This window comes from Streptomyces sp. NPDC001941 (genome assembly GCF_040296945.1).
Classification (GTDB): Bacteria; Actinomycetota; Actinomycetes; order Streptomycetales; family Streptomycetaceae; genus Streptomyces.
Window position 1 is genome coordinate 57,031 of the sequence record NZ_JBEOYE010000001.1, and the last position, 57,671, is coordinate 114,701.

The 57,671-nt window shown below is 72.4% G+C and carries 46 protein-coding genes and 2 tRNA genes (2 of these 48 only partly in view); 40 read left to right on the forward strand and 8 right to left on the reverse strand.

Annotated elements, in window-relative coordinates; translation table 11 throughout:
* The 19 genes from folC to ABT160_RS00325 form a co-directional block, all read left to right on the forward strand.
* Positions 1–52: the 3' portion of a bifunctional tetrahydrofolate synthase/dihydrofolate synthase gene (gene folC, locus ABT160_RS00235; RefSeq protein WP_351641546.1), read on the forward strand. Its footprint begins 1,454 nt before the window's first position; the window shows 52 of its 1,506 coding nt (coding positions 1,455–1,506); the start codon falls outside the window, past its left edge; it ends in the stop codon at positions 50–52.
* Between the two features lie 7 nt (positions 53–59).
* Positions 60–431, forward strand: a complete 372-nt coding sequence (locus ABT160_RS00240; protein ID WP_351641548.1) for a DUF4233 domain-containing protein — start codon at positions 60–62, stop codon at positions 429–431.
* Positions 432–522: 91 nt separating this feature from the next.
* Positions 523–936 (forward strand): nucleoside-diphosphate kinase, encoded by a 414-nt coding sequence (gene ndk / locus ABT160_RS00245; RefSeq protein WP_351641550.1) that lies wholly within the window; start codon positions 523–525, stop codon positions 934–936.
* A 283-nt stretch (positions 937–1,219) separates the two neighbouring features.
* Positions 1,220–2,239 (forward strand): rod shape-determining protein, encoded by a 1,020-nt coding sequence (locus tag ABT160_RS00250; protein WP_017239313.1) that lies wholly within the window; start codon positions 1,220–1,222, stop codon positions 2,237–2,239.
* Positions 2,240–2,359: 120 nt separating this feature from the next.
* Positions 2,360–3,397, forward strand: coding sequence for a rod shape-determining protein MreC (gene mreC, locus ABT160_RS00255; RefSeq protein WP_351641552.1), 1,038 nt, complete (start codon positions 2,360–2,362; stop codon positions 3,395–3,397).
* A 2-nt stretch (positions 3,398–3,399) separates the two neighbouring features.
* Positions 3,400–4,068 carry a rod shape-determining protein MreD gene (gene mreD / locus ABT160_RS00260; protein WP_351641554.1) on the forward strand — a complete coding sequence of 223 codons (669 nt, stop codon included), beginning with the start codon at positions 3,400–3,402 and terminating at the stop codon, positions 4,066–4,068.
* Positions 4,069–4,102: 34 nt separating this feature from the next.
* On the forward strand, positions 4,103–6,304 hold the full coding sequence (gene mrdA, locus ABT160_RS00265) for a penicillin-binding protein 2 (protein ID WP_351641556.1): 2,202 nt from the start codon (positions 4,103–4,105) through the stop codon (positions 6,302–6,304).
* A gap of 6 nt (positions 6,305–6,310) precedes the next feature.
* Positions 6,311–7,510, forward strand: coding sequence for a rod shape-determining protein RodA (rodA, locus tag ABT160_RS00270; RefSeq protein ID WP_351641557.1), 1,200 nt, complete (start codon positions 6,311–6,313; stop codon positions 7,508–7,510).
* A 63-nt stretch (positions 7,511–7,573) separates the two neighbouring features.
* On the forward strand, positions 7,574–9,094 hold the full coding sequence (locus ABT160_RS00275) for a CYTH and CHAD domain-containing protein (RefSeq protein WP_351641559.1): 1,521 nt from the start codon (positions 7,574–7,576) through the stop codon (positions 9,092–9,094).
* A gap of 158 nt (positions 9,095–9,252) precedes the next feature.
* Complete coding sequence (locus ABT160_RS00280; RefSeq protein ID WP_351641561.1) at positions 9,253–11,175, forward strand: TIGR03960 family B12-binding radical SAM protein; 1,923 nt, start codon at positions 9,253–9,255, stop codon at positions 11,173–11,175.
* A gap of 79 nt (positions 11,176–11,254) precedes the next feature.
* A complete protein-coding gene (locus tag ABT160_RS00285) occupies positions 11,255–12,574 on the forward strand; it encodes a hypothetical protein (protein WP_351641562.1) in 1,320 nt (439 codons plus the stop codon).
* Positions 12,575–12,700: 126 nt separating this feature from the next.
* Positions 12,701–13,486, forward strand: a complete 786-nt coding sequence (locus ABT160_RS00290; RefSeq protein ID WP_351641563.1) for a TIGR03936 family radical SAM-associated protein — start codon at positions 12,701–12,703, stop codon at positions 13,484–13,486.
* A gap of 238 nt (positions 13,487–13,724) precedes the next feature.
* The gene (locus ABT160_RS00295; protein ID WP_351641565.1) at positions 13,725–17,657 is read left to right on the forward strand and encodes an Rne/Rng family ribonuclease; all 3,933 of its coding nucleotides are present in this window, start codon (positions 13,725–13,727) and stop codon (positions 17,655–17,657) included.
* A gap of 339 nt (positions 17,658–17,996) precedes the next feature.
* Complete coding sequence (locus ABT160_RS00300; RefSeq protein WP_351641566.1) at positions 17,997–19,115, forward strand: DegT/DnrJ/EryC1/StrS family aminotransferase; 1,119 nt, start codon at positions 17,997–17,999, stop codon at positions 19,113–19,115.
* Entirely contained in the window at positions 19,112–20,125 is a 1,014-nt protein-coding gene (locus ABT160_RS00305; protein ID WP_351641569.1) for a Gfo/Idh/MocA family protein, read from the forward strand. The genes ABT160_RS00300 and ABT160_RS00305 overlap by 4 nt, the downstream gene beginning before the upstream one ends.
* A 102-nt stretch (positions 20,126–20,227) precedes the next feature.
* Positions 20,228–22,819: a glycosyltransferase family 4 protein gene (locus ABT160_RS00310; protein ID WP_351641570.1), complete on the forward strand. Its 2,592-nt coding sequence runs from the start codon at positions 20,228–20,230 to the stop codon at positions 22,817–22,819.
* Between the two features lie 20 nt (positions 22,820–22,839).
* A complete protein-coding gene (locus tag ABT160_RS00315; RefSeq protein ID WP_351641571.1) occupies positions 22,840–24,417 on the forward strand; it encodes a glycosyltransferase family 4 protein in 1,578 nt (525 codons plus the stop codon).
* Positions 24,414–26,042, forward strand: a complete 1,629-nt coding sequence (locus ABT160_RS00320; protein ID WP_351641573.1) for a glycosyltransferase family 2 protein — start codon at positions 24,414–24,416, stop codon at positions 26,040–26,042. The genes ABT160_RS00315 and ABT160_RS00320 overlap by 4 nt, the downstream gene beginning before the upstream one ends.
* Positions 26,039–27,322 carry a nucleotide sugar dehydrogenase gene (locus tag ABT160_RS00325; RefSeq protein WP_351641574.1) on the forward strand — a complete coding sequence of 428 codons (1,284 nt, stop codon included), beginning with the start codon at positions 26,039–26,041 and terminating at the stop codon, positions 27,320–27,322. Before ABT160_RS00320 ends, ABT160_RS00325 begins: the two co-directional genes overlap by 4 nt.
* Positions 27,323–27,403: 81 nt before the next feature.
* On the opposite strand, the gene ABT160_RS00330 is transcribed toward ABT160_RS00325, so the two are convergent.
* The 5 genes from ABT160_RS00330 to ABT160_RS00350 form a co-directional block, all read right to left on the reverse strand.
* Complete coding sequence (locus ABT160_RS00330; protein WP_351641576.1) at positions 27,404–29,020, reverse strand: N,N-dimethylformamidase beta subunit family domain-containing protein; 1,617 nt, start codon at positions 29,018–29,020, stop codon at positions 27,404–27,406.
* A gap of 105 nt (positions 29,021–29,125) precedes the next feature.
* Positions 29,126–30,313 (reverse strand): acyltransferase family protein, encoded by a 1,188-nt coding sequence (locus tag ABT160_RS00335; protein WP_351641577.1) that lies wholly within the window; start codon positions 30,311–30,313, stop codon positions 29,126–29,128.
* Between the two features lie 95 nt (positions 30,314–30,408).
* On the reverse strand, positions 30,409–31,005 hold the full coding sequence (locus tag ABT160_RS00340; protein ID WP_351641579.1) for an acyltransferase: 597 nt from the start codon (positions 31,003–31,005) through the stop codon (positions 30,409–30,411).
* Positions 31,002–32,600, reverse strand: a complete 1,599-nt coding sequence (locus ABT160_RS00345; RefSeq protein ID WP_351641582.1) for a glycosyltransferase — start codon at positions 32,598–32,600, stop codon at positions 31,002–31,004. The genes ABT160_RS00340 and ABT160_RS00345 overlap by 4 nt, the downstream gene beginning before the upstream one ends.
* 146 nt (positions 32,601–32,746) lie before the next feature.
* Entirely contained in the window at positions 32,747–34,582 is a 1,836-nt protein-coding gene (locus ABT160_RS00350; protein WP_351641583.1) for a hypothetical protein, read from the reverse strand.
* Between the two features lie 279 nt (positions 34,583–34,861).
* On the opposite strand from ABT160_RS00350, the gene rplU reads away from it, so the two are divergent.
* The 12 genes from rplU to ABT160_RS00410 all read left to right on the forward strand — a co-directional run bounded on the left by rplU (position 34,862) and on the right by ABT160_RS00410 (position 49,948).
* Complete coding sequence (gene rplU, locus ABT160_RS00355; RefSeq protein ID WP_351641584.1) at positions 34,862–35,182, forward strand: 50S ribosomal protein L21; 321 nt, start codon at positions 34,862–34,864, stop codon at positions 35,180–35,182.
* Between the two features lie 14 nt (positions 35,183–35,196).
* Positions 35,197–35,451 carry a 50S ribosomal protein L27 gene (rpmA, locus tag ABT160_RS00360; protein WP_351641587.1) on the forward strand — a complete coding sequence of 85 codons (255 nt, stop codon included), beginning with the start codon at positions 35,197–35,199 and terminating at the stop codon, positions 35,449–35,451.
* 136 nt (positions 35,452–35,587) lie between these two features.
* Positions 35,588–37,027, forward strand: coding sequence for a GTPase ObgE (obgE, locus tag ABT160_RS00365; RefSeq protein ID WP_351641589.1), 1,440 nt, complete (start codon positions 35,588–35,590; stop codon positions 37,025–37,027).
* A 210-nt stretch (positions 37,028–37,237) separates the two neighbouring features.
* Positions 37,238–39,310, forward strand: coding sequence for a glycosyltransferase family 4 protein (locus tag ABT160_RS00370; RefSeq protein WP_351641590.1), 2,073 nt, complete (start codon positions 37,238–37,240; stop codon positions 39,308–39,310).
* 185 nt (positions 39,311–39,495) lie between these two features.
* On the forward strand, positions 39,496–40,998 hold the full coding sequence (locus ABT160_RS00375; protein ID WP_351641593.1) for an SDR family NAD(P)-dependent oxidoreductase: 1,503 nt from the start codon (positions 39,496–39,498) through the stop codon (positions 40,996–40,998).
* A 140-nt stretch (positions 40,999–41,138) separates the two neighbouring features.
* Positions 41,139–43,241, forward strand: a complete 2,103-nt coding sequence (locus ABT160_RS00380) for a hypothetical protein (RefSeq protein ID WP_351641594.1) — start codon at positions 41,139–41,141, stop codon at positions 43,239–43,241.
* A gap of 160 nt (positions 43,242–43,401) precedes the next feature.
* Positions 43,402–44,559 carry a glycosyltransferase family 2 protein gene (locus tag ABT160_RS00385; protein ID WP_351641596.1) on the forward strand — a complete coding sequence of 386 codons (1,158 nt, stop codon included), beginning with the start codon at positions 43,402–43,404 and terminating at the stop codon, positions 44,557–44,559.
* Between the two features lie 190 nt (positions 44,560–44,749).
* Positions 44,750–45,856 carry a glutamate 5-kinase gene (proB, locus tag ABT160_RS00390; protein ID WP_351641599.1) on the forward strand — a complete coding sequence of 369 codons (1,107 nt, stop codon included), beginning with the start codon at positions 44,750–44,752 and terminating at the stop codon, positions 45,854–45,856.
* A 156-nt stretch (positions 45,857–46,012) separates the two neighbouring features.
* Positions 46,013–46,513 carry a DUF8830 family protein gene (locus ABT160_RS00395; protein ID WP_351641600.1) on the forward strand — a complete coding sequence of 167 codons (501 nt, stop codon included), beginning with the start codon at positions 46,013–46,015 and terminating at the stop codon, positions 46,511–46,513.
* Positions 46,514–46,634: 121 nt separating this feature from the next.
* A complete protein-coding gene (locus ABT160_RS00400; RefSeq protein WP_351641602.1) occupies positions 46,635–47,927 on the forward strand; it encodes a glutamate-5-semialdehyde dehydrogenase in 1,293 nt (430 codons plus the stop codon).
* Positions 47,928–48,025: 98 nt separating this feature from the next.
* Positions 48,026–48,607 (forward strand): SCO2584 family spore wall biosynthesis protein, encoded by a 582-nt coding sequence (locus ABT160_RS00405; RefSeq protein WP_351641604.1) that lies wholly within the window; start codon positions 48,026–48,028, stop codon positions 48,605–48,607.
* Positions 48,608–48,796: 189 nt separating this feature from the next.
* On the forward strand, positions 48,797–49,948 hold the full coding sequence (locus ABT160_RS00410; protein ID WP_351641605.1) for an SCO2583 family membrane protein: 1,152 nt from the start codon (positions 48,797–48,799) through the stop codon (positions 49,946–49,948).
* A gap of 21 nt (positions 49,949–49,969) precedes the next feature.
* On the opposite strand, the gene ABT160_RS00415 is transcribed toward ABT160_RS00410, so the two are convergent.
* The gene (locus ABT160_RS00415; RefSeq protein ID WP_351641606.1) at positions 49,970–51,109 is read right to left on the reverse strand and encodes a M48 family metallopeptidase; all 1,140 of its coding nucleotides are present in this window, start codon (positions 51,107–51,109) and stop codon (positions 49,970–49,972) included.
* A 114-nt stretch (positions 51,110–51,223) separates the two neighbouring features.
* Between ABT160_RS00415 and ABT160_RS00420 the strand changes: the two genes are divergently transcribed.
* The 8 genes from ABT160_RS00420 (at position 51,224) to ABT160_RS00455 (ending at position 56,125) form a co-directional block, all read left to right on the forward strand.
* Positions 51,224–51,376, forward strand: a complete 153-nt coding sequence (locus ABT160_RS00420; RefSeq protein ID WP_351641609.1) for a hypothetical protein — start codon at positions 51,224–51,226, stop codon at positions 51,374–51,376.
* Between the two features lie 83 nt (positions 51,377–51,459).
* A complete protein-coding gene (locus ABT160_RS00425) occupies positions 51,460–51,621 on the forward strand; it encodes a hypothetical protein (RefSeq protein ID WP_351641610.1) in 162 nt (53 codons plus the stop codon).
* Positions 51,622–51,673: 52 nt separating this feature from the next.
* On the forward strand, positions 51,674–52,300 hold the full coding sequence (nadD, locus tag ABT160_RS00430) for a nicotinate-nucleotide adenylyltransferase (RefSeq protein ID WP_351641612.1): 627 nt from the start codon (positions 51,674–51,676) through the stop codon (positions 52,298–52,300).
* 19 nt (positions 52,301–52,319) lie between these two features.
* The gene (locus ABT160_RS00435; protein ID WP_351641613.1) at positions 52,320–54,170 is read left to right on the forward strand and encodes a LytR C-terminal domain-containing protein; all 1,851 of its coding nucleotides are present in this window, start codon (positions 52,320–52,322) and stop codon (positions 54,168–54,170) included.
* Positions 54,171–54,221: 51 nt separating this feature from the next.
* Positions 54,222–54,689 (forward strand): ribosome silencing factor, encoded by a 468-nt coding sequence (gene rsfS, locus ABT160_RS00440; RefSeq protein ID WP_351641615.1) that lies wholly within the window; start codon positions 54,222–54,224, stop codon positions 54,687–54,689.
* On the forward strand, positions 54,686–55,330 hold the full coding sequence (locus ABT160_RS00445; RefSeq protein WP_351642192.1) for a histidine phosphatase family protein: 645 nt from the start codon (positions 54,686–54,688) through the stop codon (positions 55,328–55,330). The genes rsfS and ABT160_RS00445 overlap by 4 nt, the downstream gene beginning before the upstream one ends.
* A gap of 126 nt (positions 55,331–55,456) precedes the next feature.
* A tRNA-Ala gene (locus ABT160_RS00450) sits at positions 55,457–55,529 on the forward strand.
* Between the two features lie 362 nt (positions 55,530–55,891).
* Positions 55,892–56,125, forward strand: a complete 234-nt coding sequence (locus tag ABT160_RS00455) for a hypothetical protein (RefSeq protein WP_351641617.1) — start codon at positions 55,892–55,894, stop codon at positions 56,123–56,125.
* On the opposite strand, the gene ABT160_RS00460 is transcribed toward ABT160_RS00455, so the two are convergent.
* Positions 56,104–57,363 carry a glycosyltransferase 87 family protein gene (locus tag ABT160_RS00460; RefSeq protein WP_351641620.1) on the reverse strand — a complete coding sequence of 420 codons (1,260 nt, stop codon included), beginning with the start codon at positions 57,361–57,363 and terminating at the stop codon, positions 56,104–56,106. The two genes, ABT160_RS00455 and ABT160_RS00460, sit on opposite strands and share 22 nt — an antisense overlap.
* Before the next feature lie 141 nt (positions 57,364–57,504).
* On the opposite strand from ABT160_RS00460, the gene ABT160_RS00465 reads away from it, so the two are divergent.
* Positions 57,505–57,577, forward strand: a tRNA-Ala gene (locus ABT160_RS00465).
* A gap of 57 nt (positions 57,578–57,634) precedes the next feature.
* Here the strand turns inward: ABT160_RS00465 and ABT160_RS00470 are convergent.
* Positions 57,635–57,671: the end of an NADH-ubiquinone oxidoreductase-F iron-sulfur binding region domain-containing protein gene (locus ABT160_RS00470; RefSeq protein WP_351641622.1), read on the reverse strand. It continues 1,538 nt past the right edge of the window; 37 of the gene's 1,575 nt are visible here — the last part of the coding sequence; its start codon lies beyond the right edge, outside the window — the gene reads right to left on this strand; the stop codon is at positions 57,635–57,637.

The following is a 57,671-nucleotide window of genomic DNA, read 5'->3' on the forward strand; positions in this document are numbered from 1 at the left end:
GGGCTCCGTGATCACGGTGGGCGAGGCGCGCCTCCTGCTGGGAAGGGGCTGAGGTTTCGATGCGGACTCTGTGCGCGTCCACGCTGATCGGCGAGTTCTTCGTGATCGGTTTCGCCGGGCTCGTCGCGATGAAGGACCCGGACCTGACCCAGGCCACGGTCTGGACGGTGTGCGGCGTCGCGATGTTCCTGTCCGTGGTGCTGTGCGGGATGATCACGCGCCCGGGCGGGGTCCAGCTGGGCTGGGCGCTGCAGATCGCGCTGATCGCCAGCGGCTTCGTGGTACCGGTGATGTTCTTCCTGGGCGCCGTGTTCGCGGGGCTGTGGTGGTGCTCGGTGCACTACGGCCGCAAGATCGACGACGCGAAGGCCCGCTGGGCGGCGGCGCAGGAGGCGGCGGAGGCGGCAAGCGCGGCTCCGGGCTCGGCCTGACGCTGAGTGACGGTGCGGGGAACACGCCCTGTAACCTCTGAAGCCCCGGAAGCGGGGCCCGCATCCGCACATGCACAAGGGAGTCCGTACCGTGAGCCAGCGCACGCTCGTCCTGCTCAAGCCCGACACCGTACGCCGCGGCCTGATCGGCGAGGTCATCGGCCGCATCGAGCGCAAGGCCGGCTGGACCATCACGGCGCTGGAGCTGCGCCGGCTGGACCAGGAGACCCTGGAGCAGCACTACGGCGAGCACAAGGGCAAGGCTTTCTACGAGCCGCTGATGGGCTTCATGCAGTCCGGCCCCGTCGTCGCCCTCGTCGTCGAGGGGGAGCGCGTGATCGAGGGGCTGCGGACGCTCGCGGGGCCGACGGACCCGATCGCCGCCGCCCCCGGCTCGATCCGGGGTGACTTCGGGACCATCGTCCGGGAGAACCTGATCCACGCCTCGGACTCCGAGGAGTCCGCCATTCGGGAACTGAAGATCTTCTTCCCCGGCATTTCCTGACGATACGTCAGCCATATAGCCGCCATGACCTGGGGCGACCGAAGGAATTTCGGTCGCCCTTCGGCATATGAACGCCTGTTTGGGGAACGCATCGGTCCGACACCTCGTCACCTAATAACAGAGGTGGACCACCGCGCCGTGGTTGTGCGGGCGGCACTACGATGGAACCTCACCGCCAGGCACAGTCACAGCGCACCACCACACCACCTCGCCGACCTGAGAAGCCGTCAACGCTCAACCCGGGAAGGCCCGACGCATCCTCATGGGAAACAAGGGGAACTCAATGTCGTTCATCGGCCGTGACATGGCTGTCGACCTCGGGACCGCCAACACGCTGGTGTACGTCAGGGGTCGCGGCATCGTCCTCAACGAGCCGTCGGTCGTCGCCATCAACACCAACACCGGCGGGATCCTCGCGGTGGGCGCCGAGGCCAAGAAGATGATCGGCCGGACGCCGGGCAACATCGTTGCCGTCCGGCCGCTGAAGGACGGCGTGATCGCCGACTTCGAGATCACCGAGCGGATGCTCCGCTACTTCATCCTCAAGATCCACAAGCGCCGCTACCTGGCCCGCCCGCGCGTGGTCGTCTGCGTGCCCAGCGGCATCACGGGAGTCGAGCGCCGCGCCGTCATCGAGGCCTCCACGCAGGCCGGTGCCCGTCAGGTGCACATCATCGAGGAGCCCATGGCCGCGGCCATCGGCTCCGGCCTGCCGGTCCACGAGGCCACCGGCAACATGGTGGTCGACATCGGCGGCGGCACCACCGAGGTCGCCGTGATCTCGCTCGGCGGCATCGTGACCGCCCAGTCGATCCGCGTCGCGGGCGACGAGCTGGACAACGCGATCATCCAGCACATCAAGAAGGAGTACTCGCTGCTCCTCGGCGAGCGCACCGCCGAGCAGATCAAGATCACCATCGGTTCGGCGTACGACCTGGACAAGGACGAGCACACCGAGATCCGCGGCCGCGACCTCGTCTCGGGCCTGCCCAAGACCGTGGTCATCTCCGCCGCCGAGGTCCGCAAGGCCATCGAGGAGCCGGTCAACGCCATCGTCGACGCCGTGAAGACCACGCTGGACAAGTGCCCGCCGGAGCTCTCCGGTGACGTCATGGACCGCGGCATCGTTCTCACCGGTGGCGGCGCCCTGCTGCGCGGCCTGGACGAGCGGCTGCGCCGCGAGACCGGGATGCCGATCCACATCGCCGAGGACCCGCTGGACTCCGTGGCGCTGGGCTCCGGCAAGTGCGTCGAGGAGTTCGAGGCGCTGCAGCAGGTGCTCGACGCGCAGCCGCGCAGATAGCGGCGGCGCGCCGGTCCGCCGTACGGAGCCCTGCCCGACCCCGTACGGCGGACCGCTGACACCCCGGCACCCCCCCAACAGAACAGAACCATTCCTACGAGGAAGGCACGGCCGCCGCACGTGAGGGACACACGAGAGAGCCGGCTGCTCCTGGTGCTGCTGATCGCCATCGCGTTCGCACTGATCACGGTGGACATCCGGGGCGGCGAGGAGTCACCGGTCGACGGTGCCCGGCAAGCCGCCGCCGCGGTCTTCGGCCCCGTCGAGAACGGTGTCGCGGCCGCGGTCGACCCGGTCGGCAACGCCATCGGGGCCGTACGGGACTCCGGCGAGCGCCACGACCGCATCAGCGAACTGGAGCGGGAGAACGCCGCGCTCAAGGCCCGGCTCGGCAGCGACGTGCGCAACCGCAGCCGCGTCGCCGAACTCGACAAGATGCTCAAGAAGGCCGGTGCCGGGCAGTACGGCATCAAGGGCGCGGAGGTGATCGCCATAGGAGCGGCCCAGGGCTTCTCCTGGACCGTCACCATCGACTCCGGCTCCAACGACGGCATCAAGCGCGACATGACCGTCCTCAACGGCGACGGGCTCGTCGGCCGCGTCACCACCGTCGGCCCCACCACCTCCACCGTGCTGCTGGCCAACGACCCGGACTTCACCGTCGGCACCCGGATGGAGAAGACCGACGAACTCGGCTTCGCCACCGGCCAGGGCGACCGCCCGCTCTCGGTGCAGCTGCTCAACGGCAAGGCCAAGGTCCGCAAGGGCGACCGCCTGGTCACCTTCGGCTCCCAGGCCGACAAGCCGTTCGTGCCGGGCGTCCCGGTCGGCGAGGTCGTCAAGGTCGACCCGTCCGGCGGCGACCTCACCCGCAACATCTACGTACGCCCCTACGTCGGCTTCACCCGCCTCGACGTCGTCGGCGTCGTCGTCCAGGCCCCGCGCACCGACCCGCGCGACACCGTGCTGCCCGCCAAGCCCCGCCCCACGCCCACGCCGACCGTGACGGTCACCGTCACCCCGTCCGGCCCGGCCGTGCCCGGCGGCGAGCAGCAGACCGCCGAGCGCGCGGGCCAGGACCCGGCCAGGGTCCCCGCCGAGGACGCGGCCCGCAACCAGCCCGTCGCGGGCACCCGCGGCGACGACGAGGAGCAGTAGGGATGCGCTTCAACCGGATGCTGCTGTCCGTCACCCTCGTGGTGGTGGCCCTGGTCGTCCAGGTCTCCGTCCTCGCCCGGCTGCAACTGCCCGGCGCCGTCCCCGACCTGCTGATGCTCACCGTCCTCGGCCTGGCCTTCGTGTACGGGCACGTCAGCGGCGCGCTCATCGGCTTCGGCGCGGGACTCCTCGCCGACCTGGCCCCGCCCGCCGACCACGCCCTGGGGCGCTACGCCCTGGTCCTCTGCGTGATCGGCTACCTGGCCGGCCTGGCCAAGCCGGAGACCGGCCAGATCCGCTCCGCCACCGGGCCCATGTTCGTCGTCGTCGGAGCCGCCATCGGCTCCACCCTGCTGTACGCGGGCGTCGGCGCCCTGGTCGGCGACACCGCCGCCCGCCACGTCGGCCTGGGCACCCTGCTGTTCACCGCCGCCGTCTACGACCTGCTGCTCGCGCCCTTCACCGTGCCGCTCGTCATGGCGCTCGCCAGACGCGCCGAGAACGACCCGCTCGGCGAGAGCGGCGGCGCCGGCGGCAGCGACGTGGCCTCCGGCTGGCTCGCCTCCGGCACCGGCCTGCGCATCGGCAACCAGCGCGGCGGGCTGCGCCTGAAGGCCGCCCGCTCCCGGGCCTCGCGCGCCGGACGCATCAAGGGGGTCAAGCGACTGTGACCGCACAGCCCGCGTGCGAGGGGGGAACGGCAGCATGAGCAACATCCCGGAGACCGGACGGACCCCCCGGGTCCAGATCCGGCTCGTCGTCATCCAGGTCCTCGTCTTCTCGCTGCTGCTCACCCTCGGCGGGCGGCTCTGGTACCTCCAGATCCGCAACGGCCAGGAGTACACCGACGAGGCCAAGAGCAACCACGTCCAGCAGGTCGTCCAGCCCGCCGTGCGCGGCTCCATCCTCGACGCCCGCGGCGTGCCCCTCGCCGACAACGAGACCCGGCTGGTCGTCTCCGCCTCGCGCACCGACCTGATGAAGATGAAGGACGACGGCAAGGCCGTCCTCACCCGCCTCGCCGGCGTCCTGGGCCTGCAGCCCAAGGAGGTCATGGACAAGGTCCGGCTGTGCGACGCCAAGACGCCCCAGCCGTGCTGGAACGGCTCCCCGTACCAGCCGATCCCGGTCACCGACGAGGCCACGCCCAAGCAGGCCCTGCAGATCCGCGAGCGCGCCGAGGACTTCCCCGGCATCACCGCCCAGCCCACCGCCGTACGCCGCTACGCCGCCCCCGGCAAGGCCAACACCGCCCAGGTCCTCGGCTACCTCTCGCCCGTCACCGACGAGGAGATCGAGAAGGCCAAGGACACCGACTCGCCCTACCTGCGCTCCGACCAGGTGGGCCGCTCGGGCCTGGAGCGCACGTACGACAAGGAACTGCGCGGCAAGGCCGGCGTCACCCGCTACGAGGTCGACAACCTCGGCCGGGTCATCGGCGAGGCCGAGAGCGACAAGGCGCAGCCCGGCGCCAACGTGGTCACCTCCATCGACGCGCGCGTCCAGGCGGTCGCCGAGTACGAGCTCAACGAGGCGATGAAGACCGCCCGCAAGGAGTTCGACAAGAACACCGGCGAGAACTACAAGGCCGACTCCGGGGCCGTCGTCGTGATGGAGGCCAAGACCGGCCGCATCGTGGCCATGGCCTCCAACCCGACGTACGACCCCAACGCCTGGGTGGGCGGCATCTCCGCCAAGGACTACGCCGGCCTCACCGGCAAGGACTCCAACTTCCCGCTGCTCAACCGGGCCATCCAGGGCCAGGCCGCGCCCGGCTCGATCTTCAAGGTGGTGCCCACCACCGCCGCGGTCAACGCCGGGTACGACTTCAACGGGCGCTACCCGTGCCCCAGTTCGTACTCCATCGGCGGCCAGACCTTCACCAACTTCGAGTCCCAGGGCCACGGCGACATCACGCTCGGCCAGGCCCTGGAGGTCTCCTGCGACACCGTCTTCTACGCCCTCTCGCACAAGGAGTGGCAGAAGGACGGCGGCCTGAAGCCCAAGAAGGACGCCCACGACTGGTTCTACAAGACGGCCCGCCAGTTCGGCCTCGGCGCCGAGACCGGCATCGACCTGCCCAACGAGGTCAGCGGCCGGGTCCCGGACCGCCAGTGGAAGCAGAAGTTCTGGGAGGCCAACAAGGACTACTGGTGCAAGACGGGCAAGAAGGGCGGGACGTACGTGCAGCAGCTGTCGTACGAGAACTGCCTGGAAGGCAACCTGATGCGCGCCGGTGACTCGGTCAACTACTCCATCGGACAGGGCGACACCCTGGTCACCCCGATCCAGATGGCCACCGTCTACGCCGCCATCGCCAACGGCGGCACCATGTACGACCCCACCGTCGGCAAGGCCATCGTCAGCGCCGACGGCAAGCACGTCGAGGAGATCGCCCCCAAGTCGCACGGCAGGCTGCCGATGAACGCCAAGACCCACGACTTGATAGACGACGCCCTCGCGGGAGTCGCCACCCGCGGCACCGCCGCCTGGCGCTTCGGCCAGGTCGGCTGGCCGCAGGACAAGATCCCGATGCACGCCAAGACGGGTACCGCCGAGGTCTACGGCAAGCAGACGACCTCCTGGTTCGCCACGTACACCAAGGACTACTCGATCATCATGACGATCGCCCAGGGTGGTACCGGCTCCGGCGCCTCCGGCCCCGCCGTGCGCAACATCTACGACGCGATCTACGGCCTCGACGACGCCGGCAACCAGGACGTCAAGCGGGCCCTGCTGCCCCGGCCGCAGAGCGCGCTGCCCAGGATCGAGTCCGACGGCTCCATCGACGCGCCGAGGATCGCCCCGTACGACCCCGAGGCGCAGAAGGCGGTGGACCCGGCCAAGAAGCAGGGCGGCGGGACCCAGCCGGTCGCCGGCGCGCCCGCCGCGCGATGGAGGGACTGAGCCCGCATGGCAGGCACCAACGGCTTCTCCGTCTCCCGCTACGCCCCGCAGCGCGGCACCTTCGCCAAGCTCACCGCCCGTGACTCGATGGTCCGCAGGCTCGACTGGCCGCTGCTCTTCTCGGCCGTCGCCCTGTCGGTCATCGGCTCGCTCCTCGTGTGGTCCGCCACCCGCGGCCGCGAGACCCTCAACCACGGCGACCCGTACTACTTCCTGTTCCGCCACGTCCTGAACACCGGCATCGGCATCGGCCTGATGGTCGGCACCATCTGGCTCGGGCACCGCACCCTGCGCGGCGCGGTCCCCGTCCTCTACGGCATCTCCGTGGTGCTGGTGCTGCTGGTGCTCACCCCGCTGGGCGCCACCATCAACGGCGCCCACGCCTGGATCGTGATCGGCGGCGGATTCTCCCTCCAGCCCTCGGAGTTCGTGAAGATCACGATCATCCTGGGGATGGCGATGATGCTCGCCGCCCGGGTCGACGCCGGCGACCAGCTGCACCCCGACCACCGCACCGTCGCCAAGTCCCTCGGCCTGGCCGCGCTGCCCATAGCGATCGTCATGCTGATGCCGGACCTCGGCTCCGTCATGGTGATGGCGATGATCGTGCTCGGCGTGCTCCTCGCCTCCGGCGCCCCCAACCGCTGGATCTTCGGCCTCCTCGGCACCGGCGTCCTCGGCGCCGTCCTGGTCGCCGCGCTGGGACTGCTCGACGAGTACCAGATCAACCGGTTCGCCGCCTTCGCCAACCCCGAGCTCGACCCCTCCGGCGTCGGCTACAACACCAACCAGGCCCGCATCGCCATCGGCTCCGGCGGCCTGGCCGGCACCGGCCTGTTCAAGGGCTCCCAGACCACCGGCCAGTTCGTGCCCGAACAGCAGACCGACTTCGTCTACACCGTCGCCGGCGAGGAACTCGGCTTCCTGGGCGCCGGACTCATCCTGGTGCTCCTCGGCGTCGTCCTGTGGCGCGCCTGCCGCATCGCCCGCGAGACCAGCGAGCTGTACGGCACGATCGTCGCGGCCGGCATCATCGCCTGGTTCGCCTTCCAGGCCTTCGAGAACATCGGCATGACCCTCGGCATCATGCCCGTCGCCGGACTCCCGCTGCCCTTCGTCTCGTACGGAGGATCCTCGATGTTCGCCGTCTGGGTCGCCATCGGACTCCTCCAGTCGATCAGGGTCCAGCGGCCGATAACGGCCTGAGCGGGACGTACTCGCGACGCCGGGGGTCTGCCCACGCGGACCCCCGGCGTCTACGTTCTTGGCATGGCGGACACCAAGCGCGAGATCGAGCTGAAGTACGAAGCCACTGCCGACACCGAACTGCCCGACCTGACCCGGGTGACCGACGTCGCCTCGGTCGCCGACCGGGGCGTCGCCGAACTCGACGCCGTCTACCACGACACCCGGGGCCTGCGCCTCGCCTCCGACGCCCTCACCCTGCGCCGCCGCACCGGCGGCGACGACGCCGGCTGGCACCTCAAGTTCCCCGTCTCCACCGGCATCCGCGACGAGATACGCGCCCCCCTCGCCCCCACCCTCCCGCGCCCCCTCGCCGCCCTCATCCGCTCCCGGGTCCGCGGCGAGGAAGTCGTCCCCGTGATGCGGCTGCTCTCCACCCGCGCCGTCCACCACCTGCTGGCCGCCGACGGCACCCTCCTCGCCGAGGTCAGCGTCGACACCGTGCGCGCCGAGAACCTGCTGGCCGACGGCCGGGCCGACTGGCGCGAGCTGGAGGTCGAACTCGCCGACGGCGCCGACCCCGCCCTCCTCGCCGCCGTCGGCAAGCGCCTGCGCAAGGCGGGCGTACGCCCCTCCGCGTCCCCGTCCAAACTCGCCCGCGCCCTCACCGAGACCGGCCTGCGCCCCACCCGCCCCGCCCCCGGCGGGGACCCGGCCCCCGGCACCGCCGGCGCCCACGTCCTGGACTACCTGCGCGCCCAGCGCGACGCCCTCGTCGCCCTCGACCCCGCCGTCCGCCGCGACCTGCCCGACTCCGTGCACCAGATGCGCGTCGCCACCCGCCGGATGCGCAGCGCCTTCAAGACCTACCGCCGCGTCCTCGACCGCACCGCCACCGACCCCGTCGGCGGGGAACTGCGCTGGCTCGCCGCCGAACTCGGCGCCGCCCGCGACCACGAGGTCCTCCTGGACCGGCTGCGCACCCGCGTCGACGCACTGCCCCGCACCCTGCTCCTCGGCCCGGTCCGCGGCCGCCTGCGGATCTGGAACGCGGCCCGCGGCTCCGGCTCCCGGCGCCGCGCCCTGAGCACCCTGGACGGCCCGCGCTACCTGGCCCTCCTGGAAGCCCTGGACGCCCTGCTCCAGGCCCCGCCGCTGCTCCCGGCCGCCGCCCGCCCCCCGGAGAAGGCCCTGGCCGCCGCCGTGCGCCGGAACCACGACCGGCTCGCCGCCCGGGTCGGGCGCGCCCTGGAACTGCCCCCGGGCCACGAGCGCGACCTGGCGGCGCACGACGCCCGCAAGGCCGCCAAGCGCGCCCGGTACGCGGGCGAGGCCGCCACCGCCGCCCTGGGTAAGCCCGCCAAGCGCTTCGCCCGGGCCATGAAGGAGGTGCAGACGGTCCTCGGCGACCACCAGGACGCCGTGGTGGCCCGCGAGGCCCTGCGGGCGCTGGCCGTCCAGGCCCACCTGGCGGGGGAGTCCGCCTTCACCTGGGGCCTGTTGTACGGGCAGGAGGAGGCGGCGGCAGCGGCCCGCGAGGCGGAACTCCCGGCCGTGTGGGCACGGGCCTCCGAGCCGGGGCTGAGGGAGGCGCTGGGGAGCTGACGGGGGTGCGGCGGGGGTGCCGGAAGCAGGGGGCGGCGCGGGGCGTGACGGGGCGCGGCGCGGGGTGCGGCGGACGGTCGCCATGATCACCGTGCCTCGGCGTACGCCACTCGCGTTACGCTAGAGAGTCGCCCCCTGCCAGCCACGAAGGTCCGGAGATGTCTGCCGAATCGGTCTTCCCACAGCTCGAAGCGCTGCTCCCGCATGTGCAGAAGCCCATCCAGTACGTCGGCGGTGAGCTGAACTCCACCGTCAAGGCCTGGGACGAATGCGACGTCCGCTGGGCGCTGATGTACCCCGACGCCTACGAGGTCGGGCTGCCCAACCAGGGCGTCATGATCCTGTACGAGGTACTGAACGAGCGCGAGGGCGTGCTCGCCGAGCGCACCTACAGCGTCTGGCCGGACCTGGAGGAGCTGATGCGCGAGCACCGGGTCCCGCAGTTCACGGTCGACTCGCACCGCCCGGTGAAGGCGTTCGACGTCTTCGGCCTCTCCTTCTCCACGGAGCTGGGCTACACCAACATGCTCACGGCCCTGGACCTGGCGGGCATCCCGCTGGAGTCCGAGGACCGCACCCTCGACGACCCGATCGTGCTCGCCGGCGGCCACGCGGCCTTCAACCCGGAGCCGATCGCGCAGTTCATCGACGCGGCGATCATCGGCGACGGCGAGCAGGCCGTGCTCGACATGACCGGGATCATCCGCCAGTGGAAGGCCGAGGGCCGGCCCGGCGGCCGCGAGGAGGTCCTCTTCCGCCTCGCCAGGACCGGCTCGGTGTACGTCCCGGCGTTCTACGACGTGGAGTACCTGCCGGACGGCCGCATCGGCCGCGTCGTGCCGAACCGGTCCGGCGTCCCGTGGCGGGTGTCCAAGCACACCGTCATGGACCTCGACGAGTGGCCCTACCCCAAGCAGCCGCTCGTCCCGCTCGCGGAGACCGTCCACGAGCGCATGTCCGTCGAGATCTTCCGCGGCTGCACCCGCGGCTGCCGCTTCTGCCAGGCCGGCATGATCACGCGCCCCGTGCGGGAGCGAAGCATCACCGGCATCGGCGACATGGTCGAGAAGGGCCTGAAGGCCACCGGCTTCGAAGAGGTCGGCCTGCTCTCGCTCTCCTCCGCGGACCACACCGAGATCGGCGACATCGCCAAGGGCCTGGCGGACCGGTACGAAGAGGACAAGATCGGCCTCTCGCTGCCGTCCACCCGGGTCGACGCGTTCAACGTGGACCTGGCCAACGAGCTGACCCGCAACGGCCGCCGGTCCGGCCTCACCTTCGCCCCCGAGGGCGGCTCCGAGCGCATGCGCAAGGTCATCAACAAGATGGTCTCGGAGGAGGACCTGATCCGTACGGTCGCCACGGCCTACGGCAACGGCTGGCGCCAGGTGAAGCTGTACTTCATGTGCGGGCTGCCCACCGAGACCGACGAAGACGTCATGCAGATCGCCGACATGGCGATGAACGTGATCCAGAAGGGCCGCGAGGTCTCCGGGTCCAACGACATCCGCTGCACCGTCTCCATCGGCGGCTTCGTCCCCAAGCCGCACACCCCGTTCCAGTGGGCCCCCCAGCTCTCGGCCGAGGAGACGGACGCGCGCCTGGAGAAGCTCCGGGACAAGATCCGCGGCGACAAGAAGTACGGCCGCTCGATCGGCTTCCGCTACCACGACGGCAAGCCGGGCATCGTCGAGGGCCTGCTCTCCCGCGGCGACCGCCGCATCGGCTCCGTGATCCGCGCGGTGTACGAGGACGGCGGCCGCTTCGACGGCTGGCGCGAGCACTTCAGCTACGACCGCTGGATGGCCTGCGCGGACAAGGCCCTGGCGGACTTCGGCCTGGACGTCGACTGGTACACCACCCGCGAGCGCACCTACGAGGAGGTCCTGCCCTGGGACCACCTGGACTCCGGCCTGGACAAGGACTGGCTCTGGGAGGACTGGCAGGACGCCCTCGACGAGACCGAGGTCGAGGACTGCCGCTGGACGCCGTGCTTCGACTGCGGGGTGTGTCCTCAGCTCCAGACCGAGATCCAGATCGGCCCGACCGGCAAGAAGCTGCTGCCGCTGTCGGTCAAGTAACGCCCACGAGCGGGTAACACCCTCGCAACGGCCCGGTCCCGGGGTAACCCGGGGCCGGGCCTTCGGCGTCCTTTCGGGCATGGACATGGAGAAGCGGGTCCCCGCGCCGGTGCCGGCCGAGCCCGAGGGGTGCCTCGTCGCCGTCGTGCGCGTTCCGGTGCGGATCGTCGCCGTGCTCGTGGTGCTGCCGGTGCGGATGGTGTGGGACGTGCTCGTCGCGGTGGGGCGCGCGGTGGACCGGGGCGTGCTGCGGCCGGTGGGGCGGGGGTTCGGGTGGCTGGGGCGGCAGGTGTACGCGTACCTGCTCGCCCCGGTCGGGCACGTGCTGTACGCCTACGGGCTCGCGCCGTTCGGCAGGGCGGTGGTGTGGCTGGGGCGGCGGCTGGACGCGCTGCTGGGGTGGCTCGGGCGGCAGGTGTACGCGTACCTCCTGGTGCCGCTGGGCGTGGTGCTGGTGTGGCTGGCGAAGGCCGTTTTCGTGTGGCCCTGGGTGGGGCTCTGGCGCTACCTGGTCGTCCCGGTGGGGCGGGGGCTGGGATGGGTCGTGGGGGCCGTGGGGCGGGCGGTCGTGTGGCTGGTGGGGGCCGTGTGGGCGTACGGGTTCGTGCCCGTGGGGCGGGGGCTTGGGTGGCTCGGGCGGCAGGGGTACGGGTACGTGCTCGCTCCGGTCGGGCGGGCCGTGGCGTGGTTGGTCCGGCAGGCGTACGCGTACGGGCTCGTGCCGGTGGGGCGTGGTGTGGCGTGGGTGGCCGGGGCCGTGTGGGCGCATCTCGTGGTTCCCGTGGCGCGGGGCGCGGCGTGGGTCGTAGGGGCCGTGGGGCGGGCGGCCGTGTGGGTCGTGGGGGCCGTGTGGGCGTACGGGTTCGTGCCCGTGGGGCGGGCGGTTGTGTGGGTGGTGGGGGCCGGGTGGGCGTACGTGGTGCGGCCCGTGGGGGTCGCCGGGGGGTGGGTGGTCGTCAATTTGCTGGTCAGGCCGGTGGTGTGGGCGTGGAACCGGGTCCTCGTGCCGTTCGTGCGGGAGGTCGGCGGTGCCCTGGAGGTCGCCTGGCGCGTCGCCGGGTACTTGTCGCGGGCCGTCGGGCGCACCCTGAAGTGGCTCGGGTGGCAGCTGGTCGGCCGGCCCCTCGGGTGGGCGTACCGCGCGGTGTGCGTCCCGGTCGGCCACTTCGTGCGCGACGCGCTGTGGCGGCCGGGGCGCCGGGTGGTCGCGGAGGTCGTGGCGACCGCCCGGCAGGCGGTGCGCCAGGCGCGCCGTGACGTGTGGCGGGCGCTGGTCGGCGGGGCCCGGCCGGAGGAGCCGGGGGAACCGGTACGGGCCCGGGCGCGTACTCTGGGTAGTACGACGAGCGTTCCCGGCGCGGCGCCCGCACCCGAGGTCTCCCCGCTGCAGCGGGGGTGAACCGGGCGGCGGCCCCCTGGGAACCCCACCAGGATTCGAGGGCGGCGCGCCACCGCGCCCGCCCCGCACCGAGGAGAAGAACCACTGGGCAAGCGACAGCCCGAAGGCCCGCCGCCCGCACCTGCGGTGCAGCGCATCCGTCTGCGCTACACCAAGCGCGGCCGCCTCCGGTTCACCAGCCACCGCGACTTCCAGCGCGCCTTCGAGCGCGCGCTGCGCCGCGCCGAGGTGCCCATGGCGTACTCGGCGGGCTTCACCCCGCACCCCAAGGTGTCGTACGCGAACGCCGCCCCGACCGGGACGGGCTCCGAGGGCGAGTTCCTGGAGATCGCGCTCACCGAGCACCGCGACCCCGAGAAGCTGCGGGCCCTGCTCGACGAGTCGCTGCCGGACGGCCTCGACATCGTCGACGCCGTCGAGGCGCGCACCCCGGGACTCGCCGACCGGCTCACCGCCTCCGTGTGGGAGCTGCGCCTGGAAGGGGTCCCGGTCGAGGAGGCCCGGTCCGCGGTCGCCGCGTTCCTGGGCGCCGAGGCGGTCGAGGTGCGGCGGAAGACCAAGAACGGGATCCGTACGTTCGACGCGCGGGGAGCCGTTGCCGCACTGGAGGCGCAGGAGCCTCGTCCACAGGCTGATAGGCCCGCGGACGGCCCCTGTGCGATACTGCGGCTGGTTGTTCGGCACGTGACGCCTGCCGTGCGACCCGACGACGTCCTGTCCGGTCTCCGAGCTGTGGCCGACCTGGCGCCGCCGGTCCCCGCAGCGGTGACCAGGCTGGCGCAGGGGCTCTTCGACGAGGAGTCCGGCACGGTGACCGACCCGCTCGCGCCCGACCGCGAGGCAGCCCCGGCCGCTCCACCCACGGCCGCCGGGACCGCCAACGCGACGGCGCCGGAAGGTCCCGCCGCGTAGGGAACGGTCGTCGTAGCGCAGCCCTCGGACTCGGGAGCCACCTGGGTCGGGCAGCGCGTTGACCAGGAGACTTTCGCCAGGCCGTGCGCACAGGGCGTACGGAACCGGCGAGCCAGACATAACAGCTCCCGTGCGGCGACCGCGCCCCGGACGGCGGCACTCGCGCACCAGTTGCGCGCAGTTGCCGCCGGACCGGACCAGGCGCGGCGCCCGGGAGCGTGACGGGAGAACCGCCCGCATGCTCGAGAACGAATCCGGCACCGCCGGAGCCGAAGACAACAACGCCCCCGGCGACAAGCTGCCGCCGCGCCGCAGGCGCCGCGCCGCTTCCCGCCCCGCGGGCCCGCCGGTCGCCCCCGTGGGGGACGTGACCGAGGCCACGCCGGCCATACCGGCCGCCCAGGCCCCCGAGGCCGAGGTGCCCGCCGAGGCCGCCCCCGCGCGTCCGCGCCGCCGTGCCACCCGCAAGGCCACCTCGCCGGTGACCGGGACGGCCGCCGCCGAGACGCCGGCCGTGGAGGAGGCCCCCGCGCCCGCCGCTGCCGTGGAGGCCGAGCCTGAGGCTGCTCCGGCGCGTCCGCGTCGCCGTGCGACCCGTAAGGCCACTGCTCCGGAGACGACGGTTGCCGCTGAGGCGCCGGTGGTCGAGGAGGCCCCCGCCGCTGCTGCGGAGGTCGAGCCCGAGGCTGCTCCGGCGCGTACCCGTCGCCGTGCCACTCGTAAGGCCACTGCTCCGGAGACGACGGTCGCCGCTGAGGCGCCGGTGGTCGAGGAAGCCCCCGCCGCTGTGGAGGCCGAGCCCGAGGCCGCTCCGGCGCGTCCGCGTCGCCGTGCGACCCGTAAGGCCACTGCCCCGGAGACGACCGTTGCCGCTGAGGCGCCGGTGGTCGAGGAGGCTCCCGCCGCTGTGGAGGCCGAGCCCGAGGCTGCTCCGGCGCGCACCCGCCGCCGTGCCACTCGCAAGGCCACCGCCCCGGTCGCCGAGGAGTCCGGCGCGGGCGAGGCCCTGCCCGAGGCCGCGGTCGCGCAGACCGCCGCCGACGAGGCCGCTCCCGCCGAGAAGCCCGCCACCCGTGGCCGCGGCCGCAGCCGTGCCGGCCGGCCCGAGTTCACCGCGGAGCCCGTCGCCAAGGCCGAGGCCGCCCCCGCGCGCCGCCGCACCGCCGCCCGCCCGGCCGTCGCCGTGTTCCAGGCGCCGGTCTTCGCCGAGCCGATGTTCCAGACCCCGGAGACGGCCGCCGCCATGGCCGCCGCCGAGGCCGCCCAGCGCACCGTCGACGCGGACGTCGAGGCGGAGGAGGAGACCGAGGCCGAGGTCGAGGTCGTGGAGGCCGTCGAGGCGCCCGCGCCCGAGCCGGCCGGGCGTCGCCGTCGCCGCCGCCGTGGCGAGCCCGCCGAGCCGGCCGCCGAGACCGCTCCCGCCACCCCCGCGGCCCCGGCCGCTCCGGCCGCTCCGGTGGAGGAGCCCGCCGCCGAGGAGGCGGAGGAGGAGACCGAGGCCGAGGACGCCGCCGACGAGCACGGTGACGACGAGGACCGCCCGTCGCGCCGCCGCCGTCGCGGTGGCCGCCGCCGTCGCCGCGGCGAGGCCGCCGAGGCCGAGGACGGTGCCGAGGACGACGACGCCGAGCAGGGCGACGAGCAGTCCGACGAGGACGAGGACGACGAGTCCGACTCCCACGCGGCCGGCTCCAGCAGCTCGCGCCGCCGCCGTCGCCGCCGCCGTCGCAGCGGTGACAGCGCGTCCGACGCCGAGTCCGGCGACGAGGACGGCGTCCGTACGGTCGTCAAGGTCCGCGAGCCGCGCAAGAAGTCGTCCGACGACCACCCCTCCGACGAGGTGCAGTCCATCAAGGGCTCGACCCGTCTGGAGGCCAAGAAGCAGCGCCGCCGCGAGGGCCGCGAGCAGGGCCGCCGCCGGGTGCCGATCATCACCGAGGCGGAGTTCCTGGCGCGCCGCGAGGCCGTCGAGCGCGTGATGGTCGTCCGCCAGAGCGGCGAGCGCACCCAGATCGGCGTCCTGGAAGACAACGTGCTCGTCGAGCACTACGTCAACAAGGAGCAGGCCACCTCGTACGTCGGCAACGTCTACCTGGGCAAGGTCCAGAACGTGCTGCCGTCGATGGAGGCCGCCTTCGTCGACATCGGCAAGGGCCGCAACGCGGTGCTGTACGCGGGCGAGGTCAACTTCGAGGCGCTCGGCATGGCCCACGGCCCGCGCCGCATCGAGGCCGCGCTGAAGTCCGGCCAGTCCGTCCTCGTACAGGTCACCAAGGACCCGATCGGCCACAAGGGCGCCCGCCTGACCAGCCAGGTCTCGCTGCCCGGCCGCTACCTGGTCTACGTGCCCGAGGGCTCGATGACCGGCATCAGCCGCAAGCTCCCGGACACCGAGCGCGCGCGCCTGAAGACCATCCTCAAGAAGATCGTCCCCGAGGACGCGGGCGTCATCGTGCGCACCGCCGCCGAGGGCGCGAGCGAGGACGAGCTGCGCCGCGACGTCGAGCGCCTGCAGGCGCAGTGGGAGGACATCCAGAAGAAGGCGAAGAGCGGCAACGCCCCGACCCTGCTGTACGGCGAGCCGGACATGACCGTCCGGGTCGTGCGCGACATCTTCAACGAGGACTTCTCGAAGGTGATCGTCAGCGGCGCCGAGGCCTGGGAGACCATCCACGGCTACGTGTCGCACGTCGCCCCGGACCTGGCGGACCGGCTGCAGCGCTGGACGAGCGAGGTCGACGTCTTCGCGACGTACCGGATCGACGAGCAGCTGATGAAGGCCCTGGACCGCAAGGTCTGGCTGCCCTCCGGCGGTTCGCTGGTGATCGACAAGACCGAGGCCATGATCGTGGTCGACGTCAACACCGGGAAGTTCACCGGCCAGGGCGGCAACCTCGAGGAGACCGTCACCAGGAACAACCTGGAGGCGGCCGAGGAGATCGTGCGCCAGCTGCGGCTGCGCGACCTGGGCGGCATCGTCGTCATCGACTTCATCGACATGGTCCTGGAGTCCAACCGCGACCTGGTGCTGCGGCGCCTGCTGGAGTGCCTGGGCCGCGACCGCACCAAGCACCAGGTGGCCGAGGTCACTTCGCTCGGCCTGGTCCAGATGACCCGCAAGCGGGTCGGCCAGGGCCTGCTGGAGTCCTTCTCGGAGACCTGCGTCCACTGCAACGGCCGCGGCGTCATCGTGCACATGGAGCAGCCGGCGTCCCAGGGCGGCGGCGGCAACGGCAAGCGCTCCAAGAAGCGCGGCAAGGGCGGTGCCTCCGAGCACGAGCACGAGCACGGCCACGCCCACGAGCACGAGGCGCACGGCGAGGACTCCGCGCGGGCGGAGACCGAGGCCGAGGTGGCGGCGGAGGCCGCCGCGCCGGTGGCCCTGGAGGAGCCCGCGTTCGCGCCCGGCGAGGAGCTGTACGGCAGCCCCGCCGAGGCGGAGGCGGCCGCCGGTCGCGGCCGTGGCCGCCGCCGGGCCACCCGCAGGGCGTCGGCCCCGGTGACCGGGGCGCCCGCCCGGGCCGCCGCGGAGCCGGTGGAGCGCGAGGTCCCGAAGGCCGAGCCGGAGCCGGTGGCGGAGCCCGTCGCCGAGCCGGTCGTGGAGGCCCCGGAGCCGGTCGTCGAGGAGGCGGCGCCGCCGCGTGCCCGTCGCCGTGCGACCCGCAAGGCCACGTCGCCCGCCGGTGCGCCGAAGGCGGCCGCCGAGCCGGTGGCCGAGGTCGTCGTGGAGGCCCCGAAGGCCGAGGAGGCGCCCGTCGCCGCCGAGGTCGCGGAGCCGGTCGCGGTGGAGCCGGCCGTCGAGGAGGCCCCCGTGGCCGCCCCGCCGCGGGCCCGCCGCCGGGCGACCCGCAAGGCCACCGCCCCGGCGGGTGCGCCCGCGGGTGCCGAGGAGGCCGCGGTGCTCGTGGTGGAGGCTCCCGAGCCCGCCGCGGAGCCGGTCGCCGAGGCCGAGCCCGCCGACGAGGCGGCCCCGGCCAAGAAGGCGGCCCGCAAGACCGCCAAGAAGGCCACGGCGAAGAAGGCGGCCGTGAAGAAGACGGCCGCCAAGAAGACGACGACGGCGAAGAAGACGGTGGCGAAGAAGACCACCGCCAAGAAGTCGGCGGCGAAGAAGACGGCGGCGGCCGAGCAGCAGGCCCCGTCGGGAGTGACCGCCGTCACCGAGGACTGAACACTCGGTGAGCGTTGTCTGAACGCTGCGTGGTCCCCCCGGGGTTTCCCCGGGGGGACCACGCAAGTTGTTTCTGAATCGCTACCTGGCCTTGTTAACGGCCCAGAAATTGACTACGAAATTCCTGATAATGTGACGCCGGTCGCTGCCGTGTGCGGGCACCCGCCCGGAGACTACGGTGGGTGACCGAGTCGGTTCCGGGACACAAGACCGGTCCCAGCATTCCTCGGTAGGGCGTCGGCATCGCGCCGGAGGGGTACGCGCGGCCTCGTGCACGACGTCCGCCACACCCCAGACCTCTGCCACATAGAGCTCTCGCGGTGTTCAAGGAGGACGACCATGTCGAGCAGCAACCCCCAACCCATTCCGGCTGCACGCCCCGTCATCGGCGAGGAGGAGATCGAGGCCGCCGTACGCGTTCTGCGCAGCGGCCGGGTCGTCCAGGGTCCCGAGGTCGCGGCGTTCGAGGAGGGGTTCTCGGAGCTGGTCGACGGACGTCACTGCGTCGCCGTCAACTCCGGCACCTCGGCCCTGCACCTCCTTCTGATGGCGCTGAACATCGGCCCCGGCGACGAGGTCATCGTCCCGTCGTTCTCGTTCGCCGCCTCGGCCAACGCGGTCCGCCTGGTCGGCGCCGACGTGGTCTTCGTCGACGTGGAGCGCGACAGCTTCAACATCGACCCGGCCGCCGTCGAGGCCGCGATCACCCCGCGCACCGCGGCGATCATGCCGGTCCACATCTACGGCAACCCGGCCGCCATGGACCGGATCATGGCCATCGCGAACAAGCACAAGCTCGCGGTCGTCGAGGACGCCTGCCAGGCGCACACGGCGGCCCTGAACGGCACCCCGGTCGGCGCCTTCGGCACCGGCGGCACGTTCAGCTTCTACCCGACCAAGAACATGCACTCCCTCGAGGGCGGCATGATCTCCACGGCCGACGCCGAGGTCGCCCGCACCCTGCGCCTGCTGCGCAACCAGGGCATGGAGCAGCGGTACGCGAACGAGATCGTCGGCGCCAACATGCGCATGACCGACGTCGCCGCCGCCGTGGGCCGCGTGCAGCTCGGCAAGGTGGGCGGCTGGACCGAGCAGCGCATCGCCAACGCCGCGTACCTCACCGAGCACATCACCGCGCCGGGTGTCGTTACCCCCGTCGTCGCCGAGGGGGCGCGCCACGTCTACCACCAGTACACGATCCGTGTGCAGGGTGACCGCGACGCCGCGATGGCGAAGCTCACCGAGGCCGGCATCGGCAACGCGGTCTACTACCCGACCCCCATCCACCGGCTGAAGCCGTACTGGGAGCCGGACCAGAAGGCCGGCCGCAGCTGGGACCTGCCGGAGACGGAGAAGGCGGCCGCCGAGGTCGTCTCCCTGCCGGTCCACCCCTCGTTGACCGAGGCCGACCTCGAGCGCATCGTCACCGCCGTGAACGCTCTGGGAGAGAACCTGTGACTGCGAACGGACTGCGGGCCGGCCTGATCGGCCTCGGCTCCATGGGCCGCCACCACGCGCGCGTGCTGGCCGGCCTCGACGGCGTGCGCCTGGTCGGCGTCGTCGACCCGATGGGCGACAAGAACGGCTGGGCGCAGGGCGCCCCCGTGCTGTCCACCGTCGAGGAGCTCATCTCGCTGGGCATCGACTACGCCGTGGTCGCCTGCCCGACCGCGCTGCACGAGGAAGTCGGCCTGAAGCTGGCCGAGGCCGGGGTCGGCGCGCTCATCGAGAAGCCCGTCGCGGACACCGTCGAGGGCGCCCGTCGCCTCGTCGAGGCCTTCGAGTCCCGCGGCCTGGTCGCCGGCGTCGGCCACATCGAGCGCTGCAACCCGGCACTGCGCTCGCTGCGCACCCGCCTGGAGTCCGGCGAGCTGGGCGACGTCTTCCAGGTCGTCACCCGCCGCCAGGGCCCCTTCCCGCACCGCATCGCGGACGTCGGCGTGGTCAAGGACCTGGCGACGCACGACATCGACCTGACCGCGTGGGTGACCGGCCAGGAGTACCGCTCCATCGCCGCCCACACGGTGCACAAGAGCGGCCGTCCGCACGAGGACATGGTCTCGGCCATCGGCCAGCTGTCCGACGGCACCATGGTCAACCACCTGGTCAACTGGCTGAGCCCGCTCAAGGAGCGGTTCACCTCGGTCACCGGCGAGAAGGGCTGCTTCATCGCGGACACCCTCACCGCCGACCTGACCTTCTACTCCAACGCCGCCGTGGCCACCGAGTGGGAGGCGCTGCGCGCCTTCCGCGGCGTGTCCGAGGGCGACATGGTCCGCTACGCGATCCCGAAGCGCGAGCCGCTCCTGGTGGAGCACGAGCTGTTCCGGGACGCGGTGCTCGGCAAGTCCGACGACATCTGCACGCTGCGCCAGGGACTGCGTACCGTCGAGGTGGCCGCGGCCGTGCTCGAGTCGGCGGCCGACGGCGTTACTGTCCGTCTCGACAACAGCGGCGGCGCTGCCTGATCTGCCTCGGCGGCGGGCGCCGCAGCCCGCCGGTCCCCGGCTCCCTCCCAGGAGGGGGCCGGGGACGCCCGACTCTTGTCTTCCATCCGGAGGAAGTACGCAATGGAATCCCCTGCCCGCCGACCTAAGCTCGCGGTGATCGTCGCCAACGGCATCACGGGCGACTCGCGGGTCCAGAAGACCGCCGTGGCGGCGGCCCGCGACGGCTGGGACGTCACCCTGATCGGCAGGAGCGACACCAAGAAGGTCCAGCACTCCAAGATGGGCCCGATCGACGTGATCCGGGTCCCCGTGGGGACCGACTACCTCCGGGCGGTCGGCGCGCGCAAGACGAATCCGCTGCGCGCCGCCGCCACGCAGTTCCACATCCAGGACCAGGCCGCGCTGAACCGCTACAGCGCGGCCTACAAGGCCTGGGTGCGCGAGAAGTCGGCCGACGCCAGCTCGGCCGGCTCGCCGCGCCGCGCCTCGCTGAAGGCCCTGCTCAAGGCCCGCCGCGCGGTGCACCGCTTCCGGGTGCGCGCCTTCAAGTGGGAGCAGCGCCGCCAGCGGCCCAAGGACCCGGCGCCGGTGCGCGACTGGCGCCGCGACTGGCCGCAGGTGGTCGACCTGGACCTGGCCTTCGGCCCGGTCCTGGAGAAGCTGCGCCCCGACGTCATCCACGCCAACGACGCCACGATGATCGTGACCGCCGCGCGCAGCGCCGCGCGGCTGCGGTCGGCCGGCCACAGGTGCGCCTGGCTGTACGACGCGCACGAGTACATCAAGGGCGTCGAGTGGCCCAACCGCCGCCAGGGGTACGCCCTTCCGGCGATGGAGGCCGAGTTCATCGGCCGCGCCGACGCCGTGGTGACCGTCTCCACGCAGATGGCCGAGCTGCTGAAGAACGACCACGGGCTGCGCGAGCTGCCGCTGGTCGTGGGCAACTCCCCGGTGCGCGAGGTGATCGGCGGCGCCAAGGCGTCCTCGTCGGTCCGGCACGCCTGCGGCCTGGCCCCCGGCGTCCCGCTGATGGTGTACTCCGGCTGGATCGGCCGGGAGCGCGGCGTGGACGCGGTCATCGACGGCCTGCCGGAGCTGCCCGACTTCCACCTGGCGCTGGTCGTGGGCCGCACCACCCCGCTCCTGGAGGAACTCCTGGCGCAGGCCGAGTCGCTGGGCGTGCGCGACCGCGTGCACCTGGTGCCGTACGTGCCGCAGCACGAGGTCGCCGACTACCTGTCCTCCGCGGACCTGGGCCTGACCCCGTTCAAGAAGGTCCCCAACTGCGAGGTCTCGCTGCCCACCAAGGTCTCCGAGTACCTCCAGGCGCGGCTGCCGCTGGTCACCAGCGACGTGAAGGTCATCAAGGCGTACGTCGAGGAGCACGGCCTGGGCGAGGTGTGGACCTGGGACGACCCCAAGACCTTCGCCAAGGCCGCCGCGCGCGCCATGAAGGACCGGGACAAGCTGGCGGAGCGCATCACCGAGGACGTCCTCACGGACCTGTCCTGGGAGGCCCAGAGCGGCAAGCTGATGCGGCTGTACGCCGAGCTGTCCGGCAAGACCCCGCCCGGCCCGCGCCCCGAGGTGTCGTGGACCGTGCAGGAGACCCCGGGCGCCGTCCGTACCGTCGAGATCACCGGCGACGACGGGCAGCCCGTCTGGAAGAAGATCGGCAACACCCGCGTCAAGCTGGGCCTGGGCCCGGCCAACTACGCGGGCCAGGGCGCCGCTTACGCCCAGGCGATCTCCCGGATCAACCCCGACGTGTCCGTCGAGGTCGTGATGAACAAGCGGCCGGAGTCCTTCGACTACCCGGCCGACGTGTACGTCGACGCGACCCGGCTGCGCGAGATGGAGGTGCAGTTCCAGCAGGTCGAGCGGATCGTCGGGCGCTACACCCACCTGCTCGTCGACGCCTTCATGCCGGTCTTCGGCTACCTCAACGGCAGCACCCTCTCCGGCGACCTGGCCGCCCTCAAGCAGGCCCGGGTCAAGGTCGGCGTACTGGCCCACGGCAGCGACATCCGCCACCCCGGCCGGCACATGGAGCGGCACGAGTTCTCGCTGTTCCACGACGCCCCCGAGGGCATCGTGGACAAGCTCCAGGCCAAGGCCGAGGCCAACCGGCGCATCGCCGAGGAGGCCGGCCTCCCGCTGTACGTGACCACGCCCGACCTGCTCGACGACCTGCCGTCCGCGGCCTGGACGCCGCTGGTGGTCGACGTGGCCGCCTGGGCCACCGACAAGCCGGTGATGGAGCGGGTGCGGCCGATCGTGCTGCACGCCCCCTCCAAGCGCTGGACCAAGGGCACCGACCGGATCATGCCGCTGCTCACCGAGCTGCACGACAAGGGAGTCATCGACTTCCGGCTCGCCGAGGGCATCCCGTGGGCCGAGATGCGCGCCCTGGTCCAGGAGTGCGACCTGGTCCTCGACCAGTTCACCACCGGCAGCTACGGCACCTTCGCCGTGGAGGCCATGGCCGCCGGCAAGCCGGTCGTGGGCTACATCAGCGACCAGGTCAAGGACGTCACCCAGGGCGCCCTGCCGATCGTCCCCGCCACCCCGCGCGACCTGCGCCAGGTCCTGGACTCGCTGCTCGACGACCGGGACCGCACGGCCCGCATCGGCCGCGAGTCGGTGGAGTTCGCCCGTACGTACCACGACGGGACCTGGACCGCGCAGGTCCTGAGCGGCTTCCTGAAGTGACCGGTCCAGAAAGGCAGTTGATGGAAACGCAGAGTGCCGGCGCGCCCCGTCCCCGCAAGGGCCGCGTCGTCATGCTGGTCGACAACAAGGTCGAGGGCGACTCCCGCGTGCAGAAGGCCGCGGAGTCGGCGGCCGCGGCGGGCTGGGACGTCACCCTGCTCGGCCTGGTCCGCAGCGGCAACGGGCGCACCTGGAAGCTCGGCGACGCCGACGTCCGGCTGCTCCCGCTGAAGACCCCGCTGGCCAAGCGGCACGCCGAGCGGCACCGTTCGCCGCTGCGCCGCCCGCTGGCCTACCCGCCCGGCCCGATGTCCGCCTACCGCCAGCAGTGGGCCAAGGCCTGGCGGGCGGACGTCGCCACCCGCCGCGCCGCGCTGCGGGTGGCGCCGCAGGCCGTCGGCTCCCCGGCCTTCCGCACGTCCGAGCAGGCCCGCCTGGCGCTCGCCGGCCCCGCGTCGAAGTTCATGCAGAAGTGGATCGGCCTGCGCGCCCGCCAGACCCGGCAGGCGCAGAAGGCCGGCCGCAGCCTGCGCGGCCCGATCGACCGGGCGTTCACCGCGACCTGGAAGGCGACCAAGGGCAAGCGCGCCTGGCGCCGCCTGGAGCCGGCGCTGTGGGACTACGAGCTGACGTACGGCCCGGTCATCGACCAGCTGAAGCCGGACCTCATCCACGCCAACGACTTCCGGATGCTGGGCGTCGGCGCCCGCGCCACCGTGCGCGCCCGTGCCAAGGGCCGGGACGTGAAGCTGGTGTGGGACGCGCACGAGTTCCTGCCCGGCGTGCGCCCGTGGGAGGACAACGCCCACTGGATCCCCGGCAACACCGCGCACGAGAGCGAGTTCGCCCCGTACGCCGACGCCGTGGTCACCGTCTCCGACGGCCTGGGCGACCTGCTGCGCGAGCGCCACGGCCTCAAGGAGCAGCCCACCGTCGTGCTGAACGCGCCGGACCGCCCGGTGGAGAACCCGGCGGACGACGACGAGGTGCCCGACCTGCGCGCCCTGTGCGGCATCGGCCCGGACGTCCCGCTGGTGGTCTACAGCGGCTCGCCGGGGCCCCAGCGCGGCCTGGGCGACATGGTGGAGGCGCTGCCGAAGCTGGACGGCGTCCACATGGCGTTCGTGGTGCCGGCGCCCGCCGCCGGGTACATCCAGGGGCTGCTGCGCCGCGCCGAGGAGCTCGGCGTGGGGGACCGGCTGCACGCCGTGCCGTACGTCCCGCACTGGCAGGTGGTGCGCTTCCTGTCCGCCGCGAACGTGGGCTGCATCCCGATCCACCACTGGCCCAACCACGAGATCGCGCTGATCACCAAGTTCTTCGAGTACTCGCACGCCCGGCTGCCGCTGGTCGTCAGCGACGTGAAGACCATGTCCGAGGTGACCCGTTCCACGGGCCAGGGCGAGGTCTGCACGGCGGAGGACGTCGACGACCTGGTGCGCGCGATCAAGGCCGTGCTCGCCGACCCCGAGCGGTACACGGCGGCGTACGACAAGCCGGGCCTGCTGGACACCTGGACCTGGGAGGCCCAGGCCGAGGTGCTCGACGGGCTGTACACGCGGCTGGTCCCCGGCACGACCCCCGGGGCGAGAGCATGACGACCACCCCCGACGTCACCGTCGTCGTCGCGGTCTACAACACCATGCCGTACCTCACGGACTGCCTGGAGTCGCTGCTCTCGCAGACCATCGGGCGCGAGCGCCTGGAGGTCGTGGCCGTCGACGACGGCTCCACCGACGCCAGCGGCGCCGAGCTGGACCGCTACGCCGCGCGCTACCCGGACACCGTCAAGGTCGTGCACCAGGCGAACTCGGGCGGCCCCGCGGCGCCCAGCAACCGCGCCCTGGAGCTGGCCACCGGCCGGTACGTGTACTTCATCGGCTCGGACGACTACCTGGGCAAGGAAGCGCTGGAGCGCATGGTCGGCTACGCCGACGAGCACGGCTCGGACGTGGTCGTCGGCAAGATGGTCGGCACCAACGGCCGGTACGTGCGCCAGACGCTGTACAAGGTCAACCAGCCGTCCATCGACCTGTACACCTCCGACCTGCCCTACGCGCTGGCCAACACCAAGCTGTTCCGGCGCGAGCTGGTGGAGAAGTACGGGCTGCGCTTCCCGGAGGACATGCCGGTCGGCTCCGACCAGCCGTTCACCATAGAGGCGTGCGTGCGGGCCCGCCGGATCTCGGTCCTGGGCGACTACACGTACTACTACGCGGTCAAGCGCGGTGACGCGTCCAACATCACCTACCGCGCCGACCACCTCTCCCGGCTCGACTGCTCGGCCCGGATGATGCGCCACGCGGCCTCGCTGATCGAGGCGGGCCCGAACCGCGACCACGTGCTGATCCGGCACTTCACCTGGGAGCTGGCCAAGCTGGTCCAGGAGGACTTCCCCTCGCTGGACCGGTCCGTGCAGGAGAAGCTGTGCGCGGGCGTGGGCGAGCTCGCCGACGCGTACTTCACCGAGGACCTGCGCGACGCCATGGACGTCAAGCGGCGGCTGCGCATCGCGCTCGCCCAGCGCGGCGCCGTGGACACCCTGGTCGAGGCGATCACCCTGGACGGCCTGGGCGGTCCGTCCTTCCTGCTGGAGAACGGCCGCGCCTTCGTGCGCTACCCGGGCTTCCGCGACCCGTCGGTGGGCCTGCCCGACCGGTACTTCGAGGTCATCGGGGAGGGCGTGGCGGCGCAGCTGGCGTCGGTCACCCACCTGGTGTCCGCCGAGTGGGAGCAGAGCAAGGACGAGCTGTCGATAGCCCTGTCCGTGCGGCTCGGGGTGACCGGTGAGACCGACTCGTCCGCTGTGAGGCTCGTCGCGGGAGCGATGCCGAAGAGCTCCGACAAGCCGGGTGCGCGCAGGCTCCCGGTCGGTCACGAACTACCCGCCGTCGAGGGGGAGTTGACCCGTCAGGCGGACCCGGACGGGCGCTCCACCACACTGCTCGCCAAGGTCCCGGTGCAGCCGCGCAGGGCGTCCCTCGGCGCGCGCGTGCACCTGGACGTGGCAGGCTCGACCTACGAGATCCCGCTCCAGACCCGCGGCATGCCGCTGCCGCTCGCCCGCCGCTGGCGGGAGGTCGTCCCTTATCGCGCCTCGGCCAACGCGAACCCGAAGGGCCGGCTGGTGATCACCACGGCTCCCCTGTGGGAGCCGTCGCCCCAGGTGCGCCGGCGGCTGCGCTCCGTGCTGTCCCGGCTGAAGAGGAAAGTAACCCGATGAATATCTGTGTAGTCGCGCTCGGCAAGATCGGCCTGCCGCTCGCCGTGCAGTTCGCCGCCAAGGGCCACAAGGTCATCGGCGCGGACGTGAACGAGAAGGTCGTCGAGCTGGTCAACGCCGGCACCGAGCCCTTCCCGGGCGAGCACGACCTGGACGTCAAGCTGAAGCAGACCGTGGACGCGGAGCTGCTGTCCGCCACCACGGACACCACGGCAGCCGTGGCGCAGTCCGACGCCGTCGTGGTCGTCGTCCCGCTGTTCGTGGACGCCGAGGGCGTGCCGGACTTCGGCTGGATGGACGCGGCGACCAAGGCGATCGCCAAGGGACTGAAGCCGGGCACGCTGGTGTCGTACGAGACGACCCTGCCGGTCGGCACCACCCGCACCCGCTGGGCGCCGATGCTGCAGGAGGGCTCGGGCCTGACCCCGGGCGAGGACTTCCACCTGGTCTTCTCCCCGGAGCGGGTGCTCACCGGCCGCGTCTTCGCGGACCTGCGCCGCTACCCCAAGCTGGTCGGCGGCATCGACGAGGCCTCCGCCAAGGCCGGCGTCGAGTTCTACGAGAAGGTCCTGGACTTCGACGTCCGCGACGACCTGCCGCAGCCCAACGGCGTGTGGGACCTGGGCACCGCCGAGGCATCCGAGCTGGCGAAGCTGGCCGAGACCACCTACCGCGACGTCAACATCGGCCTGGCGAACCAGTTCGCCCGGTTCGCCGACAAGAACGGCATCGACGTCAAGAAGGTCATCGAGGCCTGCAACTCGCAGCCGTACAGCCACATCCACCAGCCCGGCATCGCCGTCGGCGGCCACTGCATCCCGATCTACCCGCGGATGTACCTGTGGAACGACCCGGAGGCGACCGTCGTGCGCTCGGCCCGCGAGGCCAACGCCGCGATGCCGGACTACTCCGTGGACCTGCTGGCCGCCGCCTACGGCGAGCTGAAGGACGTGCCCGTGCTGGTGCTCGGCGCCGCCTACCGCGGTGGCGTCAAGGAGACGGCCTTCTCGGGCGTCTACGGCGTCGTGGAGGCCCTCAAGGCCCGTGGCGCGGTGCCGTTCGTCTCGGACCCGATGTACACGGCCGAGGAGCTCGTCGCGCACGGCCTGCCGGCCCACCAGGGCGAGAAGGTCACGGCCGCGATCCTGCAGGCCGACCACGCCGAGTACCGCGAGCTGACCCCGGCGGACCTGCCGGACGTCACCGTCCTGGTCGACGGCCGCCGCACGACCGACCCGGCCGCCTGGGAGGGCGTGCGCCGCGTCGTCATCGGCGGCTGACGCCCGTACGACCCACGTGAAGGGGCCCCGCCCGGCGAACTGCTCGCCGGGCGGGGCCCCTTCGTGCGTCCGCGGCAGGTCCTAGACGCGCTTCCGGGTCATCCGGTCGGCCAGGTTCGCGGTGGCCCTGCGGATCACCGTGCGGGTCCTGGCGCCCTTGATCGTCTTGTTGGCGTAGTCGTCGTCGTCGACCAGGACCAGCGGCCAGTGGAAGGTGCCCGCGACGAACACCAGCGCGCCGTTGGGGTACTCGGTGAGGCCGATCTCCGAGATGGTCGGCCAGGTCACCCCGGGGCGGTTGTCCTTGTACGGGGAGACGCCGAGCCGGGTCAGCCTCGCGCCCGCCGGGCTGGGGGACTTGGGGTCGTGGGCGTCGGCCTCGATGCCCACCATGGCGGGCAGCTTCTCGCCGTCGCGCAGGCCCGTCCCGGTCCACAGCCAGTGCCCCGCCTCCTTCACGACCAGCGGGGCCGGGTGGTTGATGTCCACGATGCCGTTGAACTGGATGCCGAGCAGGCCCTGTTCCGCGTACCGCCGGTCGGCGCTGAGCTCGCGGAACCGCGTGGTGCGGCCCGTGCCGCTCGCGGCCGGGTCGGGGGCGGACTTGTAGCAGGCCATGACCCGGTCCTTGCGCCCGGCCCCCGACGGCTCCATGCGCACGTGGAAGTAGACGTTGTTGGCGCCCAGGAAGGCCAGGTTGCCGCCCGCGTCGACGGCCTTGCGCGCGGCGTCGTACATCGACTGCGACCAGTACTCGTCGTGGCCGGGGAAGAACACCGCGCGGTACTTCGACGGGTCCACCGTGCCGTCGTGCAGGTCCAGGCTGCTGGCGTACGTCACGTCGCGGCCCGAGGACTCGGCCCAGCGCGCGAAACCGGTGTCCATGTTGAACCAGTTGGGCACGCCCGAGCCGGAGTAGGGGCGGTCGAAGGAGACCTTGAAGGCCCGCTTGTCGGCGCCGCCGATCTTGCCGTTGGCCTGGTAGCCGCGGTAGAGGTTCTTGCCGGTGTGCTTGTCCTTGGGCCACATGTTGTACGCCTGGTAGGTGGCGAACGGGATCACGCACAGCAGGTCGGAGGCGCGCTGCGGCTCGCGCACCACGAACGGGGTGCTGCCGCGCACGCCGTCCTCGTTGGTGAACACCGCCTGGTAGAGGCCCGACATCCAGCCGGTCGGGATGCGCAGGCTCCAGGAGACGGGCCAGTCGCACTCGATGGCACCGGTGGCCCGGTCGGCGGCGGGGACCTTGCGGCGGGCGCCCTTGAGCCACCTGCTGGTGGCCATCAGCCGGGCACCCGTACCGCCGTAGTGGCCTATTCGGAAGACGCTGACGCGGTAGCGCTGCGCGTCGGCCACCGAGACGTGGAAGTTGACGATGTCGCCGTGGCCGGCCGAGGTGGTCGAGGCGTACCCCATGATGGTGCCCGCGCGGTCGCCGGATATCTTGCGGTCGACGCCGTACGGCATCCAGTCCCGCGAGCCGGGCAGCCGGTTCTCCTCGGCGAGGGTGGTGTGCCGGGCCGCGCGGTCCACGACGGGTTCGACCGTCTCGGCGGGCTCCACGGGGGTGTTGGCCACCTTGACCCGGCGGCTGTCGTCGGGGAACAGGTCCTCGCGGAAGGCGTACGAGGTCGCGGCGCCGGCCGTCCCCACTCCGAGGATCCCCAACAGCGTGCGACGCGTGGGCCGTGCGGACATGCGTACCTCCCGAGATCTTCCTCGGGAGGTATGACGGAAGTCGATCTTGGGCGGTTTACTCGGTGGTCGGACTTTCTCCAGATTTTGGTCACACGGCGCCGGGCGTCAACGCGCCTCGGTGTCCGCCGACTTCCGGGACCGCGCCTTCCGGGACTCCTCGTCCAGCTTCCGCCGCAGCCACCTCTGTGAAGGCGTCTCCACGAGCTTGTGGGTCAGCCAGGCGAGCAGCACCAGGCTCGCGCAGGTGATCCCCAGCGTCGGCCAGGCGCCCAGGTGTCCGTACACCGTGCGGATCATCGCCCAGCCCAGCTCCTCGTGGAGCAGGTACAGCGGGTAGACGAGCGCGCCCGCGGTGGCCAGCCACTTCCAGTTGACCCAGTCGAGCTTGCGCAGGGCCACGGCGAGGACCAGCAGGTAGAAGACGGTCACCAGGCCGAGCACCACGACCGGGTCGCGGTCCAGGCCGCGCCCCTGCAGGCTCTTCACGCTCGCCATCAGGTCGTGCTGCATCGCCAGCCAGCTCGCCCCGAGCAGGCCCCAGAGCTTCAGGTCAGGGCCGAAGCGGTACATCAGGTACATCGCGATGCCGCCCACGAACAGCGCGGTGTTCAGCGGCTGCGCGAAGATCGACACCAGCGGGAGCTTGTGGTCCTGGTGCGCCAGCACGCTCGCCAGCAGCCACACCCAGCAGAAGACCGAGACCCGGGTGTAGTCCAGGCCCTTCCACACCACCAGCAGGAAGACCAGGTAGAAGGTCAGCTCGACCCACAGCGTCCAGTACGCGCCCACCAGGTGGGCCGCCCCCAGCGGCACCTGGAACATCGTCAGGTTGGACAGCGAGTCGGTCACGGTGGGAGCCGTGCGCGCCCCGTCCGGCAGCCCGCGCCACACGAGCACCGCGACCACCACGGAGAACCAGTAGGCGGGGAACAGCCGCAGGAACCGGGCCCGTACGAACTGCCCCGGCGAGCGCCCCCACGCGGAGAGGCAGATCACGAAACCGCTGATGAGGAAGAACAGCTGCACGCCGTAGGAGCCGTACTGCGCGGCCGGGAACAGCCACGGGAACAGCTCCTTGGGGTTGACGCCCCAGTTCGCCTTCGTGGCCGCGTCCACACCCGCGAAGTGGAAGACCATCACCGACACGGCCGCCAGCACGCGCAGCGCGTCCAGCGCGTACAGCCGGGGCGCGGCGGGCTTCTTCGCCTCTGCCGGGGCCTCGGCGGCCGGCCGGTTCACCGGGACGGGAGCCGGCTGCGGCTGACCGGGTACCTGGAGGTCGGTCTGGGACATGTGGGGGCCTTCGCTCGGATCGGGCGCCGGGGAAACCCGACCATCTTATGTGCCCGGACGGGCCGGGCGTCACGGCCGGGGCCCCCGACCGTGACTCACGCCTCGGTGAGCACCCCGTCGCGCTCCTGGTAGCGCCGTCCCGAGCGCGGGCACTCCCACGCGCCGGGCTCGTCCTCGCGCTCGACCAGGCGCACGCCCTCGTGGCCCACCCAGCCGATCCGGCGCGCGGGCACGCCCACGACGAGGCCGAAGTCCGGGACGTCCTTGGTGACGACGGCGCCCGCGGCGACCATCGCCCAGCGGCCGATGGTGAGCGGCGCCACGCACACCGAACGCGCGCCGATGGAGGCGCCGTCGGCGATCTTCACGCCCACGGCCTCCCAGTCGCCGCCGCGCTTCTGCTTGAAGTCGGGGTCGACCGAGCGCGGGTTGTGGTCGTTGGTGAGCACCACCGCGGGGCCGATGAAGACGCCGTCGCCGAGCTCGGCAGGCTCGTACACCAGGCTGTAGTTCTGCAGCTTGCAGTTGTCGCCCATGGTCACGCCGGTGCCCACGTACGCGCCGCGGCCGATGACGCAGCCCTCGCCCAGGCGGGCCTGCTCGCGGATCTGCGCCAGCTCCCACACGCTGCTGCCCGCGCCGATCTGCGCCGTCTCGTCGACCTGAGCGGTCGGCTGGACCCTGTAGTTCACTCCGCTGCCTTTCCGAGAGCTTCTTCGCCGGAGGAGCATACGTCCCCGCGCCCGCCCAGCAGCAGCCGGTCGAAGTGGCCCTTGACGGTCTCCCAGTCCCAGGTGACCAGTGCGTGCTCGGAGGCCTCGTGGCCGGCCTTCAGCCAGCCGTCCTCGGTCGCCGTCGCCGCCAGGATCCGCTCCGCGGCCTCCTCCGGCGTCGTCACCACCCACGCCTCGGGGAACAGGGCCCGCGCACCGTGCGGCTTGTCCGCGAAGAACGGCCAGTCGCGCACCACCGGCACCGCACCGGCGGCCGCGCCCTCGACCAGGCCCAGGTGCCAGCTCTCGCGCACCGAGCTGCTGAGCACCACGCCCACCTCGGACAGCGCCCCGGCCACGTCCGGCGTCTGCCCGACCTGGCGCACCGCCCCGGCCCGCTCCAGGCGGCGCAGCTCGCGGCCGTACGCGCGGTGGTAGCGGGCGGCGGCCGGGCCCCCGTCCGGGCTCAGCGGGGTGCCGATCAGGTGCAGCCGGAAGCGCTTGTCCTTCTGGCGCAGCACCTTCAGGACCTCCAGCGCCCACTGCGGGTCCTTGGCGACCTGGCTGACGCCGACCAGGCCCAGCGTGAAGCGGGCGTCGGGCGTCTTGGGACGTACGAACGGCTGGAGGGCCACCGCGTTGTCGATGACGTGCATCCGCGGGGCGCGCGGCTCCTTGAGCCGGGGCACCGCCGCCACGCACAGGTCCCGCAGGTGCTCGCTGACGAAGACCAGGTCGTCGACGCGGGAGAAGTCCACCAGGTGCGGCCAGTAGCTGAACGCCTCGTAGCTGTGCAGCCGGACGACGACGCGGGTGTCGCGCGGGTCGACCAGGGTGAAGAACGCCGCGGCGGCCGCGCACCAGTCGATGAACACGGTGTCGGCCCAGTCCAGGTGCGGCCGCAGCGCCGCCTCCGCCTCCTTGCCGTACTCCGGCTGGCCGCCCAGCGCCCGCTGGATCATCCGGCCCATGCCCTTGGTGAGCGGGGCGAGCACCGGGTCGGCCGCGGTGTCCAGGACCCGCAGCTCCACCTCCGGGTGGTCCGCGTAGCGGGACAGCAGGGGCTTGAGGAAGTTGTCGTTGCCGTGGTGGGCGACCAGCAGCCGCAGCGGCCGGTCCGCGGGCGGCTCGGCGGCGGGGCCCTTGCGGCCGCGGGCCTTGCGCAGCGCCTTGGCCGCGGTGGACTCGCGCAGGGGCGCGGTGAACCGGCGCGGGCGCTCCGCCAGCGGCGAGGTCAGCCCGTCCACGTGCGGGACGCGGTGGAAGGCCAGCAGCAGGGCCTTGGCCAGGTAGGACGCGGCGGCCTTGCGGCTGCCCGCGTCGTGGGCGGCGTCGGCGCACTCCAGCTCGGCCGCGTAGGCCTTGAGCAGGTGGCGCGGTACGTACCCCTTGGCGAGCCGCGCCTCGGCGGCGTCGGTCAGCAGGTCCGCGCGCAGGCGGGCGTCCTGGACGCGGTGCCCGGCGTACCCGACGACCCGTTCCGCCACGAGCGCGTGCTCGGAGCGCGACATGCGCGATATGGCCCAGCGCGCGACGTTCGCGAGCCGTTCGTCGGGAATTTCTGGTGTCGGCACGGTGTAGCTCCCTGATCGAGGCAGGAACACGGACCGTACGGTTAAACGGAGCCGAGCGGAAGGCCTCCCGGCCAGTATCCAGGATCTCCCTGTGAGGCCGCCGGGCCCTTGGACCCGGCGCCCGGGCCCTTCGCGCCCGCCCCAGGTCAGCGCCCCTTCGGCCGGGCCCAAGCGGAAGCGATCTCCGTCACACAGAAGACGGCGCCGAGCGTCGCCAGGAGGGCCCGCACCCAGTGCACGTCGGGTGACCACCACGCGTAACCGGACGCCGGCACGAAGAGCAGCGCGCCCAGGATCCGCCAGGTCCACCAGGACCGTCCGCGCGGCCCCGGCGCGCTGTGCTCCGGGACCAGCAGCCGCTCCGGGGCGTCGGCCAGGGTGTCGCGCAGGCCGGCCAGGAAGCCGCGGCGGTCCAGCACGCCCGCGCCCGGCAGCCCGGGCAGCACCTCCTCCGCGGTGCCGAAGGCGGGCGGCGGCGCGGGCAGGCCCAGCGCCCTGACCAGGGCCTCCTGCCGTTCCGCCGGGGCGTCCACCGCGCGCAGGAGCGCGACCAGGGGGCGTGGGTCGGCCACCCGGTACGCCCCGGCCAGGGCCCGTGCCGTCGCCGTCGCCCGTGCGTGGTCCGGCACCGGAGCGCCCAGGTCCCACTCGTGCGTCGCCGTGACCTCCCCGGCGACCAGCAGCGTCAGCGCGCAGCGGCCCGGGGCGCGGCGCAGCACCAGGGCCGGCCACTTCTCCCCGGTGGTGAAGGTGTCGGCCGCCGTGGTCAGCGGGTCCCCGCCGGTCAGCGCGGCCCGGCGGCCGGGGGCGTGCCCGGCGACCAGCTCCACCCAGGTGGCGCGCGGCCCGGCGGGGGCCATCCGCAGCGGCACCCCGCACATCAGGGCGGCCTCGGCGACCTGCGGCGGCGTGGCGCCCGCGAGTACCAGGGCGCGGGTGGTGGCCGGCGCGGGGGCGGGCGCGGCCGGCGGGCGGCCGAAGAACGGGGTGTCCGCGGCGACCTGCAGCCGCACCCCGGCCCGGTGCTCCAGGAACTCCCCGCGGGGGTCGCCGAGCCGGGCCCAGGGCTGGCTGCGGGCGTGCGGGCCGATCGCCCGGAACGCCTCGAGGGCCTCGGCCCAGCGCTCCTCGCGGATCAGCAGCAGGGCCAGGTGGTTGCGGAAGCCCGCGGCCTCCGGGTCGCCCGGCGGGTACTCCCGCGACAGTTCGAGGGCCCGCGCCACGGCCGCCGCGGCGCGGGCGTCCGGCGGCTCCCCGGCGAGGGCGTGCTCCACCGCCGCGTACAGGGGGAGCGCGTGCAGCAGCGAGCCGGGCAGCGCCTCGTCGGCGGCCCGCTCGGCGAAGGCGAACATCTCCTCGTGCGAGCCGTACCACTTGGCGCACAGGTACTGCAGGGCGGCGGCGTGGCAGCCGTAGTGGTGCGGGGAGCGGGCGACCGCCTCGCGCCAGTAGTCGTCGAACACCTCGCGCGGGGCCTGGGCGCCGACGGCGTGGGTGAGGGCGACCCGCCAGGGCACCGGGTCCGCCGGGTTCAGCCGGGCCGCCTCCCCGATCACCGGCGCGGCGTCCTCCAGGAGCGCGAAGAAGGCCCGGAACCGCTCGGCCGACACCTTCGACGCGCTGCGCGCGGTCCGCACCTCCCAGGCCCTGCGCACCCCCAGCTCCGCCTTGACCAGCAGGGCGTCCGGGTCGCGCGGGTCCTCGGCCAGCCAGGCGTCCAGCCAGCCCGGCGCGTGCAGGGCGGCCCCGGCCAGTTCGCCGGCGTACGTGCCGCGCAGCTCCCAGCGGGCGTCGACGCGGGTGGCGGCCAGCAGGTCCCGGGCGGGCCGGTGCGCGCCGCGGGCGGTCGCGGCGAGGGCGTCGCGCAGCTCCTCGGTGAGCGGTCCGTCGAGGACGACGGCCTCGTCCGGGGGCAGGTCGGCGCCCACGGCGGAGCCGTGCCGCAGCAGGCGGGGCAGGGTGAGGTACGTACGCAGGGGCACGGGCGGCATTCAACCGGCCGCCGGCGCGTGCGCACCAGGGTCCCCGCGGGCGGGATCGGCGGGGCGCGGGAGGCGCGGCGGGCCCGGTTTGACCCCTCAGGGACGGCCCCGTAACCTTGACCGTCGGCGTGTCTCCATGCGCGCCAGCTCCTGAGCACCTTCCTTCCGGCCCTCGCGGCCTGGGAGAGGCCGTTCACACCATCCGGTTCAGCCGCGGGCGCTCGCGCCTGCGCGGACGGCTGGCATCAGGGGTTCCCGATCGAGCGAAAGAGAGTCCGCGTGTACGCCATCGTGCGCAGCGGTGGTCGCCAGCACAAGGTTGCTGTCGGCGACATCGTTGAGGTTGACAAGATTTCCACCGCCAAGTCCGGCGACACGGTCGAGCTCTCGACCCTGCTCGTCGTCGACGGCGAGTCCGTGACCAGCGACCCCTGGGTCCTCGCGGGCATCAAGGTGCAGGCCGAGGTCGTGGACCACACCAAGGGCGCCAAGATCGACATCCTGCGCTACAAGAACAAGACCGGCTACCGCCGTCGTCAGGGTCACCGCCAGCAGTACACGGCGATCAAGATCACCGGCATCCCCACCGCCGCGAAGTAAGGGACTGAGGAGACATGGCACACAAGAAGGGCGCATCGTCCACCCGGAACGGTCGCGACTCCAATGCTCAGCGGCTCGGCGTGAAGCGCTTCGGCGGTCAGGTCGTCAACGCCGGTGAGATCCTGGTCCGCCAGCGCGGCACCCACTTCCACCCGGGCGCGGGCGTCGGCCGCGGCGGCGACGACACCCTGTTCGCGCTGCAGGCCGGTGCGGTGCAGTTCGGCACCTTCCGCGGCCGCAAGGTCGTCAACATCGTTCCGGCTGCCTGAACCACAGGGCGACCGTAGAGCGGTACTGCGAGGGCGGACCCCTCTTCCCGGCACGGACTTCCGTGCCCGGGAAGCGGGTCCGCCTTTCGCGTGTTAAGCAGTAGACATTCCCGTACGTAACTGGAGGCACCCCACCATGACCACCTTCGTGGACCGCGTCGAGCTGCACGTCGCCGCGGGTAACGGAGGCCACGGCTGCGCCTCCGTCCATCGGGAGAAGTTCAAGCCGCTCGGCGGACCCGACGGCGGCAACGGCGGTCGCGGCGGCGACGTGATCCTGGTCGTCGACCAGTCGGTCACCACGCTGCTCGACTACCACCACTCGCCGCACCGCAAGGCCACCAACGGCAAGCCCGGCGAGGGCGGCAACCGCTCCGGCAAGGACGGCCAGGACCTGGTCCTGCCCGTGCCGGACGGCACCGTCGTGCTCGACGGCAAGGGCGAGGTGCTGGCCGACCTGGTCGGCCACGGCACGCAGTACGTCGCGGCGCAGGGCGGCCGCGGCGGCCTGGGCAACGCGGCGCTGGCCTCGGCCCGCCGCAAGGCTCCCGGCTTCGCGCTGCTGGGCGAGCCCGGCGACACCGGCGACGTGGTCCTGGAGCTCAAGACCGTCGCCGACGTGGCGCTGGTGGGGTACCCGAGCGCCGGCAAGTCCTCGCTGATCTCGGTGCTCAGCGCCGCCAAGCCGAAGATCGCCGACTACCCGTTCACCACCCTGGTGCCCAACCTGGGCGTGGTCACGGCCGGTTCGACCGTGTACACCATCGCCGACGTGCCGGGCCTGATCCCGGGCGCCAGCCAGGGCCGCGGCCTGGGCCTGGAGTTCCTGCGCCACGTGGAGCGCTGCTCGGTCCTGGTGCACGTGCTGGACACGGCGACGCTGGAGTCCGACCGCGACCCGGTCTCCGACCTCGACGTCATCGAGGAGGAGCTCAAGCAGTACGGCGGCCTGGAGGACCGGCCCCGCCTGGTCGTCCTCAACAAGATCGACATCCCGGACGGGCAGGACCTCGCGGACATGATCCGCGGCGACCTGGAGGAGCGCGGCTACCGCGTCTTCGAGGTCTCGGCGGTCGCCCGCACCGGCCTGAAGGAGCTGTCCTTCGCGCTGGCCGAGATCGTCGGCGCCGCCCGGGCCGCCAAGCCCAAGGAGGAGGCGACCCGGATCGTCATCCGCCCGAAGGCGGTCGACGACGCGGGCTTCACCGTCACCTTCGACGAGCACGAGGACGTCTACCGGGTGCGCGGCGAGAAGCCGGAGCGCTGGGTGCGCCAGACGGACTTCAACAACGACGAGGCCGTCGGCTACCTCGCCGACCGGCTGAGCCGCCTCGGCGTCGAGGAGTCCCTGATGAAGGCGGGCGCCCGCGCGGGCGACGGCGTCGCCATCGGCCCCGAGGAGAACGCGGTCGTCTTCGACTGGGAGCCCACCATGATGGCGGGCGCCGAGATGCTCGGCCGCCGCGGCGAGGACCACCGCCTGGAGGCCCCCCGCCCCGCCGCCCAGCGTCGCCGCGACCGCCAGGCCGAGCACGACGAGGCGGACCAGGCGTACGACGAGTTCAACCCCTTCTAAGGGGAGCGCCCCGTCAGGGGCGCACGCCCCCGCACGCGCGGGAAGGCCAGTTCGGCGCGCCGGACCGGAGGGTGATCTCCGGTCCGGCGCGCCGCGCGTTTCCCCGCGGGGGCGCGGAGGGTTACACGTACGGAAATTCCCGGGGAACCCGGGCAACCCCCGGGTGTGCGCCAGCCGTCTTAGTGCTGGAAGTGATTGAACGGAGCCTTGATGAAGATCTCCTTCCTCATCCACACCGTCTACGGCATCGGTGGCACCATCCGCACCACGCTCAACCTCGCGGAGGAGCTCGTCGACCGGCACGAGGTGGAGATCGTGTCGGTGTTCCGGCACCGCGACGTCCCGCTGTTCGACATCGACCCGCGCATCAGCGTGGTCCCGCTCGTCGACACCCGGCCCAAGTCGCCCACGAACGAGAAGCAGAGCCCGGAGCAGCTCAGGCCCGCGGCCTTCTTCCCGCGCACCGAGGCGCGCTACAAGGAGTACAGCGCCCTCACCGACGCCCGGGTGCGCGCGCACTACGAGGGCGCCGGCGCCGACGCGGACGTGGTCATCGGCACCCGTCCCGGCCTGAGCGCGTACACGGCGCAGTTCGCCCCGCCCGGCGCCGTGCGCATCGGCCAGGAACACATGACGTACAACCACCACAAGCAGGCCCTCAAGGACGAGATCCGTCCGCACCTGGCCGCCCTGGACGCGTACGTCACCGTCTCCGAGGGCGACGCCGCCGTCTGGCGCGAGCGGATGGACCTGCCCGGCACCCGGGTGCTGTGCGTGCCCAACTCCGTGCCCGAGCCCACCGTCGCCCCCGCCGACCTGTCCGGCACCACCGTCGTGGCCGCCGGACGGCTCTCCCGGGAGAAGCAGTACGAGGTGCTGGTCGACGCCTTCGCCAAGGTCGTCGCGGTCCGTCCCGAGTGGACCCTGCGCATCTGCGGCTGGGGCCCGGAGAAGGACAAGCTGCGCCGCCGCGTCGAGCGGCGCGGGCTGAGCAACAGCGTGTACCTGATGGGCCCGCGCTCCCCGATCGAGCCGGAGTGGGTCAAGGGCGCCATCGCCGTGTCCACCTCCCGCCACGAGTCCTTCGGCATGACCCTCGTCGAGGCGATGCGCTGCGGGCTGCCCGTGGTGAGCACCGACTGCGACTACGGGCCGCGCGAGATCGTCGCCGACGGCGAGGACGGCCTGCTGGTCCCGGTGGGCGACGCCGAGGCCGTCGCCCAGGCCCTGCTGCGGCTGATCGACGACCAGGCGCTGCGCCGCCGGATGGGCGCCGCCGCGATCGTCAACGCCCGCCGGTACGACCCGGGTTCGGTCGCCAAGCAGTACGCGGACCTGTTCGCCGAGCTCGGCGCGGGCTCCGGCCAGCGCAGCGCCGCGCGGACCGCCGGGCAGGCCGCCGACGCCGAGGACACCGCCTTCGCCCCGGCCGCCGACGCGGTCGTCGCCGAGGACGGCACGGTCACCGTCCGGCTGGTCGCCCCCGAGGCCGCCGTCGCCCGCCACGAGGGCCTGCGCCTGGTGTGCACCCGGATCGGCCAGGACGCCCCGGAGCGCGCTTACCCCTTCGGTCCCGACGGCACCGCCGTCATCCCGGCGGGGGAGGAGTTCGCCGAGGGCCACTGGATGTGCCACGCCGACCACCCGGCCACCGGCACCCGGGTCGGCATCCTGGCCCGCGCCGTGGACCAGCGCGCCTCGATGCGGGCCGCCGCGCACACCGCCCCCGAGGAGCCGGTGCGCCACCTCGTCCCGTACCGCCGCGCCCCCAAGCACCACCTGGTGCTGTGCTCCTACGCGCGGCCGGTGCACGCCGAGGCCGGGGAGATCACCCACGAGGGCCGCGACCTGGTCCTGTCCGGACGGCTGTACGGCCCGGCCGAGCTGGACCCGGGCTTCCGTCCCGTACTCACCCTGCGGCGCGGCGGGAATCACCCGGACGAGTTGACCGTGACGGGCACCCGCCAGGGCGCCCGGGCCTTCCGCTTCAGCGTCCCCGGCACCCTGGCGACGGCGCGCCAGGCGTCCGCGAAGGAGATCCGGACGGCCTGGCTGACGTACGCTCCGGGCGCGGCCCCCGTGCGGATCGGGCGGGTGCTGGACGACGTGGTGCAGAAGGCGGACGTCTTCACGTACCCCGGTGTCCTGCTCCACAAGAAGCGCCCGCTGCTGCTCCTGCGCCGGGTGCTGCGCAAGCTGCGCAAGCGGCAGCAGCGGCTGGTCCGGATCAGGTTCGGCTACGACGCGGGCAACGGCCTGGTGCTCCATGTCGCGGACCGCTGATACGGGTGAGTCCGCTGTGGCCTCGGTCACGGAGTGCGCCGGAATCCATCCGGTCAACCTCCCTGGCCAGGGGGTAAACGCACGGTGTCCGAGCGGTGTCGGGCGCCAGGTGTCCGCCTTGCGAGACGGTCACGGAGAGTGCGACCATCACATCGTTCCCCACTCGTCGCAAGGTAGGTCGTCACGTGTCCGTGCCGCATGAAGCAGCCGCAACCCGCACCACCGCAGTCGTCCTGGCGGGGGGAACCGGTCAGCGAGTGGGCCTCGCGATCCCCAAGCAGCTGCTGAAGATCGCGGGCAAGGCCGTCATCGAGCACACGCTGACCATCTTCGAGCAGGCCGAGGCCGTCGACGACGTGATCGTGCTGATGGCGCCGGGCTTCGTGCCGGACGTCGAGAAGATCGTCGCCAAGGCCGGGCTGCGCAAGGTGACCCGTGTCATCGAGGGCGGCTCGACCCGCAACGAGACCACGGAACGCGCCATCCGCGCGCTCGGCGAGGGCCTCGCCGAGGGGGAGGACCGCAACGTCCTCTTCCATGACGCCGTGCGTCCGCTTCTGTCACAGCGCGTGATCCAGGACTGCGTCGACGCCCTCGACCGCTACCAGGCCGTGGACGTCGCCATCCCCTCCGCGGACACCATCATCGTCACCCGCACCCACGGCGAGGACGGCGAGTTCATCACCGACGTCCCCGACCGCTCCCGGCTGCGCCGCGGCCAGACCCCGCAGGCCTTCAAGCTCTCCACCATCCGCAGGGCGTACGAGGTCGCGGCCGGCGACCCCAACTTCCAGGCCACCGACGACTGTTCGGTGGTCCTCAAGTACCTGCCCGACGTGCCGATCCACGTCGTCGCGGGCGACGAGTACAACATGAAGGTGACCCAGCCGGTCGACGTCTTCATCGCCGACAAGCTGTTCCAGCTCGCCTCCACCGCCGCCCCCCGCCAGGCCGACGAGGCCGCCTACCGCGAGCTGCTGTCCGGGCGCACCCTGGTCGTCTTCGGCGGCTCCTACGGCATCGGCGCCGACATCGCCGCCCTCGCCGAGCGCTACGGCGCCCGCGTCTTCCCGCTGGGCCGCTCCACCACCGGCACCCACGTGGAGAACCCCGAGCACATCGACGACGCGCTCTCGCGCGCGTACGCCGAGACCGGCCGCATCGACTACGTGATCAACACCGCGGGCGTGCTGCGCATCGGCCGGCTCGCCGAGACCGACAACGCGACCATCCAGGAAGCGCTGAACGTCAATTACCTGGCGCCCGTCCAGATTGCCCGTGCTTCTTACAAGTACCTGGCCGAGACCAAGGGCCAGCTGCTGCTCTACACCTCTTCCAGCTACACCCGCGGCCGCGCCGAGTACAGCCTTTACTCGTCCACCAAGGCCGCCATGGTGAATCTCACCCAGGCCCTCTCCGACGAATGGGCGGCCGAGGAGATCCGGGTGAATTGCGTCAATCCGGAGCGCACCGCCACCCCCATGCGCACCAAGGCGTTCGGGCAGGAGCCGGCCGGCTCGCTGCTCTCCTCCGAGGCGGTCGCCCGGACCTCGCTGGACGTCCTGCTGTCGGAGCTGACCGGGCACGTCATCGACGTGCGCAAGGAGGACCCCACCCGTAGCGCGGGCGAGGCCTCCGGCTTCGAGGCGGCGCTGGCTTCGGTCCTGGACCGTCAAGAGGATGTGTAATAATTCCTGAATCGGCTTTATTCGGGCCTCTGCGTTCGCCGTCCGGCGAATTGCGGAGGCCCGTGTGCGTGAGGCCCGCGCCCTCACACTTGTTCCTTACATGTGAATAAACCGGCTACCCCCCTCTGGAGCAGGTTTTCGTGATTTCGACCGCCATCCGCCTGGCCCGAGTGGGCAGCGGACGCGAGCTGGCCGCGGCAGTCCTGATGGGACTGGGCTACCCGTGCCTCATGCTCGCCGCGCTGCTGCCCCACCTGTGGCTCTTCGCGGCCGCCGGTGCCGTCACCTACGTCGCCGACTGGTACCTGCACCGCAAGAACAGCTATCTGGTCAACCGGCTCAACAAGGTCCGAGCCGGACTGCCCATGCGCTTCCTGGTGCGCCAGCTGCTGCTGATCATGCTGCTGGCCCGGGAGGGCATGGCCGAACAGCCCCTCTTCTACGTCGCGGTCGGCGGCTTCCTGGTCTTCTTCGGCCTGCAGGCCCCCCAGGGCGCCCTCGCCTCGCTGATCCGGCTCCGCCGCACCATGCCCGTGGTCACGCGCAACGTGGACCTGCACGCCGTGCGCATCCCCGACGCCCCGCCCCGGGCGCTGCTGGACCGGGCCGGCGACAAGATGCTGCACCTCGACGTCCCGGCCGTCGTCGGCGTCGTGGCCGCCGCCTTCGGTGCGCCCAACCTGGTCGCGTACACCGGCATCGGCATCACCCTGGGCCTCGGGCTGCTCTACACCCTGCTGCTCGTGCCCTACCTGCGCCGCAGCCGCCGGGTGCCGACCGGGCCCGCGGTGCTCAAGGCCGTGCAGAAGTGGCTCGGCGAGTACCAGCCGACCGTCGCCCTGTACTTCTCCGGCTCCGACGACTCCGCCTACCAGGTCAACATGTGGCTGGAGACCATGGAGCAGGTCGACGGCCGCCCGATCGTGATCATGCGCGAGCGCAGTCTCGTACCGATGCTCGGCACCACCTCCGTGCCGGTGCTCTGCGTCCCCGGCGGCCAGCACCTGATGGCGATGGACCTGACCTCGATCCGGGTCACGCTGTACGCGGCCAACGTCGGCAAGAACATCCACATGCTGCGCGTGCCCACCTCCAAGCACGTCTTCATCGGCCACGGCGACAGCGACAAGCTCGCCAGCGTCAACCCCTTCTCCAAGGCGTACGACGAGGTGTGGACGGCCGGGCGCGCGGGCCGCGACCGGTACGCGCTGGCCGACGTCGGCGTCCGCGACGAGGACATCGTCGAGGTCGGCCGCCCCCAGCTCGCGCCCATCGAGCGCTCCTCCGGCGCCTCCCGCAACGAGATCCCGACGGTCCTGTACGCCCCCACCTGGGAGGGCTGGGACAACAACCCGGGCAACACCTCGCTGCTGCTGGCGGGCGAGAACATCGTCCGCAGCCTGCTGACGGCCGAGCGCCCGGTCCGGCTGGTCTACAAGCCGCACCCCTTCACCGGCCTGACCAACCGCAAGGCCAAGGCAGCCGACGAGCGCATCCGGAAGATGGTCGCCGAGGCCGCCGCCGCCCGCGCCACCGACCCGCGCTGGGCCCCCGCGCACGCCGCGGGACAGGCCGGCTTCGCCGCCGCCCGCGGCGAGCTGGCCCGCGTCGAGGCCCGCCTCGCCGTCCTGACCGCCCCCGGGCGCAAGGGCGGCGACGAGTCCGAGGAGTCCCGCGTCTCGCTCGCCGACCCCGAGCGGCTGGCCGAGATCAAGCGGCTGCGCGCCGAGTGGAACGACGCCTACTGGCGCTCGTTCGGCTGGTGGGAGCACCGGGTCGTGACCGGCGCCGAGCCCCGGCTCTACGACTGCTTCAACGAGGCCGACGCCATGGTCTCCGACATCTCCAGCGTGGTCTCGGACTTCATCGAGAGCGGCAAGCCCTACGCCGTGACCGACTCGGCCGAGCTGGGCGCCGACGAGTTCCGGCGGCAGAACACCGCCGTGCGGGCCGCCGTCGTCCTCACCAACAGCGCCGCCGGGCTCGACCAGCTGCTCGCCGCCGTCGAGGACCCGTCGGCCGACCGCCTGGTCAAGGCCCGCAAGGACCTCAAGCAGTACCTGCTCGGTCCCGACGAGCCCACCTCCATGGAGCAGTTCAACGCCGCGGTCCGGGCCCTCGCCGCCAAGGCCGAGGCCCGCAACCGCGCCGTCGAGCAGCGCCTGGCCGGCCACCTGGACGAGCTCGGCGAGCTGGAGGACGAGGAACTGCCCGCGCGGACGGAGCAGTCGGCGGCGCGCTGACGTTCCCGTGCGAGGGTGCTGATGACGTCCTCGTACAAGGGCGCTGACGTCCTCGTACAACATGCCGAAAGGCCCGCAAGTCCCCTGTGGTCCAAGGGACTTGCGGGCCTTCGTGCCGCTTGCGGGGCGAACGGGGCGGGCGGGGGCCACGATGTGCCCGATGAGCGAGCACACTCCCGACGTCAGCGTGATCATCGGGGCCTACGACGCCATGCCCTACCTGGTGCGGTGCCTGGAGTCCGCGGAGGCCCAGACCCTGGGCGCGGGCCGCATGGAGATCGTCGCCGTGGACGACGGCTCCACCGACGGCACCGGCGCCTACCTGGAGGACTTCGCCGCCCGCACGGCCGTACCCATGAGGGTCATCCGGCAGGCCAACTCCGGCGGCGCGGGCGCCCCGCGCAACACCGGGCTGCGCCACGCGCGCGGGCGGTACGTCTTCTTCCTCGACGCCGACGACTACTTCGGCGCCGAGGCGCTGGAACGCCTGGTCGCCATGGCCGACCGGGCCGGCACCGACGTCGTCCTCGGCAAGGTCGTCGGCGTCAACCGGGGCGCCTCCCAGTCGATGTGGCGCGCCACCGTCGAACGGGCCGACGTCTTCACCTCCAACGTCAAGTACGCGCTCAGCGCCCAGAAGCTGTTCCGCCGCGACCTGCTGGTGCGCCACGGCATGCGCTTCGACGAGACGCTGTGCACCGGCGAGGACGCCCTGTTCACGCTGGAGGCCTATCTGCGCGGCACCGGGGTCTCCGTGGTCGCCGACTACCCCTGCTACTACCTGGTCGGCCGCGACGACGGCAACCACCTGACCCGGCGCGGGGGTTACGAGCCGCGCTTCGACTCCGCCCGGGCCCTGATGGAGCTGATCGCCCGCCACGAGCCGCCCGGGCGCCGCCGCGACCTGCTGATGCTGCGGCCGTTCAAGGTGACGCTGCTGCCGCAGTTCGGGCCCGGCCTGCTGGGCCAGCCCGAGGAGGTGCTGCGGCACAAGCTCGCCCTGGCCGCCCCGCTGATGCGGCAGTACTGGACCCCGGGCGTCGCCCGCCGCCTCGACCCCGAGGCCCGGCTGCGGCTGACCTGCGTGGCCCTGGAGCGCCCCGGCGAGCTCCGCGACGTCCTGGCGTACGTACGGCGGCAGGGGGCGGCTCCGGTGGTACGCCACCGGGGACGGCGCTACCTGGCGTACCCCCACTTCCGGGGCGGAACGCTGCCCGACGGGGCGTACCGGGTCGTCGAGAGCCCCCTGCGGCGGATGCGCCGGTTCGCGGGCCGGTTCCTCCGGCGGGCAAGCGGTTTCCTGGACCGATCAGATTGAGCCATCCTGGCCGACCGCGCCCAGCGGGAGCGCACGCGCGCCCGCACGCCCCCGCCCCCGCCGCCCCGGACACCGCTGTCCAGCGGCTGGAACGCGCGAGCGGCGGACCCCCGCCCTGGCATAGATTCGCGGTTGTGACAACGGCAAGGCAGCGGCAAGGCGGACGGGGCGGGAAGTGACACGGCAGCACGTGACGGAGGCCAGGCGGATCGTCGTCAAGGTGGGCTCCTCCTCCCTGACCACGGCCTCCGGCGGCCTGGACGCCGACCGGGTGGACGCCCTCGTCGACGTCCTCGCCAAGGTCCGCGGCGGCGGCGAGAAGGAGGTCGTGCTCGTCTCCTCCGGCGCCATCGCGGCCGGACTCGCCCCCCTCGGCCTCACCCGCAGGCCCAGGGACCTGGCCCGCCAGCAGGCCGCCGCCAGCGTCGGCCAGGGCCTGCTCGTCGCGCGCTACACCGCCTCCTTCGCCCGCTACGGCGTCCGCGTCGGCCAGGTCCTGCTCACCGCCGACGACACCAGCCGCCGCGCGCACTACCGCAACGCCTACCGCACCCTGGACCAGCTCCTGGCCATGGGCGCCCTCCCCGTCGTCAACGAGAACGACACCGTGGCCACCGACGAGATCCGCTTCGGCGACAACGACCGGCTCGCCGCCCTCGTCGCCCACCTCGTCCACGCCGACCTGCTGGTCCTGCTCTCCGACGTGGACGGCCTCTACGACGGCGACCCCTCCCGCCCCGGCACCTCGCGCATCGCGGAGGTCACCGGGCCGCAGGACGTCGAGGGCGTCGAGATCGGCTCCGCGGGCAAGGCGGGCGTCGGCACCGGCGGCATGGTCACCAAGGTCGAGGCCGCCAGGATCGCCGCCGAGGCCGGCGTCCCCGTCGTGCTCACCTCCGCCTCCCGCGCCGCCGACGCCCTCGCGGGCCGGGACACCGGCACGTACTTCCACGCCACCGGACGCCGCTCCGCGGACCGGCTGATGTGGCTCGCCCACGCCTCCACCCCGCGCGGCTCCCTCACCCTGGACGACGGGGCCGTACGGGCCGTGGTCGAGGGCCGCAAGTCGCTGCTGCCCGCCGGGATCGCGTCCGTCGAGGGCGAGTTCGCCGCCGGTGATCCGGTCGAGCTGCGCGACCGCGAAGGCCGCGCCGTCGCCCGCGGGCTCGTCAACTTCGACGCCAAGGAGATCCCGCAGCTGCTCGGGCGCTCCACCCGCGACCTGGCCAGGGAACTCGGGCCCGCCTACGAGCGGGAGGTCGTACACAGGGACGATCTGGTCGTCCTGCACCCCTAGAACGGCTGAAAGTCCAGCCATCCGACGGGGACCTTCACCAAAACCGCCCCGCGTACCGTCCCGGACTGGTCAACTTTGTCTCAGGGGTCATCAGGGTAGGCGGGGTGGAGGCCCTTCCGGGGTACAGCAGCACAACGCATCAACAGGAGGCCGCCGGTGAGACGAGCGCGCCCAGGGGCCCTGCCCCGGGGGACGGCCGAACGCGCCCTGACGAGTGTCGAGGCGGGCGCGGACTTCGACGACCCCGCGGACGCCGACGACGACGGGCGCCAGCAGCCCGCCGCCACGGCGGACCGGCGCCCCGAAGAGCGGGTGCTGTCCAAGCTGTGGCACATCACCCTCAGCGTCTCGGGCGCCGAGGCGCCGCTGAAGGAGGTCAGGAGAGGCCTCGAACAGCTCGCCCACGACCACCCCTTCCTGCTCACCAGCCGGTACGCGAACGACCACGCCGAGATCCGCTACTGGGAAGAGGCCCGCGACCTGCACGACGCGGCCGCCGTGGCCCTGCGGCTGTGGGGCGAGCACCGGCAGAGCGCCAAGCTGCCGCCGTGGGAGATCGTCGGCCTGGAGGTCATCGACCGCGAGACCTACCACCAGCGCATCGCCGAGGGCTACGGCCCGCCGCCGGCCTCCCCGGTGGGCGTGCACCCGTACTGAAGGGGTCCCTCGGGCTGACCCGGCGCGGGGAGGCCGGGGCGTCCGGTGGCGGGCCCGCGCGGGCGTCTCGCAGTGCGGGACACCGGCCGACCGCCGTCACCGGGCCGACTACCCTTCCGTCATGACGTCGCACTCCCCGCTCTCGCCGTACGACAACATGTCCCCGGTCTCCCAGGCCGCCTACCGGGCCCGCGCCGCCGCCGCCGACCTCGCGCCGCTCCCGCGCGCGACCAAGGACGACGTGCTGCTCGCGATTGCGGACGCCCTCGAGGTCCGTACGGCCGAGATCGTCGAGGCGAACGCCCAGGACGTGGCCAGGGCCCGCGAGGCGGGCACCGCCGAGTCCGTCGTCGACCGGCTCACCCTCACCCCGGAGCGGATCCGCGCGATCGCCGCCGACGTGCGCGACGTGGCCGCGCTGCCCGACCCGGTCGGCGAGGTCGTCCGCGGCTCGACCCTGCCCAACGGCATCGACCTGCGCCAGGTCCGGGTCCCCCTCGGCGTCGTCGGGATCATCTACGAGGCCCGGCCCAACGTCACCGTCGACGCCGCCGCCCTCTGCCTCAAGTCCGGCAACGCCGTCCTGCTGCGCGGCTCCTCCTCCGCCTACGCCTCCAACACCGCCCTGGTCCGCGTCCTGCGCGACGCCGTCGGCGGCGCGGGGCTGCCCGCCGACGCGGTCCAGCTGGTGCCGGGGGAGTCCCGCGAATCGGTACGGGAGCTGATGCGCGCCCGCGGCCTGGTCGACGTCCTCATCCCGCGCGGCGGCGCCTCCCTGATCCGTACCGTGGTCGAGGAGTCCACCGTCCCGGTCATCGAGACCGGCACCGGCAACTGCCACGTGTACGTCGACGCCCAGGCCGACCTCGACATGGCCGTCGAGATCCTCGTCAACTCCAAGGCCCAGCGCGTCTCCGTGTGCAACTCCGCCGAGACCCTGCTGGTCCACCAGGACATCGCCGACGCCTTCCTGCCCCGCGCCCTCGACGCCCTCGCCGAGGCGGGCGTCACCGTGCACGGCGACGAGCGCGTCCAGGGCTACGCCGACGGGTCCAAGGCCACCGTCGTCCCCGCCACCACGGAGGACTGGGAGACCGAGTACCTCTCGTACGACATCGCCGCCGCCGTGGTCGACTCCCTGGACGCGGCCGTGGCGCACATCCGGCTGTGGTCCTCCGGCCACACCGAGGCCATCGTCACCACCTCCCAGCAGGCCGCCCGCCGCTTCACCCAGCTCGTGGACTCCACCACCGTCGCGGTCAACGCCTCCACCCGGTTCACCGACGGCGGGCAGTTCGGCTTCGGCGCCGAGATCGGCATCTCCACCCAGAAGCTGCACGCGCGCGGCCCGATGGGACTGCCGGAGATGACCTCCACCAAGTACATCGTCACGGGCGACGGCCACGTGCGCTGACTCCTGCCGTCCGGCCCCGCGCGCGGCAACTCGGCGTGCGCGGGGGAGAGTTCCCGCTCTCCCTGCCCAAAACCCCCTCCCCGGTCTACTCTGAAGAGGTGCCGGACGACGTGGGGGGCAAGCCGTTCCAGGACGGCTGGGAGCCCGACGACGACCGCGGGGGTGCGGACGAGGACTTCGCCTCCGTGGTGTTCGACGAGGACTTCGTAAGAGCCGCCGAGATCCATGAACCCAGCGCCGTGGAGCGCCTGCTGGCCGCCGCCCAGGCGCGCGCCGAGGCCGAGGCCGCCCGGGCCCGCTCCGGCGGCGGCGCCACCGACGACGAGCCCTACGAGGACGCGTACGGGAGCGGCTACCGCGGCCCCGACGAGGTGTACGACCCCGACGACGAGGACGAGGACTCGCCGTACGGACGGCACGGCGGCGCCCTGCGCCCCTACCGCCCCAGCGCCCGCTGGCACCGCCCGGTGGCCTGGGTGCTGGCCCTGGTGATGGGCGTCGGCATGGTCGCCCTGGCCTTCAGCGCCGTCTACCGGGGGGCCTCCGGCAACCGCCCGGAGCGCGGGCCCTCACCCGTGCCCACCGTCCCCACCGGCATCGACCGGCCCGCCGGCGCGGCTCCCTCGGCCTCCGCCGAGTACTCCGCCCCGGCCGTCTCCGCGGCGCCCCGCGTCCACTGAGGGGCGCTCCGCGCCCCGTGGGTGTGGAGCCCTGCGTCCAGTGGGTGGTGCTCCGCGTCCATTAGGTGGCGCCCCGTGTCCACTGGGTGGAACCAGGAGCCGGGGTCGGGGCCCAAGTCGCCGGAAGTCGTCCGAAGTTGTCGCGTACCAGCGCGTTTACCGGAGCTTCCGCAGACCTACTCTGAAGGTATGGCAGGGAGTGGCGACCCGCCTGAGGGGACGCCCGAGGGGCACCCCGGCGGTGGTGAGGACGAGTACCGATCCGTCGTCTTCGACGAGTCGTTCGTCCGTGCTGCCCGCCTCCAGGAGTTCTCCGCGCGCGAGCGCATGGGCGAGCACGCGCGGGCGGTGCGCAGCCGCCCGTCCTGGATCGCCCGGCACGGCGCCACCCAGGCCCTGCTGCTGGTCGTCCTGGTCGCCCTCGCCTTCGGCACCGCGATCTACATGGGAGTGCGCACCCCCTACCAGCCGCCGCCCGCCCACCGCGCCGAACCGCTGCGGACCACGCTGATACCCCTGGCCCCGCAGGGGCCCGTCCCCGGCAGCGCCGCGGCCGTCCTCTTCGACCACAGCCCGGCCGCCCAGTTCCGCACCGGCGCCGCGGGCGTCAACCTCCCGGCGGCCCGCCGCACCGACCACTTCTCCGAGAGCCAGGTCGTCACCGCCCTGACCACGGCCAAGGACTACCTGGTCGCCTCCTCGGTCATCCCGGACGTCCTGACCGGCGCCTCCGTCCGCCCCGTCCGGGTGCTCCTCGACCCGGACCTGCTGGACCAGTTCGACCAGAGCGTCGAGGCGCCGTCCGACGACGGCCACCACGCCGCCGCCGGCTGGCTGGTGCGCTTCGACCCGGCCAAGGTGGCCCTCGCCGACCCGGGCGTCCGGGTCCAGGGCACCCTGCGGGTCAGCGAGGCGGGCCCGGACCTGCTCGACGTCGTCTCCGACCACGTCTTCGCCTACGCCCTGCGCCCCACCGCGACCGGCCCCCGACAGGCCGCCGCCTCGCTGTTCACCGTGCGGCGCGAACTGCACTTCCGCTTCGACCGGGACGACCTGCGGATGCACCGGGTCGAACTCCTGACCAGCTTCGTGGAGGCCGGGCCGCAGTCCTGCTCCTCGACCGCGACCGGCGTCCTGAACCCGCTCCTGGCGGGCCGGAGCGCCGCCGCGACCGGCCCGGCGGGCACCGACCCGTACGCCACCGCCCACCCGGCCTCGGCCCTCTGCGGCACCCTCTCCCCGTCCGCCCAGCCGACCCCGGCGGCCTCGGGCACTCCGCCGGCGTCGGGGGCGACGGCGGCCTCGGGCACCCCGGCGGCCTCGGGGCCGGCGGCGGACTGACCTGGTCACCGGGGCCCGGGCTCAGCGGCTGCCGCCCTCCGTTCCCGTTCCCGTACCCGTGCCTTCCCCGTCGTTGTCGTCGCCGCCGGACGGCGGCTGCTTGCCGTTGCCGGCGGTCCCGCCGCCGCTCCCGGTGAACCGGTCGCGCAGGCGCCCGCCCAGGTCACCCGCGCCCCCGGCGATGTCGCCCACGAGCTTCATCAGCGGGTCCTTGCTGCCGCGCACCGATTCCGCGTAGCTGCTGGCGGACTCCCGGAAGGAGTCGGTCACCGAGGTGTCCTTGTCCTCGGAGCGGCGCGGGTAGTGCCCGTCCATGATCCGCTGGTGGTCGCGGCTCTCGGACCACTTCTTCAGCTCGGCCGCCCGCACGGTGGTGAACGGGTGGGAACGCGGCAGCACGTTCAGGATCTTGAGCACCGAGTCGCGCAGGTCGCCCCCGGCCTCGTACTCCTCGGCCTGCTCCAGGAACGCGTCCACGTTCATCTCGTGCAGGTGGTTGCCGCCCGCTATCTTCATCAGGCCCCGCATCGAGGCCTCCAGGTCCTGCCCCACCAGGAGGCCGGCCCGGTCGGCCGAGAGCTCCGACTTGCGGAACCACTCCCGCAGCGCCGTCACGATCGCCATGATCGCCACGTTGCCCAGCGGGATCCACGCCACCTTCAGCGCCAGGCCGGTGAGGAAGAGCAGGATCGTGCGGTACACGGAGTGCCCCGACAGCGCGTGGCCCACCTCGTGGCCCACCACCGCCCGCATCTCCTCCTCGTCCAGCAGCTCCACCAGACCGGTGGTCACCACGATGATCGGCTCGTCCAGGCCGATGCACATCGCGTTGGGCTTGGGGTCCTGCGTCACGTACATCGAGGGGACCTTCTCCAGGTCCAGGATGTAACAGGCGTCCCGCAGCATGTCGTTGAGGTGCGCGAACTGCGTGTCGCCCACCCGCACCGAGTCCGAGAGGAAGAGCAGCCGCAGGCTCCGCTCCGGCAGCAGCCCGCTGAGCGCCTTGAAGACGGAGTCGAAGCCGCTGAGCTTGCGCAGCGCCACCAGCGCCGAGCGGTCCGCCGGGTGTTCGTACGCCCGCGACGAGATGCCCGGGAACCGCCTGCGCTGCCTGCTCGGCACGTGCTCCCGGTCCGCGGCGCCGCTGTTGCCTTCGGTCATGGATGCCCCCTGTTCGTACGAGTCGAAAGTGCCTCGTCCCCCTGACGGACCCCAGCCTAGGCGCTGGGGTTAACGTGTGGCGGGGGCTGTGGATAACCAAGGAGTAGACCCGACATGCCGGACACCGCCACACTTCTCGCCGCCGCTTCCTCCCAGCAGGGACCGGGCGACACGCTCCGCATCGTCCTGCTCTGCTCGATGGTCGGGGCCGCCCTGCTCGCCTGGTTCCTGCTGCGCGGATACCGCGACAAGGACGACAACGACTGAGTCGGCGTGAGCGTGCCCGGACCGCCCGCATACGATGTGCGCGAAGTCTCCGCCCGACTCCCGATCGATAGGTCCTGCTGAAGATGAGCCTCCCCAGCACCGCCGCCAGCCTGGTCACCCTCGCCGAAGGCGCCGAGCACGGCGGCAACCACGAAAGCCTCAGCCCGTACATCACCGGAATCGGCGCCTTCGCGGCGCTCCTGCTGCTGCTGTGGATCACCACCCGCTTCAACCGCGACCGCTGAGCCGGCGACCGCGGAACGGGGCCGGGCCGACGTGCCAGTAGTCTCTGCACGCATGGGAGAGCAGCAAGTGCCTACCGGCCCGAACAGTCCCGGCAGACGCCGGATCGGCGTCATGGGCGGGACGTTCGACCCGGTCCACCACGGACACCTGGTGGCCGCCAGTGAGGTGGCCGCCTTGTTCCACCTCGACGAGGTGGTGTTCGTGCCGACCGGGCAGCCGTGGCAGAAGAGCCACAAGTCGGTGTCCGCGGCCGAGGACCGCTATCTGATGACGGTCATCGCGACCGCGTCCAACCCGCAGTTCTCGGTCAGCCGCATCGACATCGACCGCGGCGGCCCGACGTACACCATCGATACCCTGCGGGACCTGCGCGCGCAGAACGCGGACGCCGACCTCTTCTTCATCACCGGCGCCGACGCCCTCTCGCAGATCCTCACCTGGCGCGACGCGGAGGAGCTGTTCTCGCTCGCGCACTTCATCGGGGTCACCCGCCCCGGCCACGACCTCACGGACGACGGGCTGCCCGAGGGCGGCGTCTCCCTGGTGGAGGTCCCGGCGCTGGCGATCTCCTCCACGGACTGCCGCGCGAGGGTCGTCAAGGGCGACCCGGTCTGGTACCTGGTGCCGGACGGCGTGGTGCGCTACATCGACAAGCGCCAGTTGTACCGCGGCGAATAGGCCACGGAGAGGGGCACCGGTGAACGATCAGCACAATCCGTACGACCCGTACTACCAGCAGCCGCAGATCATCGGCTACGACGAGTACGGTCAGCCGGTCTACCAGCAGGCCCCGCAGCAGGCGCAGCCCCAGCAGCAGGACTACGGCTACGACCCGTACGGCGGGCAGCAGGCGTACGACCCGTACGGGCAGCAGGACCAGCAGCCCCCGCAGCAGGGGTACGGCTACGACCCGTACGGTCAGCAGCCCGTGGCGGACACCGGGCAGCAGCAGGGCTACCAGCAGTTCACCGACACCGGGCAGCAGCCGGGCTACCCCTCGGCGGCCCACCCGGGCGCCTACCAGCAGCAGCCGGCCGACACCGGACAGTTCGGCACCGGACAGTTCCCGCAGCACACTCCGGCGGACACCGGACAGTTCGAGACGGGCCAGTTCGACACCGGCCAGTTCGACACCGGGCAGTGGGGCACCGCCCCGCAGTACTCCGAGCCCCACCCCGGCCACGCGGCGCCCCCGCAGGAGGAGCCCCGGCGCCGCCCCGCCCCCTCGGCCGTCGCCGACCCCGAGGCGGCCGTGCCCGGGCCGCGCCGCCCCGAGGCGGACGGCGAGCCCGACTGCCACACCGAACAGTTCGCGTTCATCGAGGAGCCCGACGAGGACTCCGAGGACGTCATCGACTGGCTGAAGTTCACCGAGAGCCGCTCCGAGCGGCGCGAGGAGGCCAAGCGGCGCGGCCGCAACCGGGTCGTCGCCCTCGTCGTGGTGGCCGCCCTGCTCGTCGTCGGCGGCGTCGGCTACCTCTGGTACGCCGACAAGCTGCCGTTCCTGTCCGGCTCCGACGGCTCCGGCGCGACCACCGCCACGGGCCCCCAGAAGCGCGACACCATCGTCGTCCACCTGCACGACACCAAGAAGGGCGGCACCTCCACGGCCCTCCTGGTGAACAACGCCACCACCAAGCAGGGCACCACCGTGCTGCTGCCCAACGCCCTGGTCGTCGCCGACGACGAGGGCAACGGCACCACCCTGGGCAAGTCCGTCGACGGCGACGGCTCCGCGGGCACCCGCGACTCCGTCGGCGACCTCCTCGGCACCAAGATCGCCGGCACCTGGCGGCTCGACACCCCGTTCCTGGACAACCTGGTCGAGCTGGTCGGCGGCATCGAGGTCAGTACGGACGCCCAGGTCCCCGGCGCCAAGAAGGGCGACGAGCCGCTGGTCGAGAAGGGCGAGGACCAGACCCTCAACGGCCGCGCCGCCGTCGCGTACGCCACCTGGCGCGCCCCGGGCGAGGCCGAGGCCAAGCAGCTGATGCGGTTCGGACAGGTCATGTACGGCGTGCTGCGCAAGCTGTCCAGCGACCCGGCCTCCGCCACGGTCACCGTCGAGTCGCTGCCGCAGGTCTTCGACCCCTCGCTGCCGGCCAAGGACCTGGCGGCCTCCCTCGCCAAGCTCGCCGAGCACGCCAAGGGGGGCGACTACAAGACCGCCCTGCTGCCCGTACGGTCCGACGGCACCCTCACCGACGCGTCCGCGCAGAGCGTCGTCAAGGACGTCCTCGGCGGCGCCGTGAAGTCCCCGGACACCGACGGCACCGTACGCGTGGGCGTGAAGAACGCCACCGGGAACGCGGGAGCCACCGAGTCGGCCCGCATCACCCTGGTCAACGGAGGCTTCACCTTCGTCGACGGCGGGAAGCAGGGCGCCGAGGCGAAGACGGCCGTGCTCTACGCGCAGGAGGCCCAGAAGTCCTCCGCACAGGAGGTCGCCAAGACCCTCGGGCTCCAGGACTCCGCCGTACGCAAGGGCGCCGGCGCCGGGAACACCCAGGTCACGGTCGTCCTGGGCAAGGACTACAAGGTCAAATAGGGGTTCGGGTATTCGTTTGCGGGGCTGTCGGCGGTACGTGAGACCCTTGAGGTGTTCCCGACCGCCGACGAAAGCCTCCTAGTGACCGCCACCGACCGCTCCATCGAGCTCGTGACCACCGCCGCACAGGCGGCTGCCGACCGGCTCGCGCACGACATCATCGCGTACGACGTCAGCGACGTGCTGTCGATCACCGACGCCTTCCTGCTCGCCTCCGCGCCCAACGACCGCCAGGTCAAGTCGATCGTCGACGAGATCGAGGAGCGGCTCCTCAAGGAGCTCGGCGCCAAGCCGGTGCGCCGCGAGGGCGACCGCGACGCCCGCTGGATCCTCCTCGACTACGTCGACATCGTGGTGCACGTCCAGCACAGCGAGGAGCGCGTCTTCTACGCGCTCGAGCGCCTGTGGAAGGACTGCCCCGAGATCGGCCTGCCCGAGGACGCCAAGAAGACCCGCGGCAAGGCCGCCGAGCACGCCGCGCTGACCGGGGCCGACGAGCCGGGTGGTGAGCTCAGCTGAGCGCCGCCGGCGGCCGCCGCGTCGTCCTGTGGCGCCACGGCCAGACGTCGTGGAACCTGGAGCGCCGCTTCCAGGGCTCCACGGACATCGAGCTGACCGAGGCCGGCGTCGCCCAGGCACGCCGCGCCGCCCGGCTGCTCGCCTCGCTCGAGCCGGACGCGATCGTCGCGTCCGACCTGAGGCGGGCGGCGGCCACGGCCGCCGAGCTGGCCGCGATCACGGACCTGCAGATCACCTACGACGCCGGGCTGCGCGAGACGTACGCGGGCGAGTGGCAGGGCCTGACCCACGAGGAGATCGTCTCCCGCTACGGCGAGCAGTACGCCGCCTGGAAGCGCGGTGAGCCCGTCCGCAGGGGCGGCGGCGAGCTGGAGACCGAGGTGGCCGACCGCGCCGCTCCGGTCGTCCTGGCGCACCTGGAGAAGCTGCCCGACCACGGCACCCTGGTCGTCGTCAGCCACGGCGGCACGATCCGTACGACCATCGGCCGGCTGCTCGGCCTGGAATCGCACCACTGGGAGAGCCTGGGCGGGCTCTCCAACTGCTGCTGGTCGGTGCTCGGCGAGGGCGCGCGCGGCTGGCGGCTCCTGGAGCACAACGCGGGCACGCTGCCCGAACCGGTCCTCGGCGACGACGACTGAGGCCCGTGGAACCGGCCCGGGAGCCCCCGCGAGGGCCCCGGGACCCCGGATTTCACTTTCCGGCAGGTCGCAGGCTAGTGTTCTCTATGTCGCCGCGAGGGAAACCGGACGGAAGACGGCAAGCAAGGGGCTATAGCTCAGTTGGTAGAGCGCCTGCATGGCATGCAGGAGGTCAGGAGTTCAATTCTCCTTAGCTCCACAGTCCGGAAGATCCCGTCCCCACCAGGGGGCGGGATCTTCCGCTTTCCCCTCCCACCATCCCTTTCGTCCGTGGACGGCGGGTGCGTACCAGGTGCGTACCGGCTGCGGAGACGGCACTGACGACCGTGCGGTGCCGTGGCAGAATCGGACGGCCGGAGGGGGACGACGGCCCGGGACGGGAGGGAGCGCCAGATGGCCGCAAGCAGCTTCGAGGGGGCGGGCCTCCCATGCGCCTCGGCGAGGGCGGGAGCCCGGTCCGGCCGCCTCGCGTGCTGCTCGTCCCACGTCGTCCGAGTGCCCGTCGACCACGGCGGGGCGTCCTTCGCGTGTACCGCCCGCGGCCACAGCTGGAGCTGAGTGATGGGTGCGCACAGGCGGAAATGCGACTGGTGCGGCAGCGGTACGCCGATTGTCCGCGACATGGACCCGATCAATCCCGAGTTCCAGTACTGGTGCGAGGAGTGCGCGCGGGCGCTGATCATAAAGGGCGACCCGATCGAGACGTACCGCGAGCTGGAGGGCGAACCGATCTACGGGCGGCTGCTCGACGAGCACTGCGCCCTCAAGCGGTTCTACTCGTTCGCCACGGCCTGAAGCCGCCCCGGGTCCCGTCCCTGGACCCCCTGGGCCGGTGCCTGGGTGCGCCACAACTTGGCCAACAGGACGGCGGCGGCCAGGACGTAGACCCCTGACGCCAGCATCTGCCAGCCGTTCTGGTGCAGTTCGAGCCGCGCCCCGTGGGTGTGCGGCACCCACCACAGTGCGAACGAGCCGAAGGCGAAGGCCAGTCCGGCGGCCCACTTCCAGCCCGCCCGCTCCTTGAGCAGCAGTAGCGCGGGCACGCACCACACCCAGTGGTGCGACCACGAGATGGGGCTCACGAGCAGCGCCGTCACCGCGCACGCCACCACTCCCAGGGCCACGTCCCCGCGCGCCCCCGCCCGTACGGCCAGTGCGAGGCCCGCCGCCCCGGCGAGCACGGCCACCAGCAGCCACCACAGGCCCGGGTCTTCGGTGTGCAGCAGCCGCGCGAGCACCCCGCGCAGCGACTGGTTGGCGGTCTCCTCCGCCTTTCCGACCCGTCCGGCCTGGAACATCACCTCGGTCCAGAAGCGGTGCGAGTCGCGGGGCAGTGCGAGCGCCCCGACCGCCGTCGCCGCCAGGAAGGTGCCGATCGCCGTCAGGGACTGCCGCAGCCACGGACCCGCGTCCTTGCCGCCCCGCGCGCGCACCACCGCGACGACGAGGGTGAACACCACGAACAGTGCCGGGGTCAGTTTGACCGCCGCCGCGAGACCCGTACCGACGCCCGCCCAGCGGCTGCCGGGCCGCCGTGTGAAGTCCCACAGCACCGCGACCGCGAGGAGGAGGTTGATCTGTCCGTACCGCAGCGTCGTCCACACCGGCTCGCACCACACCAGCACCGCCGAGACCCACAGCACCGTCTCCGGCCGGTTCAGCCAGTCGTCCGCCGGACGGTCACGTCCCACCAGGCGCAGTGACAGCCGTACCAGCGCCACCAGCAGTAGCAGGTTGCCCGCCGTCGCCAGCGTCCGCAGCAGCGGTACGTCGGGCAGGGTGAGCGGTATGAACAGCAGGGACGCGAACGGCGGGTAGGTGTTCGGGAGGTTGGACTCCGTCGCGATCATGTCGTACAGCTCCCGGCCGGCCAGCGCCGTCGCGCCCTCCGCCCGGTAGACCCTCAGGTCGACCATCGACACGTGGGCCGCGCGCTGCGCCCACCAGAAGAGTGCGAAGGAGAGCAGACAGGTCGCGGCGGCGGCCAGCGGCAGGCGGCGGGCGCGGACGGGTGCGGTCACGGTCGCGGTCACGGGGTGGACGGTACCCGGCCGGGGAGGGATGGCACCTGCCCGCCGGACGGGGGCCGGAAACCGATTTGGTGATGTGAGGGGGTGACCGTGTAATGTTCTGTCTGTCGCCGCGGGGAAAACCAAGCGGAAGACAGCAAGCAAGGGGCTATAGCTCAGTTGGTAGAGCGCCTGCATGGCATGCAGGAGGTCAGGAGTTCAATTCTCCTTAGCTCCACAGGAAAAGCGGCCCGTCCGATCAGGACGGGCCGCTTTGTCGTGTGGCCCCGTGCGCTCAACCCCGGCCGCTGCCCAGGGCCTTGCGGGACGGC

Coding starts and splice junctions, on each gene's coding strand:
- ABT160_RS00240 (WP_351641548.1), top strand. CDS start 60: ATGCGGACTCTGTGCGCGTCCACGCTGATCGGCGAGTTCTTCGTGATC.
- ABT160_RS00250 (WP_017239313.1), top strand. CDS start 1,220: ATGTCGTTCATCGGCCGTGACATGGCTGTCGACCTCGGGACCGCCAAC.
- mreD (WP_351641554.1), top strand. CDS start 3,400: ATGCGCTTCAACCGGATGCTGCTGTCCGTCACCCTCGTGGTGGTGGCC.
- mrdA (WP_351641556.1), top strand. CDS start 4,103: ATGAGCAACATCCCGGAGACCGGACGGACCCCCCGGGTCCAGATCCGG.
- rodA (WP_351641557.1), top strand. CDS start 6,311: ATGGCAGGCACCAACGGCTTCTCCGTCTCCCGCTACGCCCCGCAGCGC.
- ABT160_RS00275 (WP_351641559.1), top strand. CDS start 7,574: ATGGCGGACACCAAGCGCGAGATCGAGCTGAAGTACGAAGCCACTGCC.
- ABT160_RS00280 (WP_351641561.1), top strand. CDS start 9,253: ATGTCTGCCGAATCGGTCTTCCCACAGCTCGAAGCGCTGCTCCCGCAT.
- ABT160_RS00285 (WP_351641562.1), top strand. CDS start 11,255: ATGGACATGGAGAAGCGGGTCCCCGCGCCGGTGCCGGCCGAGCCCGAG.
- ABT160_RS00295 (WP_351641565.1), top strand. CDS start 13,725: ATGCTCGAGAACGAATCCGGCACCGCCGGAGCCGAAGACAACAACGCC.
- ABT160_RS00300 (WP_351641566.1), top strand. CDS start 17,997: ATGTCGAGCAGCAACCCCCAACCCATTCCGGCTGCACGCCCCGTCATC.
- ABT160_RS00310 (WP_351641570.1), top strand. CDS start 20,228: ATGGAATCCCCTGCCCGCCGACCTAAGCTCGCGGTGATCGTCGCCAAC.
- ABT160_RS00315 (WP_351641571.1), top strand. CDS start 22,840: ATGGAAACGCAGAGTGCCGGCGCGCCCCGTCCCCGCAAGGGCCGCGTC.
- ABT160_RS00320 (WP_351641573.1), top strand. CDS start 24,414: ATGACGACCACCCCCGACGTCACCGTCGTCGTCGCGGTCTACAACACC.
- ABT160_RS00325 (WP_351641574.1), top strand. CDS start 26,039: ATGAATATCTGTGTAGTCGCGCTCGGCAAGATCGGCCTGCCGCTCGCC.
- ABT160_RS00330 (WP_351641576.1), bottom strand. CDS start 29,020: ATGTCCGCACGGCCCACGCGTCGCACGCTGTTGGGGATCCTCGGAGTG.
- ABT160_RS00335 (WP_351641577.1), bottom strand. CDS start 30,313: ATGTCCCAGACCGACCTCCAGGTACCCGGTCAGCCGCAGCCGGCTCCC.
- rpmA (WP_351641587.1), top strand. CDS start 35,197: ATGGCACACAAGAAGGGCGCATCGTCCACCCGGAACGGTCGCGACTCC.
- obgE (WP_351641589.1), top strand. CDS start 35,588: ATGACCACCTTCGTGGACCGCGTCGAGCTGCACGTCGCCGCGGGTAAC.
- ABT160_RS00370 (WP_351641590.1), top strand. CDS start 37,238: ATGAAGATCTCCTTCCTCATCCACACCGTCTACGGCATCGGTGGCACC.
- ABT160_RS00385 (WP_351641596.1), top strand. CDS start 43,402: ATGAGCGAGCACACTCCCGACGTCAGCGTGATCATCGGGGCCTACGAC.
- ABT160_RS00400 (WP_351641602.1), top strand. CDS start 46,635: ATGACGTCGCACTCCCCGCTCTCGCCGTACGACAACATGTCCCCGGTC.
- ABT160_RS00410 (WP_351641605.1), top strand. CDS start 48,797: ATGGCAGGGAGTGGCGACCCGCCTGAGGGGACGCCCGAGGGGCACCCC.
- ABT160_RS00415 (WP_351641606.1), bottom strand. CDS start 51,109: ATGACCGAAGGCAACAGCGGCGCCGCGGACCGGGAGCACGTGCCGAGC.
- ABT160_RS00420 (WP_351641609.1), top strand. CDS start 51,224: ATGCCGGACACCGCCACACTTCTCGCCGCCGCTTCCTCCCAGCAGGGA.
- ABT160_RS00425 (WP_351641610.1), top strand. CDS start 51,460: ATGAGCCTCCCCAGCACCGCCGCCAGCCTGGTCACCCTCGCCGAAGGC.
- nadD (WP_351641612.1), top strand. CDS start 51,674: ATGGGAGAGCAGCAAGTGCCTACCGGCCCGAACAGTCCCGGCAGACGC.
- ABT160_RS00455 (WP_351641617.1), top strand. CDS start 55,892: ATGGGTGCGCACAGGCGGAAATGCGACTGGTGCGGCAGCGGTACGCCG.